The 54791-nt window shown below is 61.6% G+C and carries 61 protein-coding genes (1 of these 61 running past the window's edge); 30 read left to right on the top strand and 31 right to left on the bottom strand.

Translation table 11 applies throughout. The annotated features are described in order from the left end of the window. The 5 genes from CXQ94_RS11460 to CXQ94_RS11440 form a co-directional block, all read right to left on the bottom strand. On the bottom strand, positions 1-57 hold the 5' portion of the coding sequence (locus CXQ94_RS11460; protein ID WP_104090135.1) for a class I adenylate-forming enzyme family protein. The gene continues 1680 nt to the left of window position 1, outside the view; 57 of the gene's 1737 nt are visible here — the first part of the coding sequence; it begins with the start codon at positions 55-57; its stop codon lies beyond the left edge, outside the window. Between the two features lie 66 nt (positions 58-123). Further along, the gene (locus CXQ94_RS11455; protein WP_104090133.1) at positions 124-1590 is read right to left on the bottom strand and encodes a carotenoid oxygenase family protein; all 1467 of its coding nucleotides are present in this window, start codon (positions 1588-1590) and stop codon (positions 124-126) included. An 18-nt stretch (positions 1591-1608) separates the two neighbouring features. Then, on the bottom strand, positions 1609-3327 hold the full coding sequence (locus CXQ94_RS11450; protein ID WP_104090129.1) for an aldehyde dehydrogenase family protein: 1719 nt from the start codon (positions 3325-3327) through the stop codon (positions 1609-1611). Between the two features lie 120 nt (positions 3328-3447). Further along, on the bottom strand, positions 3448-3927 hold the full coding sequence (locus tag CXQ94_RS11445; protein WP_219817032.1) for a PaaI family thioesterase: 480 nt from the start codon (positions 3925-3927) through the stop codon (positions 3448-3450). Then, on the bottom strand, positions 3902-5101 hold the full coding sequence (locus tag CXQ94_RS11440; RefSeq protein ID WP_104090124.1) for a thiolase family protein: 1200 nt from the start codon (positions 5099-5101) through the stop codon (positions 3902-3904). Before CXQ94_RS11440 ends, CXQ94_RS11445 begins: the two co-directional genes overlap by 26 nt. A 38-nt stretch (positions 5102-5139) precedes the next feature. On the opposite strand from CXQ94_RS11440, the gene CXQ94_RS11435 reads away from it, so the two are divergent. From CXQ94_RS11435 to CXQ94_RS11425, 3 genes are read left to right on the top strand one after another with little or no spacing between them, the layout of a single operon-like run. Continuing rightward, complete coding sequence (locus CXQ94_RS11435; protein ID WP_104090122.1) at positions 5140-6735, top strand: class I adenylate-forming enzyme family protein; 1596 nt, start codon at positions 5140-5142, stop codon at positions 6733-6735. Further along, the gene (locus CXQ94_RS11430; protein WP_104090119.1) at positions 6732-7676 is read left to right on the top strand and encodes a nitronate monooxygenase family protein; all 945 of its coding nucleotides are present in this window, start codon (positions 6732-6734) and stop codon (positions 7674-7676) included. Before CXQ94_RS11435 ends, CXQ94_RS11430 begins: the two co-directional genes overlap by 4 nt. 13 nt (positions 7677-7689) lie before the next feature. Further along, positions 7690-8622, top strand: coding sequence for a helix-turn-helix domain-containing protein (locus tag CXQ94_RS11425; RefSeq protein ID WP_181034180.1), 933 nt, complete (start codon positions 7690-7692; stop codon positions 8620-8622). A gap of 34 nt (positions 8623-8656) precedes the next feature. Here the strand turns inward: CXQ94_RS11425 and CXQ94_RS11420 are convergent, their stop codons facing one another. Genes CXQ94_RS11420 through CXQ94_RS11405 form a run of 4 tightly spaced genes read right to left on the bottom strand, consistent with a single transcriptional unit; the run spans position 8657 to position 13883 of the window. Continuing rightward, complete coding sequence (locus tag CXQ94_RS11420) at positions 8657-10432, bottom strand: ABC transporter ATP-binding protein (RefSeq protein ID WP_306418898.1); 1776 nt, start codon at positions 10430-10432, stop codon at positions 8657-8659. Further along, positions 10339-11232, bottom strand: coding sequence for an ABC transporter permease (locus CXQ94_RS11415; protein ID WP_258067032.1), 894 nt, complete (start codon positions 11230-11232; stop codon positions 10339-10341). The genes CXQ94_RS11420 and CXQ94_RS11415 overlap by 94 nt, the downstream gene beginning before the upstream one ends. Beyond that, the gene (locus CXQ94_RS11410) at positions 11229-12206 is read right to left on the bottom strand and encodes an ABC transporter permease (protein WP_104090111.1); all 978 of its coding nucleotides are present in this window, start codon (positions 12204-12206) and stop codon (positions 11229-11231) included. Before CXQ94_RS11410 ends, CXQ94_RS11415 begins: the two co-directional genes overlap by 4 nt. A 21-nt stretch (positions 12207-12227) precedes the next feature. Continuing rightward, positions 12228-13883, bottom strand: coding sequence for an ABC transporter substrate-binding protein (locus CXQ94_RS11405; protein WP_104090108.1), 1656 nt, complete (start codon positions 13881-13883; stop codon positions 12228-12230). 393 nt (positions 13884-14276) lie between these two features. On the opposite strand from CXQ94_RS11405, the gene CXQ94_RS11400 reads away from it, so the two are divergent. Continuing rightward, positions 14277-14618, top strand: coding sequence for a helix-turn-helix transcriptional regulator (locus CXQ94_RS11400; RefSeq protein WP_219817031.1), 342 nt, complete (start codon positions 14277-14279; stop codon positions 14616-14618). Further along, a complete protein-coding gene (locus CXQ94_RS11395; RefSeq protein WP_104090105.1) occupies positions 14608-15105 on the top strand; it encodes an SRPBCC domain-containing protein in 498 nt (165 codons plus the stop codon). The genes CXQ94_RS11400 and CXQ94_RS11395 overlap by 11 nt, the downstream gene beginning before the upstream one ends. Positions 15106-15267: 162 nt before the next feature. On the opposite strand, the gene CXQ94_RS11390 is transcribed toward CXQ94_RS11395, so the two are convergent. Beyond that, on the bottom strand, positions 15268-16704 hold the full coding sequence (locus CXQ94_RS11390; protein ID WP_181034179.1) for an LPXTG cell wall anchor domain-containing protein: 1437 nt from the start codon (positions 16702-16704) through the stop codon (positions 15268-15270). 296 nt (positions 16705-17000) lie between these two features. Then, the gene (locus tag CXQ94_RS22610) at positions 17001-17225 is read right to left on the bottom strand and encodes a hypothetical protein (protein ID WP_104090101.1); all 225 of its coding nucleotides are present in this window, start codon (positions 17223-17225) and stop codon (positions 17001-17003) included. Positions 17226-17320: 95 nt separating this feature from the next. Between CXQ94_RS22610 and CXQ94_RS11380 the strand changes: the two genes are divergently transcribed. The 4 genes from CXQ94_RS11380 to CXQ94_RS11365 are packed head-to-tail and all read left to right on the top strand — an operon-like array spanning position 17321 to position 20347. After that, entirely contained in the window at positions 17321-18307 is a 987-nt protein-coding gene (locus tag CXQ94_RS11380; RefSeq protein WP_104090098.1) for an FAD:protein FMN transferase, read from the top strand. Beyond that, positions 18300-18857: a ferric reductase-like transmembrane domain-containing protein gene (locus CXQ94_RS11375; protein WP_181034178.1), complete on the top strand. Its 558-nt coding sequence runs from the start codon at positions 18300-18302 to the stop codon at positions 18855-18857. The genes CXQ94_RS11380 and CXQ94_RS11375 overlap by 8 nt, the downstream gene beginning before the upstream one ends. Continuing rightward, the gene (locus CXQ94_RS11370) at positions 18854-20095 is read left to right on the top strand and encodes an NADH-ubiquinone oxidoreductase-F iron-sulfur binding region domain-containing protein (protein WP_258067031.1); all 1242 of its coding nucleotides are present in this window, start codon (positions 18854-18856) and stop codon (positions 20093-20095) included. Before CXQ94_RS11375 ends, CXQ94_RS11370 begins: the two co-directional genes overlap by 4 nt. Positions 20096-20104: 9 nt before the next feature. After that, positions 20105-20347 (top strand): ferredoxin, encoded by a 243-nt coding sequence (locus CXQ94_RS11365; protein WP_104090095.1) that lies wholly within the window; start codon positions 20105-20107, stop codon positions 20345-20347. A gap of 38 nt (positions 20348-20385) precedes the next feature. Here the strand turns inward: CXQ94_RS11365 and CXQ94_RS11360 are convergent, their stop codons facing one another. After that, positions 20386-21108, bottom strand: coding sequence for a VIT family protein (locus CXQ94_RS11360; RefSeq protein ID WP_104090093.1), 723 nt, complete (start codon positions 21106-21108; stop codon positions 20386-20388). 103 nt (positions 21109-21211) lie between these two features. Between CXQ94_RS11360 and CXQ94_RS11355 the strand changes: the two genes are divergently transcribed. Beyond that, positions 21212-22666, top strand: a complete 1455-nt coding sequence (locus CXQ94_RS11355; RefSeq protein WP_181034177.1) for a PLP-dependent aminotransferase family protein — start codon at positions 21212-21214, stop codon at positions 22664-22666. On the opposite strand, the gene CXQ94_RS11350 is transcribed toward CXQ94_RS11355, so the two are convergent. Beyond that, positions 22585-23211 carry a DUF1684 domain-containing protein gene (locus tag CXQ94_RS11350; RefSeq protein ID WP_104090090.1) on the bottom strand — a complete coding sequence of 209 codons (627 nt, stop codon included), beginning with the start codon at positions 23209-23211 and terminating at the stop codon, positions 22585-22587. The two genes, CXQ94_RS11355 and CXQ94_RS11350, sit on opposite strands and share 82 nt — an antisense overlap. 51 nt (positions 23212-23262) lie before the next feature. After that, positions 23263-23718: a hypothetical protein gene (locus CXQ94_RS11345; protein ID WP_219817030.1), complete on the bottom strand. Its 456-nt coding sequence runs from the start codon at positions 23716-23718 to the stop codon at positions 23263-23265. 383 nt (positions 23719-24101) lie between these two features. On the opposite strand from CXQ94_RS11345, the gene CXQ94_RS11340 reads away from it, so the two are divergent. From CXQ94_RS11340 to CXQ94_RS11305, 8 genes are all read left to right on the top strand, one after another. Next, positions 24102-24404, top strand: coding sequence for an urease subunit gamma (locus tag CXQ94_RS11340; protein WP_104090086.1), 303 nt, complete (start codon positions 24102-24104; stop codon positions 24402-24404). A gap of 31 nt (positions 24405-24435) precedes the next feature. Further along, a complete protein-coding gene (locus tag CXQ94_RS11335) occupies positions 24436-24792 on the top strand; it encodes an urease subunit beta (protein WP_104090083.1) in 357 nt (118 codons plus the stop codon). After that, entirely contained in the window at positions 24789-26501 is a 1713-nt protein-coding gene (gene ureC, locus CXQ94_RS11330; RefSeq protein WP_104090080.1) for an urease subunit alpha, read from the top strand. The genes CXQ94_RS11335 and ureC overlap by 4 nt, the downstream gene beginning before the upstream one ends. A gap of 26 nt (positions 26502-26527) precedes the next feature. Next, a complete protein-coding gene (gene ureE / locus CXQ94_RS11325; RefSeq protein WP_258067052.1) occupies positions 26528-27007 on the top strand; it encodes an urease accessory protein UreE in 480 nt (159 codons plus the stop codon). Then, on the top strand, positions 26988-27695 hold the full coding sequence (locus CXQ94_RS11320) for an urease accessory protein UreF (RefSeq protein WP_104090074.1): 708 nt from the start codon (positions 26988-26990) through the stop codon (positions 27693-27695). Before ureE ends, CXQ94_RS11320 begins: the two co-directional genes overlap by 20 nt. A 30-nt stretch (positions 27696-27725) precedes the next feature. Then, positions 27726-28346 (top strand): urease accessory protein UreG, encoded by a 621-nt coding sequence (gene ureG / locus CXQ94_RS11315; RefSeq protein ID WP_104090072.1) that lies wholly within the window; start codon positions 27726-27728, stop codon positions 28344-28346. A 65-nt stretch (positions 28347-28411) separates the two neighbouring features. Beyond that, positions 28412-29206 (top strand): urease accessory protein UreD, encoded by a 795-nt coding sequence (locus tag CXQ94_RS11310; protein WP_258067051.1) that lies wholly within the window; start codon positions 28412-28414, stop codon positions 29204-29206. Further along, a complete protein-coding gene (locus tag CXQ94_RS11305) occupies positions 29206-30252 on the top strand; it encodes a HoxN/HupN/NixA family nickel/cobalt transporter (protein WP_104090069.1) in 1047 nt (348 codons plus the stop codon). Before CXQ94_RS11310 ends, CXQ94_RS11305 begins: the two co-directional genes overlap by 1 nt. A 20-nt stretch (positions 30253-30272) precedes the next feature. On the opposite strand, the gene CXQ94_RS11300 is transcribed toward CXQ94_RS11305, so the two are convergent. Both CXQ94_RS11300 and CXQ94_RS11295 read right to left on the bottom strand, forming a co-directional pair. Further along, positions 30273-30695 carry an organic hydroperoxide resistance protein gene (locus tag CXQ94_RS11300; protein WP_104090066.1) on the bottom strand — a complete coding sequence of 141 codons (423 nt, stop codon included), beginning with the start codon at positions 30693-30695 and terminating at the stop codon, positions 30273-30275. Between the two features lie 50 nt (positions 30696-30745). Then, on the bottom strand, positions 30746-31219 hold the full coding sequence (locus tag CXQ94_RS11295) for a MarR family winged helix-turn-helix transcriptional regulator (RefSeq protein WP_104090063.1): 474 nt from the start codon (positions 31217-31219) through the stop codon (positions 30746-30748). Between the two features lie 186 nt (positions 31220-31405). Between CXQ94_RS11295 and CXQ94_RS11290 the strand changes: the two genes are divergently transcribed. Continuing rightward, a complete protein-coding gene (locus CXQ94_RS11290; RefSeq protein WP_181034175.1) occupies positions 31406-31780 on the top strand; it encodes a PASTA domain-containing protein in 375 nt (124 codons plus the stop codon). 489 nt (positions 31781-32269) lie between these two features. Then, a complete protein-coding gene (locus CXQ94_RS11285) occupies positions 32270-33823 on the top strand; it encodes an amino acid permease (RefSeq protein ID WP_104090058.1) in 1554 nt (517 codons plus the stop codon). Positions 33824-33844: 21 nt separating this feature from the next. Here CXQ94_RS11285 and CXQ94_RS11280 read toward each other — a convergent pair whose 3' ends face one another. Further along, entirely contained in the window at positions 33845-34423 is a 579-nt protein-coding gene (locus tag CXQ94_RS11280) for a TetR/AcrR family transcriptional regulator (protein ID WP_104090056.1), read from the bottom strand. Between the two features lie 129 nt (positions 34424-34552). Here CXQ94_RS11280 and CXQ94_RS11275 point away from each other — a divergent pair, with 129 nt between their 5' ends. Further along, positions 34553-35587 (top strand): NADP-dependent oxidoreductase, encoded by a 1035-nt coding sequence (locus CXQ94_RS11275; RefSeq protein WP_104090054.1) that lies wholly within the window; start codon positions 34553-34555, stop codon positions 35585-35587. Positions 35588-35692: 105 nt separating this feature from the next. Here CXQ94_RS11275 and arfB read toward each other — a convergent pair whose 3' ends face one another. The 4 genes from arfB to CXQ94_RS11255 all read right to left on the bottom strand — a co-directional run bounded on the left by arfB (position 35693) and on the right by CXQ94_RS11255 (position 39055). Next, a complete protein-coding gene (gene arfB / locus CXQ94_RS11270; protein ID WP_104090052.1) occupies positions 35693-36115 on the bottom strand; it encodes an alternative ribosome rescue aminoacyl-tRNA hydrolase ArfB in 423 nt (140 codons plus the stop codon). A gap of 57 nt (positions 36116-36172) precedes the next feature. Continuing rightward, positions 36173-36718 (bottom strand): GNAT family N-acetyltransferase, encoded by a 546-nt coding sequence (locus tag CXQ94_RS11265; protein ID WP_104090050.1) that lies wholly within the window; start codon positions 36716-36718, stop codon positions 36173-36175. 35 nt (positions 36719-36753) lie between these two features. After that, positions 36754-38088 (bottom strand): LLM class flavin-dependent oxidoreductase, encoded by a 1335-nt coding sequence (locus CXQ94_RS11260; RefSeq protein WP_104090048.1) that lies wholly within the window; start codon positions 38086-38088, stop codon positions 36754-36756. An 88-nt stretch (positions 38089-38176) separates the two neighbouring features. Then, complete coding sequence (locus CXQ94_RS11255; protein ID WP_104090046.1) at positions 38177-39055, bottom strand: MetQ/NlpA family ABC transporter substrate-binding protein; 879 nt, start codon at positions 39053-39055, stop codon at positions 38177-38179. 180 nt (positions 39056-39235) lie between these two features. On the opposite strand from CXQ94_RS11255, the gene CXQ94_RS11250 reads away from it, so the two are divergent. The 3 genes from CXQ94_RS11250 to CXQ94_RS11240 all read left to right on the top strand — a co-directional run bounded on the left by CXQ94_RS11250 (position 39236) and on the right by CXQ94_RS11240 (position 42273). After that, the gene (locus tag CXQ94_RS11250; RefSeq protein ID WP_258067023.1) at positions 39236-40393 is read left to right on the top strand and encodes a methionine ABC transporter ATP-binding protein; all 1158 of its coding nucleotides are present in this window, start codon (positions 39236-39238) and stop codon (positions 40391-40393) included. Then, entirely contained in the window at positions 40390-41049 is a 660-nt protein-coding gene (locus CXQ94_RS11245; protein ID WP_104090043.1) for a methionine ABC transporter permease, read from the top strand. The genes CXQ94_RS11250 and CXQ94_RS11245 overlap by 4 nt, the downstream gene beginning before the upstream one ends. 66 nt (positions 41050-41115) lie before the next feature. Then, positions 41116-42273 (top strand): LLM class flavin-dependent oxidoreductase, encoded by a 1158-nt coding sequence (locus CXQ94_RS11240; protein WP_104090041.1) that lies wholly within the window; start codon positions 41116-41118, stop codon positions 42271-42273. Here CXQ94_RS11240 and CXQ94_RS11235 read toward each other — a convergent pair. Together CXQ94_RS11235 and CXQ94_RS11230 are read right to left on the bottom strand one after the other, a co-directional pair. Further along, complete coding sequence (locus tag CXQ94_RS11235; protein ID WP_104090038.1) at positions 42263-43069, bottom strand: isocitrate lyase/phosphoenolpyruvate mutase family protein; 807 nt, start codon at positions 43067-43069, stop codon at positions 42263-42265. The genes CXQ94_RS11240 and CXQ94_RS11235 overlap by 11 nt on opposite strands. Continuing rightward, entirely contained in the window at positions 43066-43587 is a 522-nt protein-coding gene (locus CXQ94_RS11230) for a helix-turn-helix domain-containing protein (RefSeq protein ID WP_104090561.1), read from the bottom strand. Before CXQ94_RS11230 ends, CXQ94_RS11235 begins: the two co-directional genes overlap by 4 nt. Before the next feature lie 61 nt (positions 43588-43648). Between CXQ94_RS11230 and CXQ94_RS11225 the strand changes: the two genes are divergently transcribed. Beyond that, complete coding sequence (locus CXQ94_RS11225; protein ID WP_258067021.1) at positions 43649-45058, top strand: MFS transporter; 1410 nt, start codon at positions 43649-43651, stop codon at positions 45056-45058. A 13-nt stretch (positions 45059-45071) separates the two neighbouring features. On the opposite strand, the gene CXQ94_RS11220 is transcribed toward CXQ94_RS11225, so the two are convergent. Beyond that, entirely contained in the window at positions 45072-45929 is an 858-nt protein-coding gene (locus tag CXQ94_RS11220) for a trans-aconitate 2-methyltransferase (RefSeq protein WP_104090033.1), read from the bottom strand. 48 nt (positions 45930-45977) lie between these two features. On the opposite strand from CXQ94_RS11220, the gene CXQ94_RS11215 reads away from it, so the two are divergent. From CXQ94_RS11215 to CXQ94_RS11205, 3 genes are all read left to right on the top strand, one after another. Then, on the top strand, positions 45978-46559 hold the full coding sequence (locus tag CXQ94_RS11215) for a helix-turn-helix transcriptional regulator (RefSeq protein ID WP_104090030.1): 582 nt from the start codon (positions 45978-45980) through the stop codon (positions 46557-46559). Between the two features lie 115 nt (positions 46560-46674). Then, complete coding sequence (locus CXQ94_RS11210) at positions 46675-47439, top strand: C1 family peptidase (RefSeq protein ID WP_104090027.1); 765 nt, start codon at positions 46675-46677, stop codon at positions 47437-47439. 190 nt (positions 47440-47629) lie between these two features. Further along, positions 47630-48586 carry an urea transporter gene (locus CXQ94_RS11205; RefSeq protein WP_104090024.1) on the top strand — a complete coding sequence of 319 codons (957 nt, stop codon included), beginning with the start codon at positions 47630-47632 and terminating at the stop codon, positions 48584-48586. A gap of 24 nt (positions 48587-48610) precedes the next feature. On the opposite strand, the gene crcB is transcribed toward CXQ94_RS11205, so the two are convergent. The 4 genes from crcB to CXQ94_RS11185 all read right to left on the bottom strand — a co-directional run bounded on the left by crcB (position 48611) and on the right by CXQ94_RS11185 (position 50989). Further along, positions 48611-48988 carry a fluoride efflux transporter CrcB gene (crcB, locus tag CXQ94_RS11200; RefSeq protein ID WP_104090022.1) on the bottom strand — a complete coding sequence of 126 codons (378 nt, stop codon included), beginning with the start codon at positions 48986-48988 and terminating at the stop codon, positions 48611-48613. Further along, positions 48985-49437, bottom strand: a complete 453-nt coding sequence (locus CXQ94_RS11195) for a CrcB family protein (RefSeq protein ID WP_104090019.1) — start codon at positions 49435-49437, stop codon at positions 48985-48987. Before CXQ94_RS11195 ends, crcB begins: the two co-directional genes overlap by 4 nt. Then, positions 49437-49952, bottom strand: a complete 516-nt coding sequence (locus CXQ94_RS11190; protein WP_104090017.1) for a universal stress protein — start codon at positions 49950-49952, stop codon at positions 49437-49439. Before CXQ94_RS11190 ends, CXQ94_RS11195 begins: the two co-directional genes overlap by 1 nt. Positions 49953-50032: 80 nt before the next feature. Next, positions 50033-50989 carry an alpha/beta fold hydrolase gene (locus tag CXQ94_RS11185; protein ID WP_104090014.1) on the bottom strand — a complete coding sequence of 319 codons (957 nt, stop codon included), beginning with the start codon at positions 50987-50989 and terminating at the stop codon, positions 50033-50035. 321 nt (positions 50990-51310) lie between these two features. On the opposite strand from CXQ94_RS11185, the gene CXQ94_RS11180 reads away from it, so the two are divergent. Then, on the top strand, positions 51311-52018 hold the full coding sequence (locus tag CXQ94_RS11180) for a DedA family protein (RefSeq protein ID WP_258067019.1): 708 nt from the start codon (positions 51311-51313) through the stop codon (positions 52016-52018). Positions 52019-52042: 24 nt separating this feature from the next. On the opposite strand, the gene CXQ94_RS11175 is transcribed toward CXQ94_RS11180, so the two are convergent. Further along, complete coding sequence (locus tag CXQ94_RS11175; protein WP_104090012.1) at positions 52043-53155, bottom strand: FAD-dependent oxidoreductase; 1113 nt, start codon at positions 53153-53155, stop codon at positions 52043-52045. Positions 53156-53408: 253 nt separating this feature from the next. After that, complete coding sequence (locus CXQ94_RS11170) at positions 53409-54242, bottom strand: MBL fold metallo-hydrolase (RefSeq protein ID WP_104090010.1); 834 nt, start codon at positions 54240-54242, stop codon at positions 53409-53411. A gap of 111 nt (positions 54243-54353) precedes the next feature. On the opposite strand from CXQ94_RS11170, the gene CXQ94_RS23305 reads away from it, so the two are divergent. Beyond that, positions 54354-54515 carry a hypothetical protein gene (locus tag CXQ94_RS23305; protein WP_181034199.1) on the top strand — a complete coding sequence of 54 codons (162 nt, stop codon included), beginning with the start codon at positions 54354-54356 and terminating at the stop codon, positions 54513-54515. 30 nt (positions 54516-54545) lie between these two features. Here CXQ94_RS23305 and CXQ94_RS11165 read toward each other — a convergent pair. Continuing rightward, positions 54546-54791, bottom strand: a 246-nt coding sequence (locus tag CXQ94_RS11165; protein WP_146070284.1) for a helix-turn-helix domain-containing protein, incomplete at its 5' end; no start/stop codon positions are given.

The raw sequence follows: 54791 nt of genomic DNA, 5'->3' as shown, positions 1-54791 counted from the left end.
CTCAAGGAGTTGGTCAACGCGGGACTGGGGGTGCAGGTTCAGACGGCCATCGGACATGAATTTCCTTACTTGTTCGGTTCGGTGCTCTGCCTTATGTGGGTGGTGTTCGTTTAGTGCGTTGGTTCAGGAAAGCTGGTCCGCGCGGATCCAGGTGGCGTGGAATCCGGCCGGTACAGATTGGGGAAGCTTGATCCGGGCCACCGGCCCGGCGGCCAGGTCATCGGCTGCGAGCACGAGGATTTCCCCTCGCCCCTCGATCTCGTCGTTGACGAAGGTCACCAGGTATCCATCGCTGTCGCTGGTGGATCCGTCGCGGGGAGCGAACGGGCTCTCCGAACCCCAGCGTCCCGCCCCAAACTGGTAGTTTTCCTTCTCGCCGGTGTGTGAGTCGTAACGCACAATCCCGTCGAAGAGCAGTGTGGGCTCGTTGGCCAGGCTCATGTTGTAGGAGTAGCGGTGCTTGGATCCGACAATGCGTTGGTCCATGCTGGGGAATTCGATGTTTTGGTCATCGATCGGACGCTCCGAGGTTTGCCCGGTGGCCAGGTCGAACTCGTAGCGGTACAGCTGCGCGTCAAGTCGCATGTAGGCGAGCATGTTGGCCAGGGGGTGCTCGAAGGTTGACTGGTGTTGCGGGTTCTTGACCCGGCATACCTCCATGATGATCTTGCTTCCCTCTTCCCAGGAGTTGACCACATGGTAGATGTAGCAGGGCTTCGCCTCGAACCAGCGCACCTCGGCGCCGGTTCCATAGCGTGGAATGACAGCGAAACGCGACACGAGCGACTTGTCGTAGAAGATGCGGTACTTGCCGTTGCGCCGGGCCTCCTGGTCCTGGACCAGCGGAAGGTCCATCAGCACCGTGTAGTTCTCGGTGATGGCCATGTCATGAGGGAGGCGGGGGCCGGGAAGGTCAACCTGCGTCAAATGCGTCTGCTTGCCTTCGGCGCCGATGATGCCGTACCGCAGGTAGTCCATGTCGGGGCCGTAGTCGAACCACAGCAGCTCGCCCGTGCGCTCGTCGGCTTTGGGGTGCGCCATCATGTCCCCGGCGAAGGTGCCCAGGAAGTCCTGCGCGCCCAGCGTCTCAAGCGAGAGCGGATCGACGGCGTAGGGGTCCCCGCACAGGTACCACGTCGCCAGCACCTGCCCGCGGTGGAAGATCACATCCGTGTTTGCCGAGTCCTTAATACCCAGGCCGTGGCCGTTGCCGAACGGGTTGCCCTCGGGGTTCTCCATCAGGCCCGTCCACAGGGACTTCCCTGCCGCGGATTCCTCGTGAAATGCCTTGGTGCGCACCCAGCGGTTACGGTAACGCACCTTGCCGTTGTCGAAGTGGACGGCATGGATCATCCCGTCGCCGTCGAACATGTGATAGCGGCCCGGTGCGTCGAAACGGCGGTTGGGCCCATTGCGCAGGTAGACGCCGTTGAGGTCGCGCGGAATCTCGCCGATGACCTCAAGGTCTTCTAGCGACAACTCGGTTTGCACGGGCGCGTAGACACCCAGCAGGTACGGGTTATCGAAGGTGTTGTCGACGTCGACGGCCCGTGCAACGGCGATTGGCTGGTCAGGGGTGTTCTGGGGCATGTTGGATGACCTCGAATTTCAGTTGTGCGACGGGCGCAGTGGACGACGGGATTGGACGACGCGGAAGCGTCCGGTGACGAATGACTCGTCGGTAAGGGTGGCGGTGCCGGCGGGGTTAAGGCCGGAGACATGGAAGTCGCTGTAGGCGGCAGAGAAATTGATCGGCATCGCACCGGTGACGTTGGTGGTGAGGGAGGCGCCGGCGGTGGCAAAGGCTACCTCGGCGGAGTCGATCAGCGTTTCATCGGTGGAATACAGGAACGCGGTGATCGCGCCGTGGGTGGCGGCGTCGTCGGCTGCTCGCTTGAGTGCGGTGCGCGCATCGGGGACCCGAATGAGGAAGACGACGGGGCCGAAGCACTCGTGCGTGAACAGGTTTTCGTTTTCCAGACCAACTCGGGCGATGAGCGGGGTGGCGGTGCGGGCATCGGGAAAATCCGGTGCCTCCCAGCTGTGCGGCTCGCTCAGTACGTGTCCTTGTGCGTGAAGGGTTGCGGTGAGCTCGGCGATTTCATCGAGAGTTCGCTGGGCCTGGATGGTTCCCAGAACCGCAGCAGCCCGCCGCGGGTTCGCCGCGATCGCCTCGACAGCCTCCACCAAGCCCTGTTCAACCTCGACGGCGGAGAGGGTGCCTTCTGGTGTGTTTACTCCGGACTCGGGAATGTAGATGTTTTGCGGTGCGGTACACATTTGAGCGGAGAAGAGGGAGATTGAACCGGCGATCGCGCGCAAGGCCGAGGCCGTGTCTTCGAAGGAATCTAGCACCACAGAATTCAGGCCGGAGGTCTCGGTGTAAACGCGTGCCTGACGTGCGTTCTGCTCAATCCAGGAGCCATACCGAGCGGAGCCGGTGAAATCAACGATTCGGATGCTCGGGTGGGTGGCCAGCACAGAGGTGACCGGCTCGGCGGCGGAGTCCACCGCGAGCTGAACCGCGTCCGCGCAGCATCCCGCATCTGTCAATGTTTGGCGCATAATCGAGACCGCGAGAGCCATTTGCAGCACAGAAGCGGGATGCGGTTTCACGATGACGGGATTTGCGGCCATGAGGTTGGCGAACACGGCCGGGTAGACGTTCCAGGCGGGGAAACTCGCGCAGGCGATGACGAGCGCGGGCCCCAGGGGAACGATGCGGTACTTCTTTTCGAGGGAAACCAGCTCGGGGCCGAATTTCTGTTCCCAGGCTGCAGCGGACGGCACGCGTGAGAGCACCTGCCAGGCCGCGGCGACGGCTTCCAGGCCCCTGTCCAGCGCGTTCGTTCCGCTGCCGGACTGGCTCATGCCCCGGCCCTGGCCGGTTGTGTGCATCGCGGCGAGTCCAAGAACTTCGTTGGCCGCGAACATCCGCTCGATCATTTCGACGCAGAGACCCGCGCGTTCATCGATGGTCAGTGCGCTCAACGTGATCTGCGCCGTCTGGGCGTTGTCGGTCAGCGCCTGTGTCTGCGCGCGGGGGTAGCTGACTCCCAGGGGGAGCCTAGTCCACGGCGAGACTTCGTCTATTTGCAGTGTCAGGGTGCCGCTGTGACCTGGAAGGTTTAGCGGCGCCGCAAGGACGCTCGAGAACAGGGCGTCCGCGTCACCGCCCCGTGGGCCCGACGGTTCGCGGCCAGCAAACGCGCTGAACGAGACGCGGGTGTTGACCGCCGCAGCTGCGTCGGCGAGTAGGGGGTGGTGCCGGGAGGCAAGTTCGCCCGGCGTGCAGCTCGAATCTTGTACTGCGGTGATCATCGTCATTGATTACTCCTCTGGGAAGTACCATAAACGAAGTTAGGTCGCTGGGCAAGGGCTTTTTTCTAAGTTGACACGCGAGCCCACTCGCGCCGGGCCGCATTGGAGTGGGTGAGCGCGGGCAAATCAAGGCTCCGGCCAGAGCACCAGTTGCGTGCATCTAAAGAGCGCGATGCGTTTACCGGCGTCGTCGAAAACTTCGGCGTCCCAGACCTGGGTGCGTCGCCCGCCGTGAACTAGTACCGCTACCGTCCGAACGACGCCCGAACGTGCGGTGCCGAGGTAGGAGGTCTTCTGTTCCACGGTGGTGAAGCCTGACGCGCCAGATGGCAACGCGAGGCGGCAGCCGAGGCCGCACGCAGTGTCTGCGAGCGCGACCACCGAGGCGGCGTGGAGGTAGCCATTCGGGGCGAGCACTTGTGGCGTCACCTGCATCTGCGCGTCGATGCGCCCGGTCTCGGCGGAGGTCACCTCGATTCCTAGCAGGCCGGGCAGACGCCCCCTGCCCAGTGCGGTCAGCTCTGCAGGGTTGGGTAGTCCATGTGGGGTGGCCGGCGGGGTGGGGCGCGGTGCGCGGTCCTCATTCATCGTTGACCTCCACCGCAATCGCAATGCCTTGTCCGACGCCGATGCAGGCGGTCATGATGCCGATTCCGCCGCCGCGGTTGCGCACGGCATGCGCACAGTCGATGATGGTGCGGGTTGCGGAAGCCCCCAGGGGATGCCCCAGGGCGATGGCCCCACCGTTGGGGTTGATCTGGACCGTCTCGGGTGGGTCCAGTTGATGAAGGCAGGCCAGCACCACGGCGGCGAAGGCCTCGTTGATCTCCAGTACGGCGACGTCCTTGAGTGTTCGGTGAAGGCGGTGGAGGAGCTTTTCGACGGCGGCGACCGGGGCGAGGGCAAATCGAGCGGGATCGACGCCTACCACCGCGGAACCGAGGATGCGGGCAAGCGGTTGTGCCCCAGCTTCGGTGAGGCGTCGGCCCGATGCGATCAGGGTTGCTGCTGCCCCGTCACTCAGCGGTGATGAGTTGCCGGCGGTGACCGAACCGCCGGGTGAGAACGCTGAAGCCAGGCCCGCCAAGGCGGACAAGCTGGTGGTGGTGCGGATACCTTCGTCGCGTTGCAGCCCCTGAGTTTGAATCACCCGTCCGTCATGAAACCCCGCGTTCCAGGCCTCCTCGGCGAGGGAATGAGAGCGTAGTGCCCAGGCGTCCTGCGCCTCTCTGGCGATCCCGAGTTCCTCGGCGATCAATTCTGCTGACCGCCCCAGCGAGGCAACCCAGGGCGCCGGAAATAGCGGGTTGACCATTCTCCAGCCCACAGTTGTGGGAACCAGCTCGGGCCGGGAGGGTAGCCGATCATCGATTGGCGGTAGAACGTGCGGTGCACGGCTCATACCCTCGACCCCACCGGCCATGACGAGATCTGCGTCGCCGGCTCGAATTGCACGCGAGGCGAGCACGATTGATTCGGCCCCGGATCCGCAGAGCCTGTTAACGGTGTACGCGGGCGTGCTCACCGGCAGTCCGGCCAAAAGCACAGCCATCCGAGCCACATTGCGGTTGTCCTCGCCCGCGCCATTTGCGTCGCCAAGGATCACATCGTCGATCCCCTTCTGTGTGACTTCCCTGTTACGCGCGGCGAGCTCACGCAAGGGAATTGCCGCGAGATCATCCACTCGCAGGCGGGAGAGCGAACCGCGATAGCGCCCGAACGGAGTCCGGACGGCATCGAGGATATAGGCAGCATTCTTTTCTGCAGACGTCGTCGTCATACTTCACCTCACTATCAAACTTCGTTTATAGTACCGACATGATGACAATGCCGTGGGATGCAGCACTAGTGGTTGGCGATATCCTGGACATTGCCGCCGAGAGCTACGGTAATCTGCCCGCAGTCCAGGACGCGAGCGGTGTGTTAACGTTTTCAGAACTTCGAGTCCGGGCACTGCGCCTCGCCAACGGACTTGTGCGCCGGGGGCTTCGCCCCGGCGACCGGGTGTTGGAGGCACTGCCCAACAGCTGCGATCTGCTCGTGAGTGAGATGGCCCTTGCGCTGGCCGGACTCGTACGGGTGCCGCTGAACCCACGCCTGGGTCCGCGGCAGTGGCTCGGAATCCTCGCCGACAGTGGCGCACGCGGGCTCATCGTCGACGATCGTATGCGAGGTGCCGATGGTGCCCGCATCACCGAATTCATCAGCTGCGAGATTGTGATCCGTGCGGATCGGGGCGCCTTGGCAGAAATGACCGCGGAGGGGACGCCGGAACGGTCTTTGCCAACTGCACAGCCGGACGATCTGGTGGGACTCGCCTACTCCTCCGGCACCACAGGCATGCCGAAGGGGGCGCTACGCACACACCGAATGCGGCTGGCTTCGATGCGAGCAATGGTGCGGGAAGTGGTGGTGCCCACCGGCGACGTACTGGCCTACCTGCATGCCGGGCCCGCGATTCACACCAGCGGACTCTTCACCCTGCCGATGCTGGCACTTGGCCGCCGACAAGTCATGGCTGACCATCCCAGCCCGGGGGAGATTGCCGAGATTCTCGCGGCGGAGGGAATCACCCACCTCGCGCTGGTTCCGAGTGTGATCGACGCGCTCACACGCCTTCCCGAGCCGGCTCGGAGCGCCTTTGCAGGGGTACGGATGCTGGCCTATGCCGGCGCGCCCATGCCACCTGCCCAGATTCGCCGGGTCGCAGAACGCCTAACCGATCGACTGGTGCAGTACTACGGGCTGGTCGAGGCCATCCCGCCACTGACGGTGCTCAGCATCGAGGATCACTCCCGCGGACTCAGTAAGGACCCGCACCTACTCACCTCCGCCGGTCGCATCGTCTCTGATGCCCGAATAGAGATCGTTGACGAGCCAGACGCGGACACCCCAGGGCTAGGCGAGGTCTGCGTGAGCGGACCTATGGTCACCCCCGGATACTTTAATGCCCAGGACCGCACCGACCTCGGCAAGTCCTTCGATGGCACGGCTTTACTCACGGGGGACGTGGGTATCCTCTCGGAGGGGTACCTCTACCTCCTTGATCGCAAGAACAACATGCTGATCAGCGGAGGCTACAACGTGTACCCCGGCGAGATTGAGTCGGTGGTGCTCGCGGTCCAGGGCCTGCGCGCCGCAGTGGTGGTTGGCCTCCCCGACGAGAAATGGGGAGAGCGAATCGTACTGGCCTACACGACCGCAACAGGCCAAGACCTGAACGCGTCGCAACTTCAAGACCTGCGCCATCGCTTGCGCGACGTGTCACCACACAAGAGGCCAAAGTCGCTTCATTTTCTCACCGAGTTTCCGCTCGGAGCCACTGGAAAGATCGACCGCCGCGCCATCATGGCCCGGCTCTCCGCGGAGCTCCCGCTCTCCGGACCATCCAATGAAAGGTTCGCCACGACATGACCCCCTCCGAACTGCTTGCGCGACTTCGCCTTCCCGTGGTGGCGGCTCCCATGTTTCTGGCCTCCGGGCCGGAGCTGGTCATTGCGGCGAGTCGAGCCGGAATCATCGGTTCCTTCCCGACGCCGAATTGCCGCACCGTTGCAGAGCTTGACGCCTGGCTCACACAGATCACGGCGGCACTCGGCACGGGGACGGATGCGCCTCCGTGGGCAATGAACCTCATCACCCATTCCACCAACACGCGTCTGGGGGATGACCTTGAGATGGTGGCAAAGCACCGCCCGCCAGTGGTCATCACTGCCCTTGGTTCCCCGCGTCCCGTAGTTGATGTGGTGCATGCCTATGGTGGCATTGTGCTGGCCGACGTCGTCTCACTGAAACTGGCACGCAAAGCCGCCGACGCCGGTGCCGACGGCCTGGTCTGCGTCTCCTCCGGTGCGGGCGGCCATACGGGCCACCTTTCGCCGCTGCCGTTCATCGCGGCAGTGCGCGAGAGTTTCGATGGCCTGGTATGTGTTGGTGGTGGCGTGGCAACCGGCGCCGGCATTGCCGGTGCTGTTGCCGCCGGTGCGGACCTCGTTTACATGGGCACGCGCTTTCTGGCCACGCCGGAGAGCATCGCCGTCCAGGGACACAAGCAGATGGTGGTTGACAGCTCGATCGATGACCTGGTCGTTTCCGCCGCTATCACCGGCACGGCGGCATCCTGGCTGCGTGCCTCACTGACCGCCGTCGGCCTAGATCCGGACGGGAGCGCTCCGGTCTCGCGGGACTACTCCTCGGAGGTTTCCAATATTCGGCGGTGGAAGGACACTTGGGCGGCAGGTCAAGGACTTGAGAACATTGACGCGATCGAGACAACGGCCGATATCGTGGAACGTCTGGCGCTCGAATACGGGCAAGCGTGGGATCGGGTAGCCAGGCTTGCCAACACGCGCTGACTATACTGGCGGGGTGCTAGAGACAATTCCTAAGACCGGAAGTGCCATCGGAATCGCGCTCCTGGCTCTCGGCGACCGGTGGACGCTTCTCATCCTCCAACGCGCCTTCGTTTTGCACACCCGCCGCTTCGGTGACTGGAGCGCGCAGCTGGGGTTGAGCGAATCGACGCTGGCGGCACGCCTCCGTGACCTGGTTGCGGCCGATTTGATGGAGCGAGCGCCCTATGACGACAATGGTCGAACTCGGGACGCGTACCTGCTCACCCCGCGGGCACTTGAGTTATCGAATCTGCTCCTGGCGATTTGGGGATGGGAACAAGCCTCCGTTCCCGGCCTCGAAGATGCCCCCGTACTCATTCATGACACGTGCGGGCAGGATGCCCTCCCACTCCTAGGGTGCGGCTCTTGCGGCTTGGCGCCGGTGACTGCCCGCGAAACCTCCGCGGAGCGTGGCGCCGAGGCCGAGTTCGCAAGAATCAACATGCCGCGATTGCACCGACGGGCCAAACACTCAACGACTCCTGTGGATGCGCTCTCCTACTATCCGGAAACAATGGAGATACTGGGGGATCGTTGGAGTACGGCGATCCTTGCAGCATCCTTCCTCGGCGTGCGACGATTTACCGATTTCAAGGCCGAGCTGGGCATCTCGCCGTCGATCCTTTCTGACAGGATGCGCCGATTTGTGGCAGCCGGAGTGTTGCAGACGCCAACCTCTGCCGGTGAGTATCGATTGACCGCCAAGGGAATGAACTTCTTTCCGGTCTTCGCGATTCTGGTCGATTGGGCTCAGCGCTGGTACTCGAGCGACTCGGCCCATGAACTGACCATTTGGCATACTTCATGCGGCGCGCAGCTTCGCCCGGTCCTACTGTGCTCACGGTGTGGGACCGATCTTGAACGGACCAAAGTTCATTTTGAACTCCCGGCGGTCACTGCCCCCTGACGCTGTGAAGGCAACCCGGCCCTGACAACGTCATTCAGGGGCCTTCCTGTGCCCGGTGACTGCCAGGAAGGGATGGGGCAGAGGCCAATAGGGAGCGCGTGTAGTGATGTTGGGGGTCGGAGAACACGGACTCGGTTTTCCCGGATTCGAGAACTTCCCCGGCGCGCATGACCAGCACGTCATCACTCATATGCCTGATCACCGAGAGGTCGTGGGAGATGAAGAGATAGCTCAGCCCGAGCCGCTGCTGCAGATCATCAAGGAGGTCAAGGATCTGGGCCTGGACGGAAACGTCTAAGGCGGAGACAGGTTCATCGCAGATCAGCACCCTCGGTTTCGGTGCAAGTGCGCGGGCAATAGCCAGGCGTTGGCGTTGACCACCCGAGAGTGTGGCAGGGTTACGCATAGCCACCCCCGGCTCCAGGCCAACCATCGCCAGCAACTCAGCAACTTCCGTGGTGTACTTTCGTGGATTGCGTGTGGCACCAAAACTCAACGCATCAGCCAAGAGGGAGCTCGTGGAAAGCCGCGGATCGAAGGACGAAAGCGGGTCCTGGTAAATGGCACCCAGGGACGAGCGGCGTGATCGGCGGCCGGCCTCGGAAACCGTACTCCACGGTTCGCCGAAGAGCTCGACGTCACCGGCGTCGGGGGTCACCAGCTCCAGGACCATGCGCGCCGTGGTGGTTTTTCCGGAGCCAGACTCGCCCACCACGCCCAGGGTATGCCCGGGCAGCAGCTCGAAACCGACACCGCGCACTGCCGGCAAAGCCGCGGACTTGGCCATGGGGAAGCTCTTGTAGAGTCCCCGGGCACGCAGAACCGGCAGCACATCGGGGGCCGGCGCGGTAGCTGGTGGCTGCGTCCGGGCCGGCCGAGCCACCGAAGCCACCCCATCCATCCCGGCATCGCCGGTGGGGGAGAGTCGCGTGAAGCGGGGCTTGCCGGCCGGGACCGCCGCCAGCAGTGATCGAGTGTATGGGTGTTGCGGGTTTTGCAGTATTTGATCGCGGGTGCCACGCTCCACGATCTGCCCCGCCTGCATGACGGCGATGGAATCGGCGACACTGGCCACGGCTGCAAGGTCGTGGCTGATCAAGAGCATGCCCGAGCCCGTCGCACGCAAGTCACCGAGCAGGCTCATGACCGAGGCGGCAATAGTTGCATCGAGTGCGGTGGTGGGCTCGTCGGCGACGATCAGTACCGGATCCAGAGCAATGGCCGCGGCAATCAACGCCCGCTGACGCATTCCGCCAGAAAGTTCCCCCGAGCGTTGGGAAGCCCGCCGTACCGGGTCATCCAGACCCACGGCCTCAAGCAATTCGATAACTCGGGCGGCCCGTTGTGACCCGGAACCGCTGCTATGGAGCCGTAGCGCGTCGTCGATCTCCTTGCCCACGGTTCGCAGCGGATCCAGCGACGTCAATGCGTCTTGCAGGATGAATCCCACCTGCTTGCCGCGGAGGGCGCGCCAGCCTCGCTGTGAAAGATTCCGGGCATCTACGCCGGCAACGTCGAGGGTTGTGGTGCGCACCAGCGAGCCGGGTCCGGCCAGGCCAAGCAGGGACTTGGCGGTCACCGACTTGCCCGACCCCGATTCACCCACCACCGCCAGACATTCCCCCGGGCTGACCGTAAATGAAACGCCACGAACAACGCTGGTCCCGCCAAAGGAGACATCCAGATCCTCGACACGCAGAAGGGGCACCACCGCGTTCACCGTGGACCTGCCGACTTCAGCGATCGGGAAAGTACTGTTGAGGCTGCGGCGACCAACACGATGGCCAGCCCCGGGAAGAACGTCATCCACCAGGCCAGGGCAAGGTAGGTGCGCCCCGAAGAAAGCATGGTTCCCCATTCGGGTGCGGGTGGTGGCGCTCCGAGCCCCAGGAAGCTCAGCGAAGCCGCCCAGAGAATCGCCTGTCCCAGTCCCAAGGTAGCAAGCACTGCCAGGGGCGCAAGCGCATTGGGCAGGATATGGACAGTAAGAATGCGGGCGCGGCTGCGCCCAAGAACGGTTGCGGCCTCCACCATGGGCGAGGCGCGCTGGGCGATGATCTGAGCCCGGATCATCCGGGCGTACCCGGGTGCCGTGGTCAGCCCCACGGCTATCACAGTGGTTGTGACACCGGGCCCGGCCAGGGCGATGAATACCAGGGCCAGCAGCAGCCCGGGCAGGGCAAAGAGCACTTCCAGGAGGCGGCCAACGCCATAGTCCAGCCATCGTCCGCCAAAGCCGGCAACGGTCCCCAGAACCACGGCAAGGCCGAGGCCTATCGCCGTGGCCGCGGCCCCAATGAGCAGCGAAGGCCGGGCACCGTGGACGATGCGTGAATAGATGTCACGCCCGGACTCGTCGGTGCCCAGCAAATGACCGGGGCCCGGGGGCGAGAAGGCGCCGGTAGGGTTGATGGCCAGCGGGTCAACGGGCGCCAGCAGGTTTGGTGCGATGGCCGCCACAAGAAAAAAGAGCAGCACGGCGGCACAGGCAAGCCAGGGGAGGTTCCCTGCAAGTCCTCTCACCGACAGGGCGCCTGGGTGGGGTGGGGGAGCTGGAAGGGGGCGCAAGAGCGGATCTTGCGCAGACAGAACGGGTTTGGGGATGCTCATGATGGGCCAATCCGTGGGTCCGCGAGGCGTTCGCCAAGGTCAGAGAGAGCCATGATAACCACGTAGGCACCAGCGGAGACCAGTGCGACGCCGGTGACCAGGGGGATGTCGCGGGCGGTAACGGCCGAGAGCAGTGAACGCCCCAGACCCGGGCGGGCAAAGATCGACTCAACAACCACCGCACCCGAGAGAAGTGAACCAAAAGCCCAGCCGGAAAGTGCGATTCCTGGCAGCGCGGCATGCCGCAGGGAATGACGCAGCAGCACGCCGATCTCCGATTCACCACGGGCCCGGGCAGAAAGTGCGAAAGCGGAGCGCTGGGCGGTCGCCATCGTGTCCCGCATGACCTGGCCCAAAAAGCCGGCCAGTGGCAGTGCCAAGGTAACAACTGGCAGCACCAGACCGGCCGGCGTGCTGGTGCTCACGGGAGGAAGCCACCCCAGCGCCGTGGAAAAAACCATGATCAGTACGCTGGCCAGCCAAAAGTGCGGCACCGCGGAGGAGACAATTTCCAGTCCCGACGCCACGGCAGAACCCACGGGGCCGCTGCGGGTGGAAATTACCGCCAGTACCAGTGCCATGACCCAGGCCACCAGCAGCCCCAACCCGGCAAGGATAAGCGTTGGCGGAAGGAGCTCGGCCAGCACCTGCGACACGGGGATCTTCAGCGAATAGGACGTGCCCAAGTCGCCGGTGGCCAGACGCCAGAGCTGGCCAAAGTACTGCACGTACAAGGGTTGGTCCAGGCCGTACTGGGCACGGGCTGCCGCAAGTGCCTCGGCGGAGGCCTGGGAGCCTGGGCCACCCATGATTGCCTGCGCAGGGTCTCCCGGAATCATCCTGATGCCAAAAAAGATGGCGGTGGCGACGGCCCAGAGCACGAAGATGCCTCCTCCGGCCTTGCCCAGCAGCCAGCGCGCGGCTGAGCCCGGTACGCCGGGTGACCGGGTCAAGGACGCTTTGGATGTGTTCATGGGTGTGTCTTTTGGCGGGGCCTAGTGGTCCAGCCAGGTGTCAAAGAAGGTGGGGGTTGCCACCGCGGTGGTGGCCCCCACGTTCTTCAGCGTGGACGAGTAAAGGAAGTGGTTTTGCTGATTGTAAAGCGGCAGCAGGTAATAGCCCTCGAGCACTTTCTTCTGCGCCTGGGTATAGAGGTCCTTACGCTCTGCCTCGTCCTTGGTGGCCCCGGCAGTGTTGAGTAGCGCATCAAGGCTTGGGTCCTTGACCTGGGAAAGATTGGCGAAGTAGCCCGACGGAGCGGGAATGGTCGAATCGGAGTGGAAAAGGATGGCCAGGACACTGGGGCCAACCTTGGTATACGGGGCAGAGACCAGGTTGTAGTTGTTCTTGGCGAGATCCCCGTACCAACTGGAAAGATCCAACAAGTTGATTTTGATCTCGATGCCAGAGTCCTTGGCCGTGGCCTGCATCTGTTCAAAGAGCGACTGCTCGGCGGGGATCGACTGGCTGGTACTCACCGGGAACGTGAGTGAGAGCCGGGCGCCATCTTTGGTCCGGTACCCTGCGGAATCGCGTTTGTTCCAGCCCGCGGCATCCAGCAGCTCACCGGCTTTTGCGGGGTCGTAGCCGAACAGTGAATCTTCGGAATAGGCCAGCGGCTCGACGCTGGATAGCGGCGAATAGGAGCGCGCTGCGGTGCCGAAGAAGAGCGAATCGACGCTCGCGTTGATGTTCACCGCGTGAATGAAGGCCTCCCTGACCTTGACGTCATTGAACGGTGCCTTGGAGGAATTCAGCTCGATGCGGTTGGATGCTCCGGGGCGCGGTGCATCCAGGTGCTTGATCGTGGAGGTCTTCTCGGCCGCAGCAATGGTGTCCGGCTGGGCGTTGTCGATGATCTGTACCTCACCGGCCTGCAGTGCCGCGTAGCGGGTTGCTGCCTCGGGGATAAAGCGCCAGGTGATGCCATCCAGGTACGCGGTTCCCGCATGACCGGCGGACGGGTCCGGGAGCACATAGCCGGTATTACGTACCAGCTGCACGGAGTCCTGCTTTTTCCAGGACTCGACCTTGAAAGGCCCGGTGCCCACCGGTGCCGCACAGTTCTCTGCTTGGCTGCGTTTTAGGGCTTTGGGGGATTCGATGGCCACCCAGGGCATGGAGAAGGACTCGAGCAGGGAATTGTCCGGAGACTTGAGTTTTAGTTCCAAAGTGCTGGCATCGACGGCGTCCATGGAATCGATCTTGCCCAGCGCCAAATAGCCCGTGGATGACGCGGTCTTGGGAACCAAGAGGTGCTCAAAGTTGGCCTTGACCGCGGCAGCATCCAGGGCGGTGCCGTCGGTGAAACTGATACCGCTGCGAATCTTCACGGTGCGGGTCAGTCCGTCCTCGGAGACGGAGGAGCCCTCGGCGAGCCAGGGGATCAACTTGCCGCCTGCATCCTTGGTGTACAGCGTCTCCAGGTATTGCGAGGCAACAAGGGCCTGCGGGTAGTTGCCACCAACGTGCGGATCCAGGCAGCCGGGCTCCGCGTCCCCGGAGGCATAGACCAGGGTTCCCCCAGTCACGGGGCTGCCGCTGGCGTCCGACGTCGTCGTGCCGGGGGTACAGCCGGCGAGAACCAATGCGGCGACTAGGGCCGTCGCCGTCGGAAATAGTCTGGTGGCCAAGGGGCGAGCGAGAGTCATGAATTTCTTCCTGCGAACCGGTGAAGTGAAGCTATGTGCGTGTGCCAGCCATCTGTTCCCCCGGCTGCTCACCAGGAGGCACGCGTCGGCGGGCACCGCCATCAACCATAGCGGTTGGGATGGACCGGGCGCAGTGGCATGTGGGGCAGATCATAGGCCGGCCCGGACATGCGAGAACGGACCAGGACGTTCCTCTCAGATCTCCTCCGGGCCAAAGGGGAGATTTTCGAGAAGTTCGGCGCCCCATGGTTCCATGTGTTTGCAGCCCGGTCGCCTGAGACAGATCTATGAGGACCGCGACGGCGCGGGTGTACCCGGTGTCCGGATGTGGTCAACCCAGAGTGCGAGTCTTTTAGTGTTGACTTAATTAAGTACTCGCTGTAATTTGGGACCGTGACCATAAGCCCAGCGACCGTCTTCTCCGCACTTGCCGATCCAACGCGCTTAACCATTGTGGACTTGCTAGCCCAGCGGGGTGAGCTGTCTGCCAGTGACATCAGCGGCGTCTTTGCCAGCAGTGCCTCGGCAATCTCACAGCACCTAAAAGTCCTGCGCGAAGCGGGTCTGGTGCTGGTCACAAAACAAGCACAAAGGCGCATCTATCAACTCAATACAGTGGCCATTACCGAAACAGAACACTGGCTGCACCTGCGGACTCGTCAATGGAATACGAGGCTCGACGCGATGGAAACGCTCATCCAACGAATCGATAAGGGACTGGACAATGACCAATAATTCAACACGCGACATCATCATCACTCGCATCCTGAATGCGCCCGTTGCGACGGTTTGGACTTTGTGGACCGACCCGGATGCAGTGACCCAGTGGTGGGGGCCGGAGGACTACACATCACCTTCTGCCGAAATCGATCTGAGGGAAGGCGGCACCTACCTCTTCAGCATGAAGGCACCCAGTGATCAGGGCGGCCAAGTGAGCTACACCGGCGGTACCTATGCGAAAATCGAGGCGATGCACCGCCTGGAATTCACCCAAAACCTGACGGATGAGCAAGGGGCGCTGTTGCCCGTCGAACAGTTGCCGGAAGGGTTCTCGCAAAACATTTACACCATTGTGGAGTTCAAGGACGTGAACGGCTTGACGCAGCTCACCATCACAGAGAAGGGTTGGACACGGAGCCTGATGTCAGTGTTCTCCTATGCGGGAATGCACCAGTCCCTAGACAAGATGGCGGCACATCTGTCCCAACACGAGACTGCGTGAGCGGACGCGCTGACCCTGCGGCTGCCCTACATCAGCTACCCCGGAACCCTCAACGGGCTCCGCAACGAAACCGCCCCTGCGCAAGCACTTGCGACGAGTCCCGGAACGATCCCGGCGACGGTGTCCGCAAAGCTTCCGCAGGGGCGCTGCAGGTTTCCGTCCCTAGGCAGTTCTGCGGCGCAGTGCCATCAAGAGACCGCCTGCAAGCAGAAACACGGCGGCGGCCGCAACTATCGCCAAGGCTCCGCTGGAGCCTGTCTGCGCCAGGCTCTCGGTAGCCGGCACCGGCGTGGTGGTGACGGATGGGGTCGCAGGGCCAGGCGGCGTCGTGGGAACTACCGCGGCCTTGACCGTGATGCCGATGGTGGCCGAGGTTGCGTAGGCGATGTTATCCGCCACGATGGCCACGGATACCAGATGCAGCCCGGACGCCAGGCCGGTCACCGACAACGTGGCCGAGCCGTCCGAAGCGACCGAGGCCCGTCCCAAGACCGTGTCGCCGTCGGTAAATACCGCGACGGGGGCCGTAACGGCGGGGAGCAGGGACACTGCCGCGGCAAGGTTAAGCGTGTCCCCGGCGGCCAGATCCACCGATGAAGCGGTGAGCGTGGCAACAGGTGTGGGATCAGTCCAGCTGATGCTGGCCTTACCGTTGAGCAGTCCTGCCGGACGGGATGCTTCCGAGGCCACGGTGCCAGAGGCAAACCAACTTGAGCCGGCGCCGCCACCGCCTCCGGAGGCGCTGCATCCGGTAATCGATTCATCTCCGGAGGAGCCGCCCAGGCCACCCAGGTAGCCGCCGCCACCACCGCCGCCCGCACCCTTGACCTGGGTGAGAAGATCGGTCACTGATTGTCCGGTGCCGCCGACCATTCCAACAGCTGCACCGCCTTGGCCTCCAGCAACTGGCGGGCATCCTTCATCACCGCTGGGCCCGGGGTCACCGTTGTTGGCGGTTGTCAGCGTTGCGAAGCCGCCCATGCCGCCCTGGGACACGGAGCTGCCGCCGATGTTGCCACCGGCCCCGCCGCCACCGCCGGCGACGGCGACCAAGGATGGGGCTCCGGAGCTGGAGGGGGACTTGAAGAGCAATGTTGCCGCACCGCCAGCGCCACCGTGGCTGAAGATGGTGCTGGGTGTGGTCCGAAACTCGGTCAAACCGCCAGCGCCGCCAGCCGCTTGCTGGGATCCAGCAGCACCAGGGGCGGTATTGTTGGCGTCCTGGCCGGCGAGGCCCACGGCAACGGTGAGTACCTCCCCGGGCTGCACAGGCAGGTCAATCGTCATGGCCGCCCCCGTCCCGCCGGGGATGCCGTCCTGGTTTGGCAGGTCATTGATCTTGTTCCGGTTGGCGCCGCCGTTGCCGCCCAAGAGTGTGACCTTTGCCTGGTAGATGTCGGAGGGGACCGTCCACGAAGGTATTTGTGCGGGAACGTCTGCATCGAAATCGATGTGGTGCGTCACGGGGACATAGGGTACCGGCACGCCTCCCACAGGAGGAGCTGCCATGGCTGGGCCGGCGACTAGTGCAACCGCCCCGAAAGCAGCGATAGCCGTAGCGAGCATGGTTGCCCTGTGGCGGGTGTTCATAAGGGACAAGGAACCCTCCAAAGGTTCTGAATGTGACGCGCCGCAGTGGCGCGCGTCCCACATTCTAGCGGGTTCTTAGGAGAGTACTCTAAACCGTTTTCCGCGTGTGACGATGTGCCCGCTGTTCCTAAGACCACGGCGGCAAGGTATCGACGATGCATGACGAAGGGGGACACTTCCCGCCGGAGGACTATTATCAAATTCCGGGGGTCCTTGGCTAAGCCGTGACCAGCACAGATTCATCGCCCGCTGCCAGCCTCGTCAAAGAATGCACAGAGACTTTGCGTGGAAGATGGGATTGAAATCTAGCTCCGACGATCCGAGAAGGGAATGGCCATGACCGCACGAACCAGCGGAAAGCGCATGGCGGCGAACATCACCGCCGCGGTCACAGTGGGAAGTTTTGCCGTGGTCGGAATTGGCGCCATTGCACTGGATCGGGCTACCGCGCCCCACGCTGCCAGCACCACTTCCGTAACGAGCAGTGGCGCCAGCACCTCCAGCAGCGGTAGTAGATCAAGCAGCGGCACTACTTCACAGGATCAGACCCCGAGCCAGGATTCGGGATCTTCTAGCAGCAACTCCAGTGGCACCTCTGTCCAGTCGGGCAACGGAGGGACCATCAATGGTAGATCCTCGGGTTCCTGAAATGGATGCCAGCCGATCCTGGACCGTGTGGGGGCTGGATGCTTCCATAACGGTCACCGACCCCGCGCTGGCAAGGGCCGCTGAGGCCATAGTCCGCGCAGTAGTGGGCGACGTCGATACGGCGTGCAGCCGTTTTCGCCCAGATTCCGAACTTATGCTCTCGCAGCCAAACCTTGCCGCCGGAGTAAACGTGAGTCCGCTTCTGGCCCTCTTGGTCAGGAGCGCTCTTGACGCCGCCGCGTGGACCGACGGTGATGTGGATCCGGCCCTTGGTGCGGACCTTGACGCACTGGGGTACGACCGAGACATTGTGCAGCTTCGGCTCAGTCCGGACGCTCCCGCGAGCCTTGCGGCCCGTCCCCGATCCCGGACGCCCGGCTGGCAAAGGCTGCGCCTAGAGGGGCAAGGCCTGAGCGTGCCAGAGGACCTCCGCCTAGATCTGGGGGCCAGTGCCAAGGCCGTCGCGGCCGACCGTGCGGCAACGCAGGTTGCCGCCGAATTGGGGTGTGGCGTGCTGGTGTCTCTGGGTGGGGATATTGCCACCGCGGGGCCAGCGCCGGTGGGTGGCTGGCAGGTGTTGGTCCAAGACCTTCCCGAGGATCCCTGGCAGCAGGTCACTCTCAGCGCAGGGCACGCCGTCGCCACCTCGAGCACTCAAAAGCGTCGGTGGCGCCATGCCGGCCGCACTGTCCACCACATTCTTGACCCCAGGTTTGGGCTTCCCGCGGAACCGGTGTGGCGCAGCGTCACCGTGGCAGCGTCATCATGTCTGCAGGCCAATGCATTCAGTACTGCGGGGATTGTCCGGGGCTTTGCTGCCGTGGACTGGTTTGGGCGTGCCGGGATCGCAGCGCGGTTCGTTGACCAGCAGGGGAGGGTTGCCTTCACGGGGAGCTGGCCCGCGGAGGACCAGCAGCTTGGCCGGTTTGACCCGGACCCGCTCGGGGTGGGTTCACATGGATAACGCGCTGTGGGCCGTCGGCCGGGTGAGCGGTTTCGTAGCACTGGGCCTGTTTACCGTCGCCGTCGTGCTGGGCATTCTGACCCGTTCCGGCAGGCCCTTGCTGAACATCCCGCGGTTCTCCGTGGCACTGATCCACCGCAACGTCTCCTTGCTGGCCACCGTTTTCCTGTTACTCCATGTGGGTACCTTGTTGCTAGACGCTTACGCCAAACTCAACATCGTTGATGTGGTTGTGCCATTCTTGGGCGGCTACAGGCCGTTCTGGCAGGGGTTCGGTACAGTGGCTTTTGATCTGGTGATTGCCGTGGTGATCACCGGCCTGCTGCGGCACCGCATAGGCCAGAAGACTTTCCGGGCCGTGCATTGGTTGACGTACGCGATGTGGCCGATCGCCCTTGCCCACGCTATTGGCAACGGCACTAATGGGACTGCCGGATGGTTTCTGGTGCTCGCGGTGGGATCCGTGGCAGTGGTGGGTGCCGCAGTGGTGTGGCGTCTGTCAGCAACATTCTTGGAAACCTCCAAAGCCCGTCAGGGAGGCCTGTTATGACACCCCTCAGCGCTACGACCCCGACCATGGGCGAGGCCTGGGACACTCAAGGTAGCTTTCAGCTTTTTGCCGCCGGAGCCAATGCGGGGCTGCGCGTCCACGAACAAACATTTGGGCCGCTGTTCCTGGACCGGATCGACAATGGTTTCATTTCTGTCCTGGAGGCGTCGGGCCTGACCGGACGCGGGGGCGCGGCCTTTAGTTCTTGGCGCAAACTGGCGGCAACGGATCAAGGCCAGGGCGGGTCCGTGTTGGCAGCCAAGCCGGTGGTAATCGCCAATGGCGCCGAAGGTGAACCCTTGAGCTTCAAGGACAAGACTCTCTTGACGCATGCACCGCACCTGGTGATCGACGGCCTGCTCATTGCCTCTCGAGCGGTGTCGGCCTCATTGTTGTATCTCTATACCACCCCGGCGGCAGCGTCGGCAGTGGAGGATGCCTTGGCGGAGCGTCACGATGCCCGCAAGATCAAGGTGGTTCAGGCGCCAGAGACGTTCATTGCCGGCGAGGCCAGCGCTGTGGTCAACAGCATCGCCAACGGCATTGCATTGCCCCTGGACAGCCGACGACGCCTGAGCGAGTCGGGGGTCAAGTCGCGGCCCACCCTGGTGCTGAACGTGGAAACACTGGCCCATGTGGCGCTCATTGCCCGCCACGGGTCCGGATGGTTCCGAACGGCCGGCTCGGACCGGGATCCCGGAACACGGCTGGTTTCCGTTTCGGGATATGTTGCCGAACAGGTACTTCAGGTCGAGGGCGACGCCCGCTTAGCAGACATTCTGGCCAGTGCCGGCGTCGAACTTTCGCAGGTGGAGGCTGTCCTGGTGGGCGGCTATCACGGGCGATGGGTGCGCCCCCTGGACTACCGGCTCTCACCGACGGGTCCTGAGAATCATGTGGTCCATCCGGGTGCGGGGGTCCTTCATGTTCTGGCGGCCTCGGAGTGCGGGCTGGAGTCCACTGCGCGGATTCTGGCCAGCCTGGCCGGGGCGTCTGCGCGGCAATGCGGACCGTGCATGTTTGGCCTGCCCGCCATGGCCGGGGTGCTGAACGCAATCGCCTATGGTGACCGGGATCCTGGGCTGGTTGGGGAACTGGAGCGGTTGGGCAAACTTGTCACCGGTCGGGGCGCCTGCCATCACCCGGATGGAACGGCCAGGATGGTGGGCAGTGCCCTGGACACCTTCTCGGAGGATGTGAGGGCCCACCTTGGTGGGACCTGCACACGGAAAGCATAGGAGAAGAGCGTGAGCGAAGTACTTCATATCGACTGGACCAAGTGCGACGGACGCGGTCTGTGCACCGAGCTCATACCGGATGTGTTGGGTCGTGACGACTGGGGCTATCCGCTGGCGAGGCAGGCCCGAGGCGGTGACCGCACCAACGTGGCCATTGTCCCGAGGGACGTCGCAGCTGCACGTGACGCCGTCCAGTTGTGCCCGAAACTGGCGTTGAGCCTGTCACCGCAAGGGGCCCTTAAACGGCGCTAGTGGGCAGCCCAGATGTGCCCGGCTCATCCGTTGCGCGGCTAGATGACCCCGGCCGCGCCGAGCATGCTGCCAATACCAAAGGTTGCCGCGAGAGCAAGCGCGCCACCAAGAACAAGGCGTACTGCCGAGGTAGTCTTCGAACTTCCCCCGATCGTGGCGCTCACGGTTCCGGTGATGGCAAGGGCCAGCAGGACGGCGGCAAACGTCACCGGGATCCGCCACTGTGCCGGCGGCAGCAGGATGGCGACCAAAGGCAAGATGGCACCGATGGTGAATGCGGCCGCCGACGCAAACGCTGCTTGCCAGGGGCTGGCCTCGTCGTCCTCGTTGATGTTCAGTTCGGCGGATAGATGGGCTGCCAGGGCGTCGTGAGCGGTTAGTTCGCGAGCTACTTGCTCGGCCGTCGCATCGCTGAGACCCTTGGCCCGGTACAGGCCGGTGAGTTCGGCCAATTCCGCGTCGGGATCCTCCGCCAGTTCTTGGCGTTCCTTTTCAATGAGCGCCCTTTGGCTGTCACGTTGGCTGCTGACGGAAACATACTCGCCCAAAGCCATGGAGACGGCACCGCCCACCAGGGCGGCGATGCCGGCAACAACAATAGGCGTAGCTTGGTTGGTCACCCCAGCAACGCCGACGACGGTTGCGGCTACGGAGACGATGCCGTCGTTCGCGCCGAGTACCCCGGCCCGGAGCCAGTTCAGGCGCCCAGCGATGTTCGCGGTGTGCGGTTCGTTGCTGTGGGATCCGGATGTGCTGCTCATGGGCCAAATCTAACAGGAGTGTCCCGCGGGCTTGCTTCGGGAGCGTAACTTCACTGGGGGTAACGCGATTGACAATCCGTGGGGAACGTTATCTACTTACGGCATGTTTATCGATAACAGGGCGGCCGAGATTGCAAACGCTCTGCACCAGCAGGCGGACGCGATGGATGTGGGGGAGAAGCTCCCCTCGGTCCGGGAGCTGTCCAGGGTCTATAAGGCGAGCCCGGTCACCATCACCGCGGCAATCACCTCCCTGACAGCGCTCGGCGTGGTCCGTGCCGAACCGGGACGCGGCACGTTTGTTGCTGGCCGCGACCTGGCACAGGAACCGGACTACGCGTGGCAGTCCTCCGCGCTGGGACGGTCCCGGGTTGACCCCTCCCGCGCTGGCCGGATCGGCTCCCATGGGACGGGCGACCACGTGCAGCTGTCGTGGGGCTACCTCGCTCCTGAACTGCAACCTTTCGACGAACTTCGCACCCTCGGAGTCCGCTGCGCGAAAAGCCACCGGGCCTGGACCATGGCACCGCCCAGCGGTCTCCCCGAACTTCGCCGCGTTTTCGCCGCAGACCTTGGTGCCGAGCCCGAGGACATGCTGATCATGCCCGGGGGGCAGCAATCGCTGGTGTTTGCCATGCGCACACTTGCCGATCCCGGCACCACGCTCATCACCGAAAGTCCCAGCTACCCCGGCGCCATTCTGGCCGCCCAGGCCGCTGGGCTCAATCTTGCCGCCGTCCCCGCTGACGGCGACGGCATCCGTCCAGACAAACTCGCCGAGGCGCTGGAACGGACCCATGCCAAGCTCATCTACCTGCAGCCGTGCTACGCCAACCCCACCGGTGCGGTCCTGAGCCCGGAACGGCGCGTGGAAGTCCTTGCCTTAGCCAAGCGCTTTGGCGCGTTCATCATCGAGGACGACTGGGCCAGGCACCTTGCCCTGGAGGGTGCGGCGCCAGCACCTTTGTTCACACAGGATCCGGATGGGCACGTCGTCTCCATTGCAACGCTCAGCAAACCTGCTGCCCCCGGGCTGCGGGTCGGAGCCTTGGCCGCGAGGGGACCGGCGGGTGAGCGGCTGCGCAGGGCCCGCATTGCCGAAGACATGTGTGTGCCGGCGCTTGCCCAGGAAATTGCGCTGGGACTACTGACCTCCAGTGCCTGGCCGCGGCATATCAAACGTTTGCGTACAGGTCTCCGCGATCGGCGGGATGCCATGGTTCACCAGATCCATGCTTCACTGCCAGGCGCACGCGTCGCTAATGTTCCCACCGGAGGCATCCACCTCTGGGTCAAGCTGGCCGAGGGAACCGACTCCACGGCCCTGACCGCGGCGGCCCAGGATGCGGGTGTGTTAATTGGCGACGGGAAGGGCTACTACCTCGATGAGCCACCCGCCCCGCATATTCGGCTCTCCTTCGGGGCCGCTTCCATCCCGGATATTGAAGAGGGTGTCCGGCGGGTTGGCAGCGCGGGTCAGTACATTTCACCCACGGGGATTCGGGCGGCCAGTCGGTTGCTCGGCCCGGGTAGTGGGCAGGCCCATGCCTCGTCGTAGGCGCACGATGGGTTGTAGGCGAAGTTGAAGTCAAGGATGAAAGCGCCCCCGCTTCGTCCCAGGTTTGCGCCCTTGATGGTGTCCAACAGGTAGCGGCCGCCGCCGTAGCTGCCGCCGTCGGCGCCTGAACTTGCGTCCCTGAAGGGGAGAAAAATTCCGCCCCCATAACTGCGCAGTTGCCACAGGGCGAGCGCGCCAATGCCGGGGACGTCAAGGGTTCCCAGCTGTTCGAACGGGACGGTGCCGTCGGTTCCGGTCTGCACCAGCATTTCTTGGCCAGCGCCCTCGGTGGAGGGTACACATTCGAAGCGGAAGTCGGGGTTGTAGGCCGCCACCGGTAGGCCCGTGAAGTTGGCCTTTGCCGCCGCGCTAAGTGCTGAGGCGGGGTGGGTGACGAACAACTCGTCGCGTCCTTGAACCCACAACACGTGGGCCGCGGCCGGACTGTCGTCGCGGGCGGTCCGGCGAACCTGCGCATACAGCTCGAAAGTTTGCAGCCGCCAATCGGCGACGTCGGCGGCCGCGAGGGCTTCGGTGGTGGTCATGGCATCAGGCTACCTGCCCCGGCCAGGCGCCGACACCCCCGGCCATAGAACTCAGCGGGAACCTGAATGGCCGCCCTTGGCAAGGTTCATGTACCAGTTGTACAGATTGCTTTCCTCGGCCCTGATAGCTAGATACAGCCCGCGGGCTTCTTCGCTCTCGGCAAGGAGAAGATACTTTTCATCGGCCATGATCTTACCGGTGCTGCTCCGCCACGTGTCGTAGTAGTTTTGATCGTCGGCGCTCACCTTGGTGCGCATTTGAGCCAGATAGAACGCCAGGATGCGAAGGTATTCGCCTCCTGCCAGGCGCTCTTGAGAACGGCGTTGGGCGGTATGGAAGAACCCGAAGGTGTCGCTGGCAAGTTGCCGTGCAAAGTCTTGGGCTGTGCGGGTCTCTTCAGTGTTTTCCCGGTTTTGGAATGTTTCCGCAAACCGGCTGGTCAACGCCGCGGGCGCATCGCAGAACCTGCTAGTGCCTGAATTTTCCCTCGCAGAAACGTACACCATGTATCCCGCACTGAACTCGGCAGCAATATCTGCACGTGCCTCATATCGACGACGCGGCACAGGTAGTTGCCGGTCGCGTGTTAGCGCCGCCCATTTCAGCACCAGCGCGGATATGCCCTCACGGTCATCGACCTGAACTCAGGCTACGGCATAACTCTCGTAGTAGCTTGCCAGCAGCTCAATCAGCACGCGGCCATCATGACAAATTGTCAGGCAGATGCTTTCCGGAAAAGTTGTCATACATCATGCTAGGCAGCACCGTCACTGAAGCAAATTTTCCTCTGCTAATGTTGCCTTATTCCACGGACCTCCCGGCATAGTCTCTTGCTGGTCGCAGATAACGGGTGGACACTTAGATCCGTTAGTTCCTTGAGGAGGAATAGATGCATTTGACGCCCCGTGAGCAAGAAAAACTCATGATTGTTGTTGCCGCAGACCTGGCCCGGCGCAGGCAGTCCCGCAACCTTAAACTCAACCACCCCGAAGCTGTCGCGATACTTACCTACGAGCTGATTGAGGGGGCCCGCGACGGCCGTACTGTCGCTGACCTCATGGGTTGGGGGAGCACCATCCTTTCACGCTCCGACGTCATGGAAGGCGTGGCGGAGATGATCAAAGATGTCCAGGTTGAGGCCACATTCCCCGATGGCACCAAGCTCGTTACCGTGCACAATCCCATTCGCTGAAGCAGCCCTACGCGCCAAAGGAGCACCTCCCATGAAACCAGGGGAATACATTTTGCGGTCCGAAGCGGTGACCTGCAATGAGGGCAAAGAAGCACTGGCCCTGAAGGTGACCAACCGTGGAGACCGGCCCATTCAGGTCGGCTCGCACTATCACTTTGCCGAAGTTAACGATGCGATGGAATTTGACCGCAACGCAGCGTATGGCCGCCGTCTGGACATACCGGCTGGTACCGCCGTCCGCTTTGAACCGGGCGACGCCAAGACGGTGCAGCTGATCGAGCTTGGCGGTACCCGCAAGGTGTACGGTTTCCGGGATCGGGTCAACGGGCCCTTGGACGCTCCGAAAGAATCCGGCAATGCCGAGGCAGCAAAGGACGGCGCCAAATGAGTTTTGAGCTGAGCCGCAAGCAGTACTCAGACCTGTATGGTCCCACTACTGGCGACGCCGTCCGGCTTGCCGACACGGAACTGTTTGCTGAAATCGAGGTTGACCACACCCGGTACGGGGAGGAAGTGGTCTACGGAGGCGGCAAGGTCATCCGCGACGGCATGGGCCAAAATGGCCAGCGCACCCGCGATGACGACATTCCCGACACCGTCATCACCAACGTGATCGTGCTCGATTACACGGGCATCTACAAGGCGGACATCGCACTACGCGATGGCCACATCTTCAAGATCGGCAAGGCTGGCAACCCCGATATTTCCGACGGCGTAAACATCACCATCGGCGTGGCCACGGACATCATCGCCGGCGAAGGCAAAATCATCACCGCCGGCGGTATTGACACGCACGTGCACTTTGTCAGCCCAGACCAGATCCCGGTAGCACTCGCCAGCGGCGTCACCACGCTCATCGGTGGAGGCACCGGCCCGTCGGAGGCCAGCAAGGCCACCACCGTCACACCCGGCGCCTGGCACATTTCCAAGATGTTGCAGGCGGTGGACAGCCTGCCCATCAACATTGGCCTGCTCGGCAAGGGCCACGCCAGTGCCCGCGAGCCGCTGGCCGAGCAAATCCGGGCGGGAGCGATCGGCCTGAAGGTCCACGAGGACTGGGGTGCCACCCATTCCTCGATTGACATGTCGCTGAAAATCGCCGACGAATTCGATGTCCAAGTTGCCATCCACTCCGACACTCTCAACGAGTTTGGCTTCGTTGAAGACACCATCAAGGCCATCGCCGGGCGCGTCATCCATACCTTTCACACCGAAGGCGCCGGCGGCGGGCACGCCCCCGACATCATCAAAATCGCCGCACTGCCCAACGTGCTGCCCGCCTCGACCAACCCCACCTTGCCCTACACGGTCAACACGATCGACGAGCACCTGGACATGCTCATGGTCTGCCACCACCTCAGCCCGGACATCCCGGAGGATGTGGCGTTTGCTGACTCCCGGATCCGCAAGGAAACCATCGCCGCAGAGGACGTCCTGCATGACATGGGCATCTTCTCCATCACCTCCTCCGATTCCCAAGCCATGGGCCGGGTGGGCGAGGTGGTGCTGCGAACCTGGCAGGTGGCCGACGCCATGAAGCGCCAGCGCGGAAAGTACGACGACGATCCCGAGGTTGGCGACAACGCCCGCCTCAAGCGTTTTGTTGCGAAATACACGATCAACCCCGCTATCGCCCACGGCATATCTGACTACGTGGGAAGTGTTGAGGAGGGCAAGTTTGCCGATCTGGTGATCTGGGAGCCGGCGTTCTTCGGTGTGAAGCCGGAGATGGTGATCAAGGGTGGGCAGATGGTCATGTCCATCATGGGCGACCCCAACGGCTCGATCCCCACGCCGCAACCTCGCACCTTTAGGCACAATTTTGCCTCGCTGGGCCGCGCCGTGCACTCCTCCTCCATCACCTTCATCTCTCAGGCCGCCGTGGACGCAGGTGTTCCTGCCGCATTGGGCCTGCAGCATGAGGTGCGGGCCTGCCACGGCATCCGCAACCTGACCAAGGCGGACATGAAACACAACGGTGAAACGCCCGACATCCAGGTGGACCCCGAGACGTACGAGGTGCGCGTTGACGGGGAAGTGGTCACGGCCGAACCCTCCAGCGTGCTGCCCATGGCCCAGCGCTACTTCCTCTTCTAGAAGGACAACCCTTGATTATCGAAGCCATTCTTGGCAATAAGTTTGACCCGGCCACCGACGCATTTGACCCGGCAACCTTGGAAAACTTGCATGAAGAACGAGTGGTGCTGCCCTCGGCGCTGCTCGTCAAACGCATTCAACGCGTCACCACTGATCACGGCCGGGAGCTGGGTATCCGGCTGGCCGGGGACACGGTGGCCGACCTGCGCGACGGCGACGTTCTGCACATCGACGAAAAGGACGCCATCGTGATCTCCGTGGAGCACACCGACGTCCTGGTGATCGCCCCGGAGTCGATCAAAGAGATGGGCGTCGTAGCCCACAACCTGGGCAACCGGCACATGCAGGCGCAGTTCTTTGACGTGGACAGCGAGTATGGGGCGCAGGTCATGGTGTTGGCCTACGACCATACCGTTGAGGACTACCTCAAACACGTCGCCGTTCCCTACTCACGGCAGGAACGCGTCATGCCGGTGCCGTTCCGCCATGCCGAACACAGCCACTGACATGCAGGCCGCACCCGGCTACCTGCTGCCGCTGCTGCAGCTGAGCGATTCTGCGCTGCCCACCGGCGCGTTCAGCCATTCCCTGGGCTTGGAGAGTTTCCTCGACCGCGGGCTGGTTTACGACGAGGCTACGTTTTCTGATTGGCTCACGCAGTTCATCCGCATTCAGCTGGTCCACAGTGACGGGCTTGCCATCCGTTTTGTTTTTGAGGCGGAAGCGGAGGCGGAAATCAACCGGGTAGACCGGGAGTTGCATGCCTCGGCCTTGCCGCGGGAAATTCGGGAGGCCGGGGTAAAAATGGGTGCCCGCATGTTGAATATTGCTGGCTCGGTTTTCCCTTGCCAAGAACTGGAAGACTACGCCGCAGCCGTGGCGCGCGGGGACTGCGCCGGGCACCCGGCCATGGCGTTCGCTATCGCCGGCAAGTCTCTGGGTGTGCCACTGGCTGAACTGCTAGGGACGTACATGTTCTCCGCCGTGACGTCGCTGACGCAAAACGCCATCCGTGGCATCCCCATCGGCCAAAGTGCCGGCCAGCGCGTGCTGCGCGCTGCCCACCAAGAAGTGCGTGACGGCGTCGTACTTGCACAAACGCTGGGGCGTGAGGATTTTGGCGTCACGGCCCCGGGTCTGGAAATTGCGCAGATGCAGCACGAGCACCAACGGGCCCGCATGTTCATGTCCTGATCATCAGGATCACAAACTTTAGAAGGAGCAATAATGAAACCCATCAAGATTGGCATCGGCGGACCGGTAGGCGCCGGCAAAACTCAGCTCGTGGAACGCCTCACCCGCGCCCTGGATGGCGAAGTGTCCAGCGCCGCCATCACCAACGACATCTACACCATCGAGGATGCCAAGATCCTTGCCGCCAATGGTGTGCTGCCGCTGGATAGGATTATCGGCATTGAAACCGGTGGCTGCCCCCACACGGCCATCCGCGAGGATACGTCCATGAACTCGGCCGCCGTTGCTGAATTGGAGGCGCTGCACCCGGATCTGCAGGTCATTTACATTGAGTCGGGGGGAGACAACCTCTCGGCCACGTTCAGTCCGGAACTGGTGGATTTCTCCATCTACATTATTGATGTGGCGCAGGGTGAGAAGATACCCCGTAAGGCCGGCCAGGGGATGATCAAGGCGGATCTGTTCATCATCAACAAGACCGATCTAGCCCCCTACGTTGGCGCCGATCTCTCGGTCATGGAGGCCGATACCCTCGAATTCCGTGGGCACAAGCCCTACTGCTTCACTAATCTGAAGACCGACGACGGCCTGGATTATGTCATCAACTGGCTCAAGCGCGACGTGCTCATGCTTGACCTGGAATCTCGGTGACCCAAACCGCCTCCATCGGACGCCTCGGTACACACAGTGGGTGGGCCGGGACGTTGTCCCTGGACATTGACCGGCGCGAGGGGCGTTCGATTGCTGTGCGGCAGTTCCACGACGGTGCACTGCGCATCCTGCGCCCTCATTACCTGGATGACTCCGGTCAGGTTTGCTATGTGATCATCAATCCTGGTGGCGCGTACTTGGGCGGGGACAAGTACCTGATCGAGGTCGACGTCGCCCCGGGAGCGGATCTGCTGCTCACCACGCAGTCGGCAACGAAGATCTACCGGACACCCAACAACAGGGCCGAGCAGAGCATGCATGTCCGCTTGGGAGCCGGGGCACGGCTGGAACTGCTGCCGGACCCGCTGATCGCCTACCGCGAGGCTAGTTACGGGCAAGTGACAACCGTGGAGATGGACCCGACGGCGTCGCTGGTCATGGCCGAGGTGGTGACCCCTGGATGGTCACCGGATGGGCGGCTATTTCGCTATGACGAGGTGCGCATGCGCAATGAAATCTTCCTTGGAGGGCACCTGAGGGTGCTTGACAATCTGCTGATTAGGCCCGGTGTTGGGTCGCCCGTGGACAGCATGTGCTTTATGGGGGAGCATACCCACCTGGGCTCGCTGCTGGTGGTGGATGCCCGGGTTGATGCGGCCCTTGTCAAGGAACTGCGCAGCCTACTGGCTCCCATCGACCCGCAAGGACAGTTGGGCATCACATTACTTGAGGGACCCGGCCTGGCTCTGCGGGCGCTGTCGCACGCCACCGAACATCTGAATAAGATACTGGCTACCGCCGTGGATCTGCTGCGTGAGCGGTGGGCTGGCCAGGGGCCCCTGAACCTAAGGAAATACTAGTGACTACCACTGCGCGCCTCGGATATCTCGAACGCGAACAGTTGCCCGCCGGCCAACGGATCGCCACGACCTTTGGCGCAGTCGCCTTCTTGCACCTGCTGGTGGCCGGGCTGCTGGCTTATTCGTTCACGGCCGACGCCCACCCCCTGGCGATTGGCCTTGTGGTGACGGCCTACCTGGCCGGGGTCAAGCACAGCTACGACTGGGACCATATTGCGGCTATTGACAACTCAAGCCGCAAGTTTGCAGCGGCGGGAAGGGCCCCCGTCAGCGTCGGATTCGCGTTCAGCATGGGGCACAGCTCGGTGGTCATGCTGGCCGGAATCCTGGTAGCAAGCGGTGCCGGACTCATGGGGGTCCTGCTGGACGACGGATCGTCGGCCAACATGGCACTCGCCGTTTTTGGGGCTGGGGTGTCGGCCCTGTTCCTGCTGACCATTGGGCTGTTCAACGGGGCGGCGTTCCTGAAGGCCAATGTGCTCTTTCGCAGGGTACGCAGTGGTGGCACGGTCGACGACGGCGAGCTGGCACCCACAGGTGTGGTGGCCCGCCTGCTGGACAAGCCCCTGTCACGGGTCAAGCGGCCGCGTGATATCTATGTGCTGGGCTTCCTCTTTGGCTTAGGCTTTGACACCGCCTCCACCATTGCCTTTTTGCTGCTGACGGCGTCGGCCGCCTTGGCGGGAATCTCAATAGCGGCACTGCTGGCACTGCCGCTTGCCTTCACAGCTGCCATGACTCTGTGCGACACCACTAACGGTATTGCCATGATGAAAATGTACCGGTCCGCGCTCATGAACCCGGCCCGGAGAATCGGCTTCAACGTGGTTGTTACCGGGTTGTCGGCCACCTCGGCACTGTTCATTGCCATGCTGACCATCGCGACCATCCTGCATGACACCTTGGGCCTCACCGATCCAGTCACCACGTGGCTGTCTGGCCTGGACCTGGGTCACGCGGGCCTGATGCTAGTGGCTCTTTTCCTGGCGGTGTGGGGGATCGCGGCCCTGGGCTGGCGCCGAGCCCGTTTGTTGCCCGGCGCCTGAGCCCTACTGTTCGCCCGGGTTTAGTCCTCCGAAACCGAGATTGTCACCTCGATGTTGCCCCGGGTGGCGTTTGAATAGGGGCACACCTGATGGGCGGCGTCGGCAAGAGCCTGCGCGGTGGTGGTTTCAACACCGGGAAGCACTACCTCCAGCAGAACCGCCAGCTCAAAGCCACCCTTGCCGTTGGAACCAATCTGGACCTGGCCGCCCACGGAGGAATCCGTGATGTCCACTTTTTGTGTGCGGGCCACCATTTGCAGGGCGGAGTGGAAGCATGCGGCGTAACCGGCGGCGAAGAGTTGTTCCGGGTTGGACCCGGTTCCTGCACCGCCCATTGCTTCGGGAACTGAGAGGTTCAGGTCAATACGTCCGTCCGAGGAACGGACATGGCCATTGCGGCCTGCTCCGGTGGCAAGTGCTTCGGCGGTGTAGAGCGGGTTCATGGTGTGCCTTTCGGTAGGGATATTTTGTTGCATTATGACCACTGACTCAGTCAGGAGGGGTGAGTGGAGCCGGTCGTGGAGGCCGCAAGGTGGCGCATGCCTTCGGTGATTCGGTGCAGTTCGGCAACGAGTTGGTTGGCCTGGTCCTGACTCTCGAAACCATAGGCGCCACGGAGGTCTTTCAGGCTTCCACGGAGCTCCCGCAGCATGGCCGCGCCGGCGTCCGTGACCTTCACAGTCACCACACGCTCATCCGCAGAGGTACGGTCTCTGGAAACCAACCCCCGCACATCGAGCCTTCGCAGTAGGGGGGACAAGGTGCCGGAATCCAAATTCATCCGTGCCCCCAGTTCACCAACCGTGACGCCGTCGGCAGACACCTCGGTCTCAAGCAGAACAATGTACTGCGTGTAGGTCAGCTCCCAGGGTGCAAGGACTGCCTTGTGGGCCTTGGCCACGGCATTCGACGCCGAGTAGATGGCGAAGCAAACCATGGAATCAAGGTTGTACTGATCATTGGACATAAGACAAGTGTACACAATTCAATTGCGCACAATGTACATGCGTGTACCGGTCCCGGAACTACGTCCGCGCTGGAACTAATCGTTGGCCGTCACCGGCGACGAGATACCAAGCACTAAGATTGATGGTTGCAAGACACCTGGATGGAGCAAAGCTTCCGCCGGAACATTTATCACGAAATTAGGACCATGAAGAAATTTATCCAGTTTTCCGTAGCTGCAGTGCTCATTGCAGGACTCTCCGCCTGTGGTACGAGCGCACCATCCGCTGCTCCGAGCAACGAGGCCAGTGCCTCGCCCACTGCCACCCAGGCCAAGCGAGCAGTCCCCGACGTTGTGGGCATGACCTACAAAGAGGCCTACAACACGCTCGTCAAGGGTGATTTCTTCGCCCAGCCCGTCGACGAAACGGGAGCCAAGTGGGTACAGGGGAACCCCTGGGATGACGTAAAAGTAGTTTCGACGGATCCCGCAGCCGGGACAATGACGGATACTTCCTATGTGAACGTGACCTTCAATATGACTCAGGCAGCCTACGCAGATCTTTCGAAAGCCGCCAAGTAGGGACGCTCCGTCACAGATTTAGCTTTCGCCCGCGGCTGGCTGGCATCTTGAACTCCAAGATGCTGGCCAGCCGTTGGTTTTTGGCGATCACCTACATCCTTCGTGAGAGTTAGCGATGCTTAGGGTGCGGTGGAATTGCGCACCATGCTCGTCCAATAATTCGGCGAAACACCGTGACGCACGCCACCGATTCCTACTTTGAAGCGAATCGCCGTCATAATGGAGTGTTGACGCCATGAATCGGGGTTGTTGACAACGAATCTCCGCCAGCAGGTCAGTGTCAGGTCTCCTGGATACAAGAGTTTGGCATGGCCGGGAAGCATCGGGACCACAAGCCAGGAAGTCGCAAATGCATCAGAAGTACTGTTCCTTGGTGTGCTCAAGGACTCGATTGTCCAGGTCGTCACCCACTTTAACTACCCGCGATTTCATGCAGGCATTCGCAGATCCACGGGGATTTTCAGACCGGGTCGGAGTAGCAAACCAGTCATGAGCAACCTTTCACCAGAAACTGTCACCGAGCAGTCACCGCAGGCGAGCCCCACCACAGAAGCTCGACGCGGCGTCCAGAAGAGCAAGCCGAGAAACTCGGACAACGAACTCAAGCGTGGCCTAAGTAGCCGTCACCTCCAGATGATTGCGATTGGCGGCGCCATCGGCACTGGCCTGTTCGTAGCCTCCGGCGCCACCATCGCCCAAGCCGGTCCGGGCGGCGCGTTGCTCGCCTATGCCCTGGTGGGACTCATGGTGTTCTTGCTGATGCAGTCGTTGGGGGAAATGTCTGCCAAGATTCCGGTTGCCGGTTCATTTCAGACCTACGCAACCCGATTCGTCTCACCGTCGTTTGGTTTTGCCATCGGTTGGAACTATTGGTTCAACTGGGCCATCACCGTGGCTGCCGAGTTGGTTGCCGCAGGAATCATTATGGACTTCTGGTTCCCGGGGGTACCCGGTTGGCTGTGGGCCGGGGCCTTTCTGGTGCTACTCACCGGCGTAAACGCGCTCTCGGCCAAGGCCTTCGGGGAGAGTGAATTCTGGCTGTCTCTGATCAAGGTCGTGGCAGTTGTGCTGTTCTTGGTGGCCGGCGCGCTGATGATCTTTGGCATCCTCGGTGGCAATTCCCCGGGGCTGAGCAATTGGCAGAACCGCGAGGACGTATTCCACGGGGGTTGGGTCTCCATCATCTCCGTATTCATGATCGCCGGATTCTCCTTCCAGGGCACCGAGCTTGTGGGCGTTGCGGCAGGAGAGGCAAAGAATCCGCGGCGGGAAGTTCCCCGGGCCATTCGCTCAGTTTTCTGGCGCATCATGATCTTCTACATTGGCGCCATCTTCGTCATCGGAACCCTGATCCCCTTCGCGGATCCGAGCCTGCTGGCGTCAGGGGAAGCTGACATTTCAGCGTCACCGTTCACCTTGGTGTTTGAGCGAGCGGGGATTGCCTTTGCCGCTGCCCTCATGAACGCGGTCATCCTTACTGCCATTCTCTCGGCTGGCAACTCCGGGCTTTATGCTTCAACCCGCATGCTGTATGCCCTGGCGCATGACGGTAAGGCGCCCAAGATCTTTGGCCGCACCAACTCGCGCGGCGTTCCCATGGCGGCTCTGCTGGCCACGGCGGCCGTTGGTCTCTTTGGCTTCCTCAGTGCAATCGTGGGGCAGGGGGCTGCCTACTCATGGTTGCTCAACGTCTCAGGACTCAGTGGCTTTATTGTCTGGGCGGGAATCGCGCTTTCGCACTACCGGTTCAGGCGGGGATTCCTCGCTCAGGGAAATAGGGTCAGCGAGCTGCCCTACCGGGCGGCGTTCTTCCCCATCGGGCCCTTGCTGGCATTCGCCGTGCTCATTGTGGTCATTGCCGGGCAGAACTACGAGGCCGTCCTAGCCGGTCGCGGTGTAGAAGTCTTCTCGTCCTACATCGGCATCCCGGTTTTCCTTGGCCTGTGGCTGGTGCACCGACATGTCACCAAATCAAAGGTTGTTCCGTTGCTGGCGATGAATCTTGCCGGGCCGAAAGACCTCGAAGCGCCCTCCGAGCAGTAGCTACTTCCGGCCCCTAGGGCTTTAGTTGTTGAGCAGTTCGAGTGCCGTGTCGACGGTAGCCAATGCCTGTTCCTTATCGATGCGCGCCAGTGTCATGGCGGCAATCACCAACGAGCTCAGCACCGTGGCCAGCTGGAGACGCGCGACGTCGTCGATCCCCGGACGGTGTGCGGCAATCCCTAGGCTCAGGGAACTTTTCAACTCCTGGCGATAACCGGCGATGGCCACGCTGACGGCACTCTCATGCGCAATGGGCGCGCCCGCCGCGTTCAGAAGCAGGCAGCCGTGGTGGGACTGCTGCGAGTCCGGCTGGGCGAGCGCTGCTCGCAGTGTGGTGAAGTAGTCCAGAATTGCTATTTCTGTGACGTCCGGGGAGTTCAAGGGAAGCAGCCGGGGGCGGATGATTTCATTGAGGTAGCTGGCAACGGCGGCATCGAAGAGCCCGCGCTTGCTGCCGAACGCGTGGTAAATGCTGGACCGGCTCAGGCCAGTGGCACGCTCAAGCTCCGGCAGCGACGCCTCCTCATAGCCATGCTCCCAGAACACCGCTCGCGCCGAGCGAACCACCTCGTCCGTCTCAAACGCCTGTACGCGTCCCATTAAGCCCCTCATTTTGTGAACCGGTCAGTCCACTATATAGTGGATCACTCAATCCATAATAGGTCACGGACGTCGAATCCGGCATCCCGGTGACCGTCCGCCGTATTTGCGCGAAAGAGAGTTCACACCGTGCCCAGCTCCGTCAGTACCCAGATCCAGCTCGCCGCCCGCCCCGTTGGCTGGCCCACCGCAGGCGATTTTTCCACCGTCAAGGTGGAGCTTGGCCCGCTCAGCCAGGGACAGGTGCGCGTGGTCAACGAGTTCATCTCCGTCGATCCCTACATGCGTGGCCGCATGAACGCCGGCAAGAGCTACGCGGCACCCTTTGCCTTGGGGGAGACCATGACAGGTGGCGCGATCGGCCGCGTGGTCGAGTCAGCCAGTGACTCCCTTCCGGTCGGTTCGGTGGTCCTGCACCAGTTCGGCTGGCGCGATGTTGTCCAGGAGGACGCCGCCGGTTTCCAGATCGTTCCGGAACTGCCGGGTGTGCCGCTTTCGCTCTACCTGGGCATTCTGGGCATGACAGGCTTCACCGGCTATGTTGGGCTTACAGCCGTTGCCAACATGAAGCCAGGCGATACCGTGTTCATCTCCGGCGCTGCTGGCGCCGTGGGCACTGCAGCTGGCCAGATCGCCCGCCTGCTCGGCGCTGGCCGCGTGATCGGCTCCGCCGGAAGCCAGGAGAAGGTTGAGCTGCTGACGGAAAAGTACGGCTACGACGCCGCCTTCAACTACAAGAGCGGCTCAGTGCGTGAGATGCTCGCCGAGGCCGCTCCCGAGGGCATCGACGTGTTCTTTGACAACGTTGGTGGTGACCACCTTGAGGCTGCCCTTGCCGTGTTCAACCCTGGCGGACGTGCGGCACTGTGCGGTGCCATTTCAAGCTACAACGTCACCGAGCGCAAGGCCGGGCCGAACAACATGGTCAATATGATCACCCGCGGCCTGTCACTGAAGGGGTTCACACTGGGCAGCTACCTTGACCTCGCACCGGAGTTCAACGGGCACATGAATGACTGGTTCACCGCTGGCAAGATCGCCTTTGACGAAACAGTTGTCGAGGGCATCGACAACTCCGTGGAAGCCTTCCTTGGCATGATGGCCGGCGCAAACACCGGCAAGATGGTGGTCCGCACGGCCGTCAAGGGTGAGCCGATCGCCTAGCCTCCGCATTCCGGACATGCGGGAATCCGCATAGAAGCTACTTGTCCGCTTACCCGTTGCTGTCCAGCAACGGGTAAGCGGACAAAGTCCGTTATTGCGGGGACACTAATCGGCAAAGGGTCGTTGCCGTTGCTGCTTTATGGCCGAACGTTGTTGTTTGGCAGCCAGGTGGCGCCTGCCGGAGCCCTTCGTGGGTTTGGTGGCACGACGCTGGGCTGGACCGGGGGCGAGCGCGGCAACCACGAGCTCGGCAAGTTTCGCCAAGGCAATCTCACGGTTACGCAGCTGTGAGCGCTGCTCGGCTGCTGCAACCGTGATCACCCCCGCGATCAGTCGCCGGTCAAGGCGGTCAAGCAGAAGTTGCCTTTGTTCGTCCGTGAGAACGGCCGAGGTGGCGACGTTCCAGGAAAGTTCGGCGCGGCTGTCGGAGGTGTTCACGTGTTGACCGCCGGGCCCGGAGGAGCGTGAGAAGCGCCAGTTGAGTTCCGCCGCGGGAATCGTCAACGCGGGCTGCAGTTCAAGATCCATGCATCAAGTGTTGCATGACGGCGTCCATGGTGGAGCCGGCTCAAATGAGCCCGGCATTTAGCCCAACCGGTAGGGTGCGAGGTCCAATGTGTAAACAACCAGCTGGACTAGGTGAACGGGACGAGGCCGCTCCCTGTCCAACTGGCGGACGAAGCCAAACCGTACGTAGAGTGCCTGAGCACGGACGTTATCCACTGCCGTGTCCAGAACCAGGTACTTCGCGCCGCTACTGGCTGCTAGGGCGGCCGAATGTTCCAAAAGCTTGGCGCCAAGGCCCGAACCCCTGGCGTGTCCTAATACGGCAAGGAAGCGTAGCTCGACCTCGCCACTGACGGCTTGCCGGGCCAGAGGTGAGTCCGACGGCAAGAGGGAAGCCGTCCCTACGAGCTGTGAACTTCTTCGATGTTCGAGCACAAGCACCGTGCCTGTTCGCGCCCGCAACTCGGCATCGAGCAAAAGGGCCGCCCGCTCCGGCGACGGAGCCGGACTGCCTTGCAAATGATGATCGAAGCCTTGGTAGGTGAGGATTCCCGTCTCTGCGTACTCTGTGGTCTTGGCCTCGCGGACCAAGTAGTCCTCGGTGCTATGGGCAAGTTTGACCATCACGATCCTTCTTGTTTCTGGAGACTCATTGAAATCTAATGGTCCTTCAGACCCAGATGCGATCGAAGGGTGGTGCCCCTATAGTCGGTTCGTGCAAGCCCCCTAGCCTGCAGCAGCGGAATAACCGTCGCCGTAAACGTTTCCAGATCGTTGGGCAGAAGAGCAAACATCAAGGTGAACCCGTCGGCGGCCCCGGCTGCATGCCATCGTTCCAGCGAGTCGGCCACCTCTTCTGCCGTGCCAATGAAGTCATTATTCCGTTTGTCCCCGGTGAGGACGGAGTAGAGCTCCTTCAAAGTCACGTGATCTTCGCGCCCCCGGATCTGTTCGCTGGCGGCGCGAAAGTCTGTTCGTGGCGTGGAAAGTCCAACGATTCCCGCTTCGGTGACCGTGGTGAGTTCACTGAAAGTAGAGAAATCAATTGCGCCACCGAAGTACTTCTGTAGGAATCCCAGCACTTGATCCGCGGTAATGAGAGCATCCAGCTCAGCTATGCGAGCCTGCGCCGCCTGGTGAGTGTCGGCAACCACGGGGGAGATCGCCTGGTAGATGAAGATCTCGTCGGGATTACGAGCAAAATCTGTTGCCTGGGCCCGAACGGAGTTGCGAAATTCAATCGCCTCGGCAACCGTATGGTGACTGGCGAAAACCGCATTGGCAAACCTAGCGCCCAATTTTTGGCCGGGGACAGACGCCCCTGCCTGCGCCAGCAAGGGGGAGTGCTGCGGGGAGGGCGCAATGTTCAGGGGTCCTGCAACTTGGAAGAACTCACCGCGATGGTTCAGGCTGTGAAGCTTCGCCGGGTCAAAGAAGCGACCAGAGACTTTGTCGTAGTCAAAGGCGTCGTGGGTCCATGAATTCCATAGCCCCTGGACTACTTCCACGAACTCCTCCGCGCGTCGGTACCTGAGCCCGTGATCGAGATGTTCGCTTGCGCCGAAGTTTGCGCCAGTACTGTTAGTCACATCCCTGGTAGTGACAATGTTCCAACCCACACGTCCCTTGCTGATGTGGTCGGCTGTCAGCGCTGCTCGGGCGAAATTGTAAGGCTCGTCGTACGACGTCGATGACGTAGCGATCAGTCCGATATGGCTAGTGAGTGCCCCCAAAGCCGTGACAAGGCCTAGGGGATCAAAGCGGTTGAGGATTCCGGGGTTGGACGTTTCGTCGATGGCCAGCGAGTCTCCGAGAAAGACCGCATCCAGCTTTGCTGCCTCGGCAGCTTTCACCAGCTTAAGCTGGTGGGCGAAGTCAATGCTGGCCTCGGGAACCGCTGTGGGATGCCGCCAGGAGGCGAGGTGGATTCCAGAACCCACAAGGTAGGCGAAGAAGTGGATCTGGTCTCTTTCACGGTTGAGCGTTCCGGTCATCAGGGCTCCTGGTTTTCTCTGGCGTGTGCCCCGATGCGGGGCGTGGCTGGGGTCCGGTGCGGGACAGTGTTGCCCCGCACCGGATGAACTATTTTTTGATGTGTTCTTGTTCGGTGGTCAGGACCGCCTGTAGCTGCTGCGCAGTCCAACCGGCTTTGAATAGGAGGTTTCCGTCGTTGAGTTTGGTCACGGCTGCCTCAACTTCGGGGGAGTGATAGGCGTCCACGATCTTCTGCCAGCGCGGATCATCCTTCTTCTCGGCTTTCACCACGAAGATGTTGATGTAGGGCGCTAGTGAATCGGAGTTCAGATCCTCTTTGAAGATGATCTTTTCATCCCCCAAACCGCCCTTCTGGGCCTGGCTGTTGTTGACCACAGCGGCATCGGTGGAACCCTTGAGCGCATTGACCGTTTGAGCAGAATCAACCGGCGTCACTTTGACCTTGCTGGAGATGATCTCGGCCGGGGTGGACAGCGAGTTTCCGCCGTCCTTGAGCTTCAAGAGTCCAGCCGTTTGCAGATTCAACAGGGCGCGAGCCTGATTGGTGGGGTTGTTGGGGATTGCCACCGATGCATTCTCGGGAAGTTCCGCCACAGTCTTGTACTTCTCCGAGTACAACGCCAGCGGATACACGGCCGTGGCGCCTACTGGTACCAGCGTGCCCTTGCTGTTGACGTTGAACTGCGCCAAATATTTGAGGTGTTGGAAGAGGTTGATCTCCACCTGGTCTTGTTGCGTGGCCGTATTGATCTGGGCCCCGTCGGTGAAGTTTCGAACCTCAAGATCGATCCCTTCATCCTTGAGTTTGCTCTTGAGGATGCTCCAGTGCGGCTCCGCGCCGTCGTCCACACCAATGACTACTTTGCTTGCCGCCGTCGAGCCAGACCCGGCGGCGGCTCCTCCGCACGCCGAAAGTGACAGAGCAGTAATAATTCCGACGGCGGCGACTAACAGTCGATTCTTCATGACAATTCTCCGAATATTGCTAACGAGTAAGGGGATGGGTGATGACCCGATCCATACGTTATGCAGGTGTCGCTGGGCGCACCCACTTGGGCGCAATACGAGTTCTTGCAAGTTCATGGGGAGCAACCGGGGGACACGACGTGTCATCACAATTGATTCTCCGCTCGAGGGACTGGTGCAATGGCTGAAATAGTCCTCGGACCCGTTGCTGGGGGCGAAGTCATCACGTCACAGGAAGGCGCCATGAGCGCAATAGTCTCGCTACACCATGTATCAAAGGAGTTCCCTAGGCAGGGCCGTTCCGGGCCGGCGGCGGTTCTGGCCGTAGACGATGTAAGCCTGGAGGTGGAACGGGGAAGCGTGCTTGGCATCGTGGGCTATTCGGGTGCTGGCAAGTCAACGCTCGTGCGGCTCATCAACGGTTTGGAACGGTCCACGGGTGGTTCGATCCTGGTCAAGGGCCAGGACGTCACCCACCTTTCCGAGCGTGAGTTGCGCAAAGTTCGTGCCGGCATCGGCATGATTTTCCAACAATTCAACTTGCTCAAATCCCGTACCGTCTACGGCAATGTTGCCTACCCTTTGAAAGTGGCCGGATGGAAAAAGGAGGACATCAAGCCCAGGGTTGCCCAGCTACTTGATTTTGTGGGGATCGCTGACAAGGGGGACCGGTACCCGCGCAGGCTCTCCGGTGGACAACAACAACGCGTTGGAATCGCCCGTGCGTTGGCCAATAACCCCGATATTTTGTTGGCGGATGAGGCCACGAGCGCGCTGGATCCGGAGACCACTAACGAGGTTCTGAAACTGCTGCGCCGAGTCAACCAGGAATTTGGCACAACCATCATTGTCATCACGCACGAAATGCACGTGGTCAGGGAAATCTGCGATGCGGTAGTCATGATGGATAAGGGCAGGGTAGTGGAGTCGGGTGAAACCTATTCCGTGTTCAAGCAACCGCGGGCCGAGTCGACTCGCCGATTCGTCGCCACGGCAGTTCACTCTCGTCCTAGCCGGGAAACCCTTGACAGGCTGGCAACAGCGCACCCGGGACGTCTGGTCACCGTAGCCATTTCTGAGACGGCCCCCACTCCCGTGGTAGCGGAGATCTTCGCCCGCCTAGGGATCCACTCCGGTGTCGTTTTCGGCGGAGTCACCGAAATCCAGCACCGCATTCTCGGCAGCCTCACCTACGAACTCAACGGTGACGCCGGTGCCGTGGATGCTGCTTTGGCCCAGCTCGCACTCCTGACCGCAATTGAAGAACACGCTACGTCCTCACCGCCGGTGCACTCCGCAACCGAGTCGGTACTGGCCTCCAGTGGAGGTGCGTCATGACCGATTGGGAAACGCTGCTCCCGGTCCTGGGGGAATCGTTCCAGCAGACAGTCTTCATGGTTTCGGTCACGGTGCTGGTCAGCGGGCTTGCGGGCCTGATTTTGGGTGTCACCCTCTACGCCACCCGGCCCGGAAACCTCTTTGCCAACCAGACACTATTCGTCGTTTTCAACTTCATCGTCAACATCATCAGGCCCATTCCCTTCATCATTTTCATCACCGCCATTGCACCACTGACACTGATCTTGATGGGGACAACTATTGGAACGACGGCGGCGATCTTGCCCATGGCACTCATGGCCGGGGTGGTGATCGGGCGCGTTGTGGAACAAAACCTGGTCGCCTCGGACCCGGGGGTGGTGGAAGCCGCCCGCGCAGTGGGGGATAGCAGGCTCCACATTCTCGCCGCCGTCGTGGTGCCGGAAGCCCTGGCCCCCTTGATCCTGGGCTACACATTCATGCTGATCGCCATCGTGGATATGTCCGCCATGGCTGGCTACATCGGAGGTGGCGGCCTCGGCAATTTCGCCATCATGTACGGCTACCAACAGTTCAACTGGGAGGTAACCCTTGTCACCGTTGTCATCATCATCGTCATGGTCCAGGCCCTCCAGCTCGCCGGAAACGCCTTGGCGCAGCGGATCCTGCGCCGCTAAATCCAGCACACCACGGCACACAAATGCCGCACTCACCACCGCTATCATCATCAAAAGGAGGCCACTGTGCCGATCGAATTCTTGGGCATGGGCGCCGGTAACGACGCCACCGAAACAACCCCGGCAACCACCGCGGCGTTTGATCCGCCCTATGCGGCCCACATCGCTAAGATCCACGAAGAGAACAACTGGGATCATGTGCTGTTTGCCTACAATTCGGCAACTCAAGACCCAGCGGTGCATGCTGCCTGGGTTGCGGCCAACACGGAACGAATCAAACTGCGGTTGGCCCACCGGCCCAACGTCTCGCATCCCACTTTCGCGGCGAAGTCATTTTTGACACTTGACCACATAGCCCAGGGCAGGGTCACAGTGCATTTCATCACCGGCGGTAGCCAAGGCGACCAAGCCAAGGAGGGTGACTTCCTCAGCAAAGATGCCAGGTACCGCAGGACGCAGGAATACATGCAAATTGTGCGTCGTGCCTGGGAGGGCGGTGAACCCTTTGATTGGAATGGCGAGTTCTTTCAATTCACGAACTTTTCCAGCGAACTTAAGTCTTTTCGTGGACAGCGTCCAGGAATCTCATTCGGAGGTTCCTCGGAGGCCGCATGGCAGGTTGGTGCGCAAGAGGCCGATATTTACGCGTTCTTTGGTGAGCCGCTAGCCGATGCAGCGGGACAGCAGCAAAAGATCTTGGACCTTGCCGCGGCAGCCGGCCGCGTGGAGCCCCTTCGTTGGCAGATCGCGTTCAGGCCCATAGTGGCGGTCACCGACGAGCTCGCATGGGAGAAGGCACACAGCATCCTGGCTGCCCTGGAATCCCGGAAAGCCAAGGGAGAGGTGATCGATAAGGTCCGTCACTATGCCGACAAGCCGGAAGCGGCAGGGACTCAGCGCCTATTGGCGGCAGCCCAGCGGGCAGATCATCACGATCGCGCGCTTTGGACGGCCATCGCCAAGGCGGCCGGCGGTGGTGGTGGGAGTGCCACGGCGCTGGTAGGAAGCTACGACACCGTGGCGCTAGCATTGCTGGACTACTACGAGCTTGGGTTCGAGATCTTTGGCCTGCGCGGTTACGACTTTGTTCCCGACGCCATTGAGTTCGGAACCCATGTCATTCCCCGACTCAAGGCCGAGGTCGCCCGTCGCGAAGCTGGTGTCACCGAAGCGGAGCTTCGTGAACGTCAGTCCGTCTCCCGAGCAAAGCTACTCACCCGATGATGCTATTGAGCTCCGAATAGCTCAGGGCCGGGAGCTCAGGGACCGCCGTTTCGTCCTCGAGCATGCCCGAGGCCATCTGACTGAGCAGGCCGTAGACAGTTTCGGTCAGTGACGAGCCGGCGCTGATTCGGCTTGCCCCGGCCGCGGCCAGTTCGCGAATGGGCAGGGTGCCGGGACCGAATGCCACATTGACGGGACACTGGAGAGTCCGGGCTAGTGTTTGGATCGTCCCGGGCGTCAGTGCGCCAAGAACAAAGATCCCACTGGCGCCCGCTGCTGCGTAGGCGCGGGCACGTTCGATGGTTTCATCCAGCCACCGGTCATCCCCGATCGCACCGAGACGATGCGTATCTATGCGGGCGTTGATAAACAACGCAACCCCAGCGTTGTCGGCGGCCGCACGCGCAGCCTCAATTCGTTCGGTCTGCTCCTCCACTGGACGGAGGGAATCTTCGAGGTTGATGCCGACGACACCAGCGCTGATGAACTGGCCGACCACTTCTTCAACATGGGAGGGGAGCTCGCCGAAGCCGCCTTCAATGTCTGCGCTCACGGGAAGGTCTACTACCTTCACGATCCTGGCAACACTGGCTAGGGCAAGATCCAGGGGCAGGTGCTGCCCATCCGAATATCCTAAAGACCAGGAAACGCCCGCGCTCGTGGTGGCCACCGCGTGTGCGCCAGCCGCCTGGACAATTCGAGCGGAGCCAGCATCCCACGCATTCGGCAGTATCAACGGTGCCCCTGCAACGTGGAGGCTGGAAAAGTCGCGTGCGAGTGATTCCTGAGTAGTCATAGAACTATTTCATCACAGGCAAGCGAGGCAACACTCTTCGTGAGGGGGCGGGGTCGGTGGTCCTCATAGGTGGGCCGAATCCATGAGACGTTTGCCGTGGTGAGTGTGGCACCGCAATGGCTGCAGGCCTCGCCACTGGAGCTCTCCAGCTGGCAGCTGCGGCAAATGATCGACAGCCGATTCTCATGGCCCTCGCTCGGCGTGTGCTTTTGGGCCCAAAGCGTGTAGGCATGCAGGATTGGCAAGGTATCGGCCCCTGCCTGGGTCGGGAAATACTCGAAGCGACGGGCACGGCCGTCTTGGTACGGAGCGCGAACCGCTAAGCCCTCTTCAACCATGTATTTCAGCCGCTTTGCGAGGATGTTGTCGGCCGCACCGACTTGCTCGCGGATCTGGTCGAAGCGGTGCACACCGGCGACGAGTTCGCGCAGGATGAGCAAAACCCACGGGTCTCCGACGGCGTTAATGCCCCGAGCAATAGGGCAGGGCCTTGTTGACCAATCCGAACGCAAAACCATTGCCTGGTCTCTCTCTCGAAGATGCTTGCTTAAAGCAAGCCAGATAAATTACTCTGAATCCGTGAATAGCTTTTCTCAAGCAAGTGTACGCCTCCCAACCCGCCGGAACTGGCTTCTTGCTGCAACGCTGACCGCCAGCGTTCTCGCCTCACTTGATCTGTTTGTGGTGAACCTTGCCTTCACCTCGATCAGCGCCAGCTACCCCGAGGCAACACCGCAGGCGATGTCCTGGATTCTCAATGCCTACGGGATCGCCTTCGCGGCATTGCTAGTCCCCTCGGGGCGTCTGGCCGACCGTTTTGGGCGTCTTCGGCTGTTTCGCTGGGGTCTTGGCATGTTCGCCACCGGTTCCCTTGCGGCCGCGATTTCTCCTGACATTACTGTCCTGATTGGCGCACGAGGACTTCAAGGGGTCGGTGCAGCGCTGATAGTGCCGACAAGCCTAGCGCTCTTGTTGGGCCAGTATGACCGGGCGCAACACACCCGGATGATTTCGATGTGGAGTGCCAGTGGATCGGTGGCTGCTGCCGGTGGGCCCGTACTCGGCGGACTGTTATCGGAGTACGACTGGCGGTGGATCTTCCTGATCAATGTACCCATCGCCGTTCTGGCACTCGCCTTTACCTCATCCATGAAAAACACCCCCGAACGAGACGTGAAGACGCCCGACCTTGTGGGCGTTGGTCTCCTGGCCATGGCGATAGGCTCTTTGGTTGCCGCGCTTTCGTATGTCAGCGAATGGGGACTCACCAGCCCGATGCTGTGGGGCGTGGCGCTGGCAAGTTTACTGGCTACTCTAGGCTTTATTCGGCGCTGCCTGCGTCATAAAACACCGGCAGTAGATCTTCAAGTGTTTGCCGTTCCATCCTTCTCCGTTGCTGCCATGGGAATGGTCGGCTTCTACGTTGGCTTCGCGATCATGCTGCTGGGTGGGAGCTTGTACCTCACCCTGGTCTGGGCATGGAGTCCCCTCATGGCAGGACTTGGATTTTCGGTGGGGCCGGGGACAGCCGTCGTGTCCGCACTTCTTGCAGGCAGGACGCGCCTACCGCCGCGTTGGCTGGCTGGAATGGGCAGCGTATTCTTCACCCTTGGCGGTGTCCTCTGGTTTTTGTTCCTCACTGAGAATGCCGGCTATCTGCCCATGCTATTCGGCCTCATGCTCACTGGTGCAGGGGCCGGAATTGCTCAAACGGGCTTCTTGGCTGGCGGTGTCAGTGGGCTGCCCGCCAGTTCGTATGCCACCGGCACCGGGGTGCTTAATACCTCACGGCAGATCGGCAGTGCCTTGGGGGTTGCCGGTCTCATTGCACTGACCGGTGCCGGGACCAGCTCGTCAAACTACCACCTGGCGTGGCTGGTCATGAGTATCGCCGGGTTTGTTGGATTGCTGGCAGCCTTCTTGATTCCCGCCCCTCCCCGCCGCGCCGAAATCGCCGAAGTTCAGACAATGGCCGGAAGTGCTGAATGAACGCTTCTTAGCCTCAGGGTTTGCGGGCAGCCCACGCAGTGCGGCTTCCCCTGACCTGCAGATCCGTCCGGTGGGCCAAGGATTCGGTTCCTGTGGCGGCCAGCAGGCGATCCAACGCGGCAAGGTCGTCAGCAGAGACTACCTTTTCCAGGGCCTGCCGGAAGCGGGCAAAGAAGGTCTGGGCATAGCGGGCCGTGAGTCCCGGTGCCGCACTGGAAACGCTAGGGAAGCTGCGTTTGTCCACCAACTCAAACCCCGCCCGCTCAAGTCCGGCGCTCCATTCCGGGTAGGAGTTCCATTCCTGCAGAGCCACGGCAGCGTGCAGCCTGGACTCCAAGCCCGGCTGCGGGGCGCCGCAGTCGTCCAGTTCAACCGGAAGAAAGAGTGGCAGGGCATCCATTTCCACGACGATGAGCAGGCCGCCGGGGTTTAGTCCTGCGAACATCTGCCGCATGGTCTGTTCGGGGTCGGACACCTCATGCAGCGATGATGAGGCCCAGATGAGGTCGGAGGAAGCGATCTGGGGCCAGGGTTCGTCAAGGTCGGCCTGAACGGTGGAGACTCTTCCCTCCACACCCCGCACACGTGCCGCCTCGAGGGTGTGGACGAGCATCTGGGCAGACTTGTCCATGGCAAGAATGTTCGCGGTCGCAAATCGCTTCGCCAGTGCCACAGTACCGGCACCTGATCCAGCGCCGGCATCCACAATGGTGGCAGGTGTTCCCCCAACAAGCTGTGCCGCCCACCGCGTCGTGTCCTCCAGATACGAGCCCAGGACTTGGGCGTCAAGGTTGAGTATTTCAGCCAACCCGGCGTGGTCGTGGTTCTCATGTCCGCCGTGATGCTGATGGTGGTGCGCGTTTTCGGTCATGGCTTCCACGGTACCGGTCAAATGCGCAAAAGGCATAGACTATTGCGTATGACGCAAGAACCTGCTGTGGACAATCTGATCCGACAACGCATTCGAGGACTTCGGCTTTCACGTGGCTGGTCGCTGGAGAATCTCGCCGCAAAATGCCAGCTCAGTCCCTCAACGCTGAGCCGCATCGAAACCGGTCACCGCAGGATCGCACTGGACCAACTTTTGCCGATTGCCAGGGCACTCGGGACTACTTTGGACGCACTCGTTGAATCTGCCGAGGACGAAGACATCGTCATTCGTCCGCAACCCGGGCACTCGCCGGGGCTGACAACCTGGATCCTCTCGAACGAGGACGGCCTCTACGGCAAGACGGTGGCGAAGATGCGCATCACCCCCGAGCGGCCCGGCGGGCCAGCACTGCTCGGCGTTCATCCCGGCCGGGACTGGTTCACCGTGCTTTCGGGGATCGCCCGGCTGCAACTGGGGGACCGGACCATCCTGGTCCATCCTGGCGAGGTGGCCGAATTCTCCACCATGGTCCCGCACTCCATCGGCGCCCATGAGAGCCCTGTGGAGATCCTCTCCATCCTCAACCACGACGGCGGGCGGGCCCACCTTCACGACCACGACCACGGGTAGAGAGTTCAGTCACGCCGAAGTCTTGACTCGTCACGTGGGCAGGAGGAACCTCATTCTTAACCACACTGAATGAGGTCTCATCCGGCCACGGTGTGGCGAAGGAGGCAAGATCACTATGGCACGAACCAACTCCCGATACGGATGGGTCCCAGACCTTCCCGATCAGCGTGACTTCCACTTTGCGGCCCCGATGTCCGTGCAGGCGAGCCTGCCACCTGCCGTCGATCTCACCTCGTCCTGCCCTCCGGTTTACGACCAGGGGCAGCTCGGTTCCTGCACCGGAAACGGTGTTGCTGGTGTCATCCAGTTTGATGCGCTCAAAGAGGGACTCGCCGATACGTCCACGCCGTCGCGCCTGTTCATCTACTACAACGAGCGTGTCATTGAGGGCACGGTGGCCTCCGACGCCGGAGCGCAGATCCGTGACGGTATCAAGACCGTCGCCACCACAGGCGTCTGCGATGAAACGCTGTGGCCTTACGACATCACCAAGTTCGCCGACAAGCCAACACCCGCCTGCTACACCGCCGCCAAGAAGCAGCAGGCAATCACGTACTCCCGGGTAGGGCAGACGCTGGCCCAAATGAAGGGCTGCCTCGCCTCTGGATACCCGGTGGTGTTTGGCTTCACCGTTTACGCCAGCTTCGAAAGTACCCAGGTTGCAAGTACAGGGGTGGTTCCCATGCCGGCGGCGGGCGAGAGCGTGTTGGGCGGTCACTGCGTGGTGGCCGTTGGCTACGACGACGCCAGCCAGCGCTTCACTATCCGCAACTCCTGGGGCACCAGCTGGGGGATGGCAGGCTACGCGACCATGCCCTATCCATACCTGCTCAGTTCCTCACTAGCTAGCGACTTTTGGACAGTCAGGTCCACGTCCTAGAGACATTTTGCTCACAGGGGGATGATGGAAGCAGGCAAACGCAAATCAGAAATATCAATGTTCTGTTTGCCTGCTGGTCTAAAGGCCGGCATTGGACTAAGGAATTGATTCGTCATGAACATGGTGCAATTTATGTGGGTCCTTGTGGCCATTATTGTCCTTACCGTGATTATGAGCCTGATCGCCCCCCATGGTGGGCACAGAACTCACGGACATTAGGGAAAGTCGGTGGTGCGCACCCGGTCGCTTACTGACCGGGTGGCTCCGTTACGGGGTGGTTGGCCTGGGTCATGGCCTGTCCCAAATCTTCTTTCAAACAAACATTCTCACGGGTGCCCTGATTCTGGCGGCGTTCGTCACCCAGGATTGGCGCATGGCCGTACTGGTGGTGTTGGGAGCTGGCGCGTCGTCCGTGGGCGGGCGCCTCGTTGGAATCCCGGTGGCTGACATCCGGACCGGGGCGCAAGGCTTTTGTGGTGCCTTGGTTGGTGCGGCAACGTTTGCGGTTTTGGGCGGGCAGTGGGCTTCCTATCCGATCGCCGTGGGTGGCGGCCTGCTGTGCACCCCCGTGACCTGGGCGCTTGTCTGGGTCCTTGGCACGGGTCCGTTGAAGCAGTTTGGCCTGCCGTCCACCACAGCGCCTTTTTGTCTGGTGGCCACCGTGGTCCTGGTGAGCACCATGGGGCTGCACACCCATCCGCCACTAGGCGTGGTCGAATCAAACACCCAGGCCTTTTTTGAGTCGCTGCTGACAAACATTTCCCAGGTGGTTCTGGTGGACAGCATCTGGGGTGGGGCCCTGATCCTGATTGGTCTGTTCATTGCCCATTGGAAAGTGGGGGTTGCCGCGATCATTGGAAGCGGGGTGGGCAGCCTGTGTGCCCTGGCCATGAACGCGAGCCTGCAGATGACAGCCAATGGCCTCAGTGGCTACTCCGGTGTCCTGACGGCCATCGCCTTTGCCACAGTATTCCTGAAGGGGCGCTGGGAACCGTGGATGTTCGCCGTCGCCGGTTCCGCCGTGACTGCAGTCCTCACGCTAGTGATGGACCGAATACCGGGCCCCACCTACACCTGGCCCTACATCCTGACCACTTGGTTGGGGCTGATCCTGATCTATCTGGTGCCCCAACTTCGACGACGCTGACCCCGGAAAGGTTGCCCCCCATGGCTAGAGTGAGGTGCCCAGCCACAAACCCAGCCAAGCCGCCGCAACCGCAACAATGGCCAAGCCCAGGCCGTTGCCCAATGCTGCCGCGTACCGCCTGTCTCGTACTAGGGCAACCGTTTCATAGCTGGCCGTGCTGAAGGTGGTGTACCCGCCAAGAAAGCCGGTGCCCAAGACGATCGTCACGCCGCTGGGTAGAACCGAGTCCGTGGCCAGGCCGGTTAGAAACCCCAGGACAAGAGAGCCCGAAATGTTGATGAGAGTCGTGGGCCACGGATATCCGGCCGGGGCCTTCCCACGAATGAAGCCGTCCACGACGTAGCGTGCGGTGGCGCCGATGCCGCCGGCAAGTGTCAGGGCAAGAAAAATCCACGGTGTCATTGGCCACTCCCCGAGGTGGCCTTGCGGGTGCGTGCGCTCGCTGAGCGTGACCCCATGATGATGCCAGCCCACGTGGCACAAGCACCCACAATGACGGTCCCCAGCACATAGAGCATCGCTGCGCCCATACGCCCATTGAGACCAAGCGCAGCGGCGTCTACTGCCATTGAACTGTAGGTGGTGAAACCACCACAAAAGCCAGTGCCGAGAAGCAGCCTCAGGCGACTGGCCCGTTCGCTGGAAATGGCGGGCCGGGTCAGTGCCTCATAGAGAAACCCGAGAAGGAGCGCCCCCGCAATGTTGATCAGGGCAATGGCTACAGGAACGCCGTCGACTTTGGGAAGAGCCAAGGACACGGCTTCCCGTGTCGCAGCGCCAACTGCCCCGCCCAGAGCCACCAACCCCCAAAGCCGCCATTTTAGGTAGTTAGGCAAATTGCTTGAGGGCATCAGGGCTCTTGCCACGGCAGGGGGGAAGCCAGTCCGGGGGAGTGGGCCGGGATTACCACTACCGGCCGCGTCTGCCTGTGGGCCAGATGGGTGGCCACGGAGCGGTTAAAAAACTCCTGAATACTACCGCCGGCAGATTTTTCGTGTGTGCCAACCACGATCATGGCCGCGTCGAGCCGTTCCGCCAGCCTGCCCAGGGCCGCCGACACCTCGCCGGCAAGGACGAGGGTCCGCCACCTGACACCCGTTTCCTTCAGCAGATGTTCCAGTCCGGCGGCTAGCTTGCTGTCAAAGACTTCTTCGGCAGGGTCGGAATAGTCCGGATCGATAGGGGCTGAAGTCACCGACCCGTCCGCACCTTCGGAAACCGGCAGCCGCCCCTGGTTGACGAACACGCACACCAGTTCGGCGCCGAAGCGGGAGGCGAAAAATGCAGCCTGCTCCGCAACGTGTGGTGATTGACCAGGTGATACCCCGACGATCACTGGACGCCGCGTGCTGGGAACATTGCTCATAGTTGGAGCCTATCGGCACCGTGGACACTTAACAAGATTGCGCTGGTGTTCTCGCCGCGGGAAAGAAGTGCTGCTGGCTACTATTGGCCGACGGTAGATTCCGGTGCCTGGCTTAGGAAGCTGTTGAGTTCCGCCACGATTTCCCTCGAGTGCGTGTGGTGAAGGTAATGCCCGCCGTCCAAAGGGACAAGTTTGCCGTTGTCAACGCTTGCCACTTGCTCTTCATGGAGTGGCAGCCAGCCGGCCACGTCCTTGTTCGCGGCCTGGACGAACTCGAGCACGGGCAAATCGTGCGGGAATGATTGGCTCCTGGCGTCAACGAAATTCTTCTCCAAGTTCTTGATCTCGTTGATATAGGTGGAGGTCAGCATGTTCTTCAGGGACAGAAGTTTCATCTGAGCTTTGTCGTCGTCGTTGTAGGGGAGGCCGGCATAGGAGTCACCAGAGCTTTGCACCACTACCCTGACCACTCCCAATGCCTTGGCCGCTTTCAAGGCACGAAGGGGGAACTTTTTGTCCATTCCGGGCTGGTTGGGCACGCTGCTATCAATTCCAACAAAGGCGACCATCTCGCTCCGGAATTTGGTGGCGAACTCCAAACCATAAATACCGGCAATCGAATGTCCCATAAGTAAGTAGCGGTTGATCCCGAGGATTTGCAAGGCTTCGTGCAACTCATTGACGATGTTCTCCGTGGTTCGCTCGGTCGCGGTTTCATCGCTGAGACCATAGCCAAATGGTTCGACGACGACCACACAGTAGTGCGGCAGCAACTCCGCAACGAGGGGTTTGAAATCTAGTACCGGAGAAGGCGTTCCGGCTCCGGGAAGAAGTACCACCGTCTCGGTGCCGGATCCCTGAAGAGAAACGTTCATCTTCTTTCCATCCACGGACACGAGCCGACCGTAGGATTTCACCAGGGCAGCCTCGGACTTTCGTGCCCGTGCATGGGCATAAGTTGACGCCGTCAAAAGGGCTGCCAGTACCGTGGAGATGGTGGCCATTGCAGCGAGTAAAAGCCTGATATTTCTCTTCATGGCCAATCCATCTTCTAGTGGTTCCAATCATGGGTGTGTCACTAAGGTTATGTGGGCTCGGCAGGTTCCGCATGGAACAGATGAACAAGCTGATAGAGGTTTTTCTGGATCGCAGCCACTATTCATCCACTTAATACGCGCCTGGCACTGGCCTTACGATGCTTGCCAGCTAGGCAGATGACCCTGGTTGTTGGGTGGTTGCCCCTACATCAGAGTGGGGGGTTTCCCCATAGTTTCCGTGCGGTGTGGCCGGTAGCGTTGTCACCATGATCTTCAAGCAAAGCAAGAACGCACGGGCCGAAATGGCAGTGGGTGTTCCTCGTGGGTGACTTTAATGCACTCCTGAACACCATCAGCGACCTGGTGATCGGTGCTGCCGGGCAACCGTGGGTTTACGCAGTTGTGGTGATTGGATGCATTATTGATGGCTTCTTCCCGCCCTTTCCCAGCGAATCCATTGTGGTGGGTCTTGCCGCGTTGGTGCTCACCCCAGGCGGGCCAAATCTTTGGCTCTTGATGATCGCGGCCGCCCTTGGCGCCTTCCTGGGAGACAACCTCGCCTATGTGATCGGGCGACGGGTCGGCATCACCCGTTATCGATGGATGCGCCGCCCCGTCATGCAGCGAGCCTTCGGCCGCGTTGCCCGTGGTCTTGACCAACGGGCTGTCCCGTTACTTCTCGTTGCCCGTTTCATCCCGATCGGCCGGGTTGCGGTCAATCTCACGGCAGGGGCGACCCGGTATTCATGGAAGAGTTTCATGCCAATCTCCGCCCTCTCAGCCACAATGTGGGCAAGCTATTCCCTGGGGATCGGCGCCGTGGCGGGCGTCTGGTTCAAGGAGAATCAGTTGCTCGGAGTGGTGGTTTCGGTGGTCATCGCGGCCCTACTGGGGCTCGTTGTCGACCGGGTCTGCAAATTGATTCAGTCCCGGAAGCAAGTAAACCCGGAGAGTGCTACGGCAACCGCGGAGGGTTCGCTTGGTGCAACGGACGTTGACCCTGTTCTGGTTGGAGCACCCCTCCGGTAGTGAAAGCCCCTACTTACCCTGGACCTAGCCCCGTTGTGCCGAAAAGAGTGACGGTGCCGGCAGCCCGTCGGCAAGGTCCGCCAGAATTCGGCCAATGGCAGGGGCAAATTTGAACCCATGGCCAGAGAAGCCTGCTCCGACTACCACCGGGCCGAACCGGTCGAGAATGAAATTTCCGGATGCGGTGGAGGTGTAGGTACAGCTGATGGGCACAAATGAGTCTGCATCGAGTCCAGGAAACCATTCTCTGGCGTAGCGGCGCAGGGCCAGAAGCTGTGCCGGTTCTGGCAGGAAGTCACGGTGATCGGGGTCGGTCACCGGGCCTACCCCGTGCCAGCCGATCTTTACGCCTTCACCGGGTGTGAACATTCCATAGGTGGGGCTGTACCAATAGGAGTCGGCTGCCAGGGCAGGATCGGGGATGTGGTTGAAACTTGGCCATTCAAGGGACGAATCAATGGTGCCGAAATGTGCCGGCTGTTCTTGGGTGACCACAAGACGCGGCAGTGTCACGATGCCCGTGAGGAGCTTTTGGCTCCACGCGCCTGCGGTGACGATGACACGCTTGGCACGGAACTCGCCGTCGTCGGTGGTAACTCGCACCTGGTCTTCACCGTGGACCATAATGCCGCGAACGGGGGTCGAATAGTGGAACTGGGCTCCGCTGCGCTGGGCATCCTGGCGAAAGGCTGCCAAGGCGTCGGCAGCACGCACCCGCCCGGACTCCGGAACAAAGAGGACGTCACTGCGGAACTTCATTCCCTCCCACCGTGCGGATGCCTCGGCGGGGGAGAGGAACGAGCTTTCGATGCCAAAGGCCTCATGCGATGCGCGGATGCGGTCCAGGGAGTCTCGGGGGCCCTGGTTGACAAGTCCCGCCAGATCCAGGAGCTGGGTCTGGGTACGCGTGGCCAGTTGGTCCCACAAGGAGCGTGCTTCGAGCACCAGGTTGAGGTACGCCGCCTCGTGATAGCCGAGGTTGAAATTGCGGGTTGCCCCGTGCGACGCTCCGAGGCTGTGCCCGGCTTCAAACTGCTCAAGGAGGACAACCGAATGAGATTTCCCGGCGGCAGCCCATGCTGCGGCCGATCCCATGACCCCACCGCCAATCACAACAACGTCGACCTCGGTGACCATGCCTGCCCCTCTCTGTCCCTGTGCATTCTTCACAGAGCTGCAGCTGCCATCCTGTCACGAGGAACGCGCCGAAGCTGTCCAAGGTGGGGTCAATCCGTTGGGGGGGTTGTCAGCTTCCGCCAAAGGCAGGCGAACTGCCACGGTGGCCTCCGGTGGAGTGTTACTTGCCGTGACCTCCCGATGGATCCAAGAACATGTCGAACGAGGCACAGGGTTGGCCGTTTGAATTCGGCCCGAACAGAGGGCAGAGGGACTAGCCTGAGGAAAGTTGAGAGTAGCCTCGTCTGAGCGCCGACTCCAATACCTGCGGCGGCCAGGGGTAGTCATCGCTCACTGCCGCGACAGCCTGCTCAATGGAAAGCCCCCGTGACCAGCCGTCTCGAATCATCGCGGCAGTTGCCCGGAGATCGGCGAGCTGTGCAATGACGAAGTCCCGGTTGATGACACTTCCATGGCCGGGAATGATGCAGTCACGGGGCTCGATTTCCGTCAGCAATTCCTCAAGGACGTCCGGCCAACCAAAGGGGAAGCAGCCAGAACCAAACATTGGCGGACCGGACTCCTCCACAATGTCTCCGAGGATCCACACCCGTTGATCGGGAACGAAGACCGCCAGATCGGTGTCGGTGTGCCCGGGAGGAAGCGGGATCAGGTCAATGTCCCGTCCGGCAGGGCTGATGCGTGTCCGGTGCGTAACCGGAACCGTTGGCGGTGTCAGCACCACTGTGGCCCAGTCGCGGTCGGGTTCACGTGCGGGATCCTGTTGCTGTCGCTTCAGGCGCGGAGACTCAAATTGTTGGAAGTGCGTAGCCACCAGATGGTGCCCGTAAATCGGAACCCCTGTTTGGCCGGCGAACACTTGGTTGCCGAAGGTGTGATCGTAGTGCGCATGGGAATTGATGACCGCCACAATGGGCAGGTCGAAATCCGCGGCCACATGGGCGAGAATCTCCTGAGCCTCGGCCGGGCTGCTGCGGGTGTCAACGATGGTGACACCCGCAGTGCCGCGGATCAGGGATATTGAAATGTCCAGGGGATCGTATCGGCGCTGAAAAACTCCTTCAGCAACTTCTCGCCATGCGCTCATAGGGACAATCTACACAGTCACGCCCTGCAGAGGGTGACTGTGTAGGGAACCAGAGAGTTTATGGGGGTCGCCTCAGAAAACGGAAAAAATCGTACGCTAAGAGCGGCTGCCGTGGCGCAGGGGCCTGAATTTGCCCGTGCCGATCTTGGCGCTGTTGCGCCGGGTGTAGTCGCCGGTGTGGTCGATATGTTCCTAGCCGAGCGGGGAAAGGTGCTGGAGAGGGGCATCATCGACGCCTTGGTCTCGGTCGCGGAGCGCGTTTGCAGAACCTGATGTCATCGTCCGACGATGGACATGCGCACGTCAGGGGCTGTTAGTGCCGGTTTTCTTGCGTTGGCCGCGTTCAACGGCCCGGTAGATGGTGGATCGGCTGATGGAGAAGAGTTCGGCCATTTCGGCCATGGTGTGTTTGCCGGCGTCGTGCAGTTCGAGGAGGTGGTCTTCCTGTTTCACGGTGAGTTTTGGCTGCTTTCCCCGGAGTCGGCCGTTGGCCTTGGCGACTTTCATTCCTTCGCGGGTGCGCATGCTGATGAGGTCGGCTTCGAACTC

The organism is Arthrobacter sp. GMC3, assembly GCF_002929305.1.
Taxonomy (GTDB): domain Bacteria; phylum Actinomycetota; class Actinomycetes; order Actinomycetales; family Micrococcaceae; genus Specibacter.
Note: the sequence above shows the minus strand (reverse complement) of the source record. Positions and strands in the feature narration are given on the sequence as shown.

Coding starts and splice junctions, on each gene's coding strand:
- CXQ94_RS11245 (WP_104090043.1), top strand. CDS start 40,390: ATGACCGATTGGGAAACGCTGCTCCCGGTCCTGGGGGAATCGTTCCAG.
- CXQ94_RS11345 (WP_219817030.1), bottom strand. CDS start 23,718: ATGGTGTACGTTTCTGCGAGGGAAAATTCAGGCACTAGCAGGTTCTGC.
- CXQ94_RS11395 (WP_104090105.1), top strand. CDS start 14,608: ATGACCAATAATTCAACACGCGACATCATCATCACTCGCATCCTGAAT.
- CXQ94_RS11210 (WP_104090027.1), top strand. CDS start 46,675: ATGGCACGAACCAACTCCCGATACGGATGGGTCCCAGACCTTCCCGAT.
- CXQ94_RS11320 (WP_104090074.1), top strand. CDS start 26,988: ATGCCGAACACAGCCACTGACATGCAGGCCGCACCCGGCTACCTGCTG.
- CXQ94_RS11215 (WP_104090030.1), top strand. CDS start 45,978: ATGACGCAAGAACCTGCTGTGGACAATCTGATCCGACAACGCATTCGA.
- CXQ94_RS11435 (WP_104090122.1), top strand. CDS start 5,140: ATGATGACAATGCCGTGGGATGCAGCACTAGTGGTTGGCGATATCCTG.
- crcB (WP_104090022.1), bottom strand. CDS start 48,988: ATGACACCGTGGATTTTTCTTGCCCTGACACTTGCCGGCGGCATCGGC.
- CXQ94_RS11415 (WP_258067032.1), bottom strand. CDS start 11,232: ATGAGCATCCCCAAACCCGTTCTGTCTGCGCAAGATCCGCTCTTGCGC.
- CXQ94_RS11370 (WP_258067031.1), top strand. CDS start 18,854: ATGACACCCCTCAGCGCTACGACCCCGACCATGGGCGAGGCCTGGGAC.
- CXQ94_RS11355 (WP_181034177.1), top strand. CDS start 21,212: ATGTTTATCGATAACAGGGCGGCCGAGATTGCAAACGCTCTGCACCAG.
- CXQ94_RS11185 (WP_104090014.1), bottom strand. CDS start 50,989: ATGAAGAGAAATATCAGGCTTTTACTCGCTGCAATGGCCACCATCTCC.
- CXQ94_RS11430 (WP_104090119.1), top strand. CDS start 6,732: ATGACCCCCTCCGAACTGCTTGCGCGACTTCGCCTTCCCGTGGTGGCG.
- CXQ94_RS11380 (WP_104090098.1), top strand. CDS start 17,321: ATGGTAGATCCTCGGGTTCCTGAAATGGATGCCAGCCGATCCTGGACC.
- CXQ94_RS11295 (WP_104090063.1), bottom strand. CDS start 31,219: ATGTCCAATGATCAGTACAACCTTGATTCCATGGTTTGCTTCGCCATC.
- CXQ94_RS11410 (WP_104090111.1), bottom strand. CDS start 12,206: ATGAACACATCCAAAGCGTCCTTGACCCGGTCACCCGGCGTACCGGGC.
- CXQ94_RS11340 (WP_104090086.1), top strand. CDS start 24,102: ATGCATTTGACGCCCCGTGAGCAAGAAAAACTCATGATTGTTGTTGCC.
- CXQ94_RS11285 (WP_104090058.1), top strand. CDS start 32,270: ATGAGCAACCTTTCACCAGAAACTGTCACCGAGCAGTCACCGCAGGCG.
- CXQ94_RS11360 (WP_104090093.1), bottom strand. CDS start 21,108: ATGAGCAGCACATCCGGATCCCACAGCAACGAACCGCACACCGCGAAC.
- CXQ94_RS11170 (WP_104090010.1), bottom strand. CDS start 54,242: ATGAGCGCATGGCGAGAAGTTGCTGAAGGAGTTTTTCAGCGCCGATAC.
- CXQ94_RS11440 (WP_104090124.1), bottom strand. CDS start 5,101: ATGACGACGACGTCTGCAGAAAAGAATGCTGCCTATATCCTCGATGCC.
- CXQ94_RS11375 (WP_181034178.1), top strand. CDS start 18,300: ATGGATAACGCGCTGTGGGCCGTCGGCCGGGTGAGCGGTTTCGTAGCA.
- CXQ94_RS11260 (WP_104090048.1), bottom strand. CDS start 38,088: ATGACCGGAACGCTCAACCGTGAAAGAGACCAGATCCACTTCTTCGCC.
- CXQ94_RS11255 (WP_104090046.1), bottom strand. CDS start 39,055: ATGAAGAATCGACTGTTAGTCGCCGCCGTCGGAATTATTACTGCTCTG.
- CXQ94_RS11205 (WP_104090024.1), top strand. CDS start 47,630: ATGGTGGGCACAGAACTCACGGACATTAGGGAAAGTCGGTGGTGCGCA.
- ureC (WP_104090080.1), top strand. CDS start 24,789: ATGAGTTTTGAGCTGAGCCGCAAGCAGTACTCAGACCTGTATGGTCCC.
- CXQ94_RS11220 (WP_104090033.1), bottom strand. CDS start 45,929: ATGACCGAAAACGCGCACCACCATCAGCATCACGGCGGACATGAGAAC.
- CXQ94_RS11250 (WP_258067023.1), top strand. CDS start 39,236: ATGGCTGAAATAGTCCTCGGACCCGTTGCTGGGGGCGAAGTCATCACG.
- arfB (WP_104090052.1), bottom strand. CDS start 36,115: ATGGATCTTGAACTGCAGCCCGCGTTGACGATTCCCGCGGCGGAACTC.
- CXQ94_RS11335 (WP_104090083.1), top strand. CDS start 24,436: ATGAAACCAGGGGAATACATTTTGCGGTCCGAAGCGGTGACCTGCAAT.
- CXQ94_RS11230 (WP_104090561.1), bottom strand. CDS start 43,587: ATGGTTTTGCGTTCGGATTGGTCAACAAGGCCCTGCCCTATTGCTCGG.
- CXQ94_RS11175 (WP_104090012.1), bottom strand. CDS start 53,155: ATGGTCACCGAGGTCGACGTTGTTGTGATTGGCGGTGGGGTCATGGGA.
- CXQ94_RS11455 (WP_104090133.1), bottom strand. CDS start 1,590: ATGCCCCAGAACACCCCTGACCAGCCAATCGCCGTTGCACGGGCCGTC.
- CXQ94_RS11300 (WP_104090066.1), bottom strand. CDS start 30,695: ATGAACCCGCTCTACACCGCCGAAGCACTTGCCACCGGAGCAGGCCGC.
- CXQ94_RS11195 (WP_104090019.1), bottom strand. CDS start 49,437: ATGCCCTCAAGCAATTTGCCTAACTACCTAAAATGGCGGCTTTGGGGG.
- CXQ94_RS11405 (WP_104090108.1), bottom strand. CDS start 13,883: ATGACTCTCGCTCGCCCCTTGGCCACCAGACTATTTCCGACGGCGACG.
- CXQ94_RS11290 (WP_181034175.1), top strand. CDS start 31,406: ATGAAGAAATTTATCCAGTTTTCCGTAGCTGCAGTGCTCATTGCAGGA.
- CXQ94_RS11235 (WP_104090038.1), bottom strand. CDS start 43,069: ATGACTACTCAGGAATCACTCGCACGCGACTTTTCCAGCCTCCACGTT.
- CXQ94_RS11450 (WP_104090129.1), bottom strand. CDS start 3,327: ATGACGATGATCACCGCAGTACAAGATTCGAGCTGCACGCCGGGCGAA.
- CXQ94_RS11265 (WP_104090050.1), bottom strand. CDS start 36,718: ATGGTCAAACTTGCCCATAGCACCGAGGACTACTTGGTCCGCGAGGCC.
- CXQ94_RS11190 (WP_104090017.1), bottom strand. CDS start 49,952: ATGAGCAATGTTCCCAGCACGCGGCGTCCAGTGATCGTCGGGGTATCA.
- CXQ94_RS11350 (WP_104090090.1), bottom strand. CDS start 23,211: ATGACCACCACCGAAGCCCTCGCGGCCGCCGACGTCGCCGATTGGCGG.
- CXQ94_RS11280 (WP_104090056.1), bottom strand. CDS start 34,423: ATGGGACGCGTACAGGCGTTTGAGACGGACGAGGTGGTTCGCTCGGCG.